At 73.3% G+C, this 57,671-nt stretch carries 37 protein-coding genes (2 of these 37 cut by a window edge); 20 read left to right on the forward strand and 17 right to left on the reverse strand.

The annotated features are described in order from the left end of the window. Positions 1–228, forward strand: the end of a protein-coding gene (locus AB0399_RS13635; protein WP_366411422.1) for an ABC transporter ATP-binding protein. Its footprint begins 1,689 nt before the window's first position; the window shows 228 of its 1,917 coding nt (coding positions 1,690–1,917); its start codon lies beyond the left edge, outside the window; its stop codon occupies positions 226–228. A gap of 195 nt (positions 229–423) precedes the next feature. Here AB0399_RS13635 and AB0399_RS13640 read toward each other — a convergent pair whose 3' ends face one another. After that, positions 424–1,536, reverse strand: coding sequence for an RNA polymerase sigma factor (locus tag AB0399_RS13640; RefSeq protein WP_366411389.1), 1,113 nt, complete (start codon positions 1,534–1,536; stop codon positions 424–426). Positions 1,537–1,812: 276 nt separating this feature from the next. Continuing rightward, complete coding sequence (dnaG, locus tag AB0399_RS13645) at positions 1,813–3,762, reverse strand: DNA primase (protein WP_366411390.1); 1,950 nt, start codon at positions 3,760–3,762, stop codon at positions 1,813–1,815. Between the two features lie 223 nt (positions 3,763–3,985). Here dnaG and AB0399_RS13650 point away from each other — a divergent pair, with 223 nt between their 5' ends. Then, complete coding sequence (locus AB0399_RS13650) at positions 3,986–5,944, forward strand: glycoside hydrolase family 9 protein (protein ID WP_366411391.1); 1,959 nt, start codon at positions 3,986–3,988, stop codon at positions 5,942–5,944. 82 nt (positions 5,945–6,026) lie between these two features. Here the strand turns inward: AB0399_RS13650 and AB0399_RS13655 are convergent, their stop codons facing one another. The 4 genes from AB0399_RS13655 to AB0399_RS13670 form a co-directional block, all read right to left on the reverse strand. Next, entirely contained in the window at positions 6,027–6,467 is a 441-nt protein-coding gene (locus tag AB0399_RS13655) for a GNAT family N-acetyltransferase (protein ID WP_366411392.1), read from the reverse strand. Positions 6,468–6,514: 47 nt separating this feature from the next. Beyond that, on the reverse strand, positions 6,515–7,777 hold the full coding sequence (locus AB0399_RS13660; RefSeq protein WP_366411393.1) for an FAD-dependent oxidoreductase: 1,263 nt from the start codon (positions 7,775–7,777) through the stop codon (positions 6,515–6,517). 696 nt (positions 7,778–8,473) lie between these two features. Beyond that, complete coding sequence (locus tag AB0399_RS13665) at positions 8,474–9,763, reverse strand: deoxyguanosinetriphosphate triphosphohydrolase (protein WP_329369663.1); 1,290 nt, start codon at positions 9,761–9,763, stop codon at positions 8,474–8,476. 209 nt (positions 9,764–9,972) lie between these two features. After that, a complete protein-coding gene (locus AB0399_RS13670) occupies positions 9,973–10,809 on the reverse strand; it encodes a sirohydrochlorin chelatase (protein WP_366411394.1) in 837 nt (278 codons plus the stop codon). Between the two features lie 149 nt (positions 10,810–10,958). Here AB0399_RS13670 and AB0399_RS13675 point away from each other — a divergent pair, with 149 nt between their 5' ends. The 7 genes from AB0399_RS13675 (at position 10,959) to AB0399_RS13705 (ending at position 26,377) form a co-directional block, all read left to right on the forward strand. Further along, positions 10,959–11,858: a DUF4132 domain-containing protein gene (locus tag AB0399_RS13675; protein WP_366411395.1), complete on the forward strand. Its 900-nt coding sequence runs from the start codon at positions 10,959–10,961 to the stop codon at positions 11,856–11,858. Beyond that, positions 11,855–17,245 (forward strand): hypothetical protein, encoded by a 5,391-nt coding sequence (locus AB0399_RS13680; RefSeq protein WP_366411396.1) that lies wholly within the window; start codon positions 11,855–11,857, stop codon positions 17,243–17,245. The genes AB0399_RS13675 and AB0399_RS13680 overlap by 4 nt, the downstream gene beginning before the upstream one ends. Before the next feature lie 80 nt (positions 17,246–17,325). Then, positions 17,326–18,504 (forward strand): AAA family ATPase, encoded by a 1,179-nt coding sequence (locus tag AB0399_RS13685; protein ID WP_366411397.1) that lies wholly within the window; start codon positions 17,326–17,328, stop codon positions 18,502–18,504. Further along, positions 18,491–22,327 (forward strand): DUF5682 family protein, encoded by a 3,837-nt coding sequence (locus tag AB0399_RS13690; RefSeq protein WP_366411398.1) that lies wholly within the window; start codon positions 18,491–18,493, stop codon positions 22,325–22,327. The genes AB0399_RS13685 and AB0399_RS13690 overlap by 14 nt, the downstream gene beginning before the upstream one ends. Before the next feature lie 603 nt (positions 22,328–22,930). Further along, positions 22,931–24,775, forward strand: coding sequence for a hypothetical protein (locus AB0399_RS13695; protein WP_366411399.1), 1,845 nt, complete (start codon positions 22,931–22,933; stop codon positions 24,773–24,775). Positions 24,776–24,951: 176 nt separating this feature from the next. Further along, positions 24,952–25,812 (forward strand): ElyC/SanA/YdcF family protein, encoded by an 861-nt coding sequence (locus AB0399_RS13700; RefSeq protein WP_366411400.1) that lies wholly within the window; start codon positions 24,952–24,954, stop codon positions 25,810–25,812. Positions 25,813–25,894: 82 nt separating this feature from the next. Beyond that, positions 25,895–26,377, forward strand: coding sequence for an OsmC family protein (locus AB0399_RS13705; RefSeq protein WP_366411401.1), 483 nt, complete (start codon positions 25,895–25,897; stop codon positions 26,375–26,377). A gap of 144 nt (positions 26,378–26,521) precedes the next feature. Here AB0399_RS13705 and AB0399_RS13710 read toward each other — a convergent pair whose 3' ends face one another. After that, positions 26,522–27,949, reverse strand: a complete 1,428-nt coding sequence (locus AB0399_RS13710; RefSeq protein WP_366411402.1) for an endo-1,4-beta-xylanase — start codon at positions 27,947–27,949, stop codon at positions 26,522–26,524. Between the two features lie 350 nt (positions 27,950–28,299). After that, positions 28,300–29,397, reverse strand: coding sequence for a LacI family DNA-binding transcriptional regulator (locus AB0399_RS13715; RefSeq protein WP_366411403.1), 1,098 nt, complete (start codon positions 29,395–29,397; stop codon positions 28,300–28,302). Positions 29,398–29,652: 255 nt separating this feature from the next. Here AB0399_RS13715 and AB0399_RS13720 point away from each other — a divergent pair, with 255 nt between their 5' ends. Beyond that, positions 29,653–30,366 (forward strand): DUF4230 domain-containing protein, encoded by a 714-nt coding sequence (locus AB0399_RS13720; protein ID WP_328463792.1) that lies wholly within the window; start codon positions 29,653–29,655, stop codon positions 30,364–30,366. A gap of 84 nt (positions 30,367–30,450) precedes the next feature. Here AB0399_RS13720 and AB0399_RS13725 read toward each other — a convergent pair whose 3' ends face one another. Further along, positions 30,451–31,311, reverse strand: coding sequence for a nitroreductase/quinone reductase family protein (locus tag AB0399_RS13725; protein WP_366411404.1), 861 nt, complete (start codon positions 31,309–31,311; stop codon positions 30,451–30,453). Positions 31,312–31,744: 433 nt separating this feature from the next. Here AB0399_RS13725 and AB0399_RS13730 point away from each other — a divergent pair, with 433 nt between their 5' ends. Further along, on the forward strand, positions 31,745–32,143 hold the full coding sequence (locus AB0399_RS13730; protein ID WP_366411423.1) for a MarR family transcriptional regulator: 399 nt from the start codon (positions 31,745–31,747) through the stop codon (positions 32,141–32,143). 592 nt (positions 32,144–32,735) lie between these two features. Here AB0399_RS13730 and AB0399_RS13735 read toward each other — a convergent pair. Further along, the gene (locus AB0399_RS13735) at positions 32,736–33,299 is read right to left on the reverse strand and encodes a MarR family transcriptional regulator (protein ID WP_366411405.1); all 564 of its coding nucleotides are present in this window, start codon (positions 33,297–33,299) and stop codon (positions 32,736–32,738) included. After that, on the reverse strand, positions 33,296–34,717 hold the full coding sequence (locus AB0399_RS13740; protein ID WP_366411406.1) for an MFS transporter: 1,422 nt from the start codon (positions 34,715–34,717) through the stop codon (positions 33,296–33,298). The genes AB0399_RS13735 and AB0399_RS13740 overlap by 4 nt, the downstream gene beginning before the upstream one ends. Before the next feature lie 238 nt (positions 34,718–34,955). Here AB0399_RS13740 and dusB point away from each other — a divergent pair, with 238 nt between their 5' ends. Beyond that, positions 34,956–36,077: a tRNA dihydrouridine synthase DusB gene (dusB, locus tag AB0399_RS13745; protein ID WP_366411424.1), complete on the forward strand. Its 1,122-nt coding sequence runs from the start codon at positions 34,956–34,958 to the stop codon at positions 36,075–36,077. Positions 36,078–36,167: 90 nt separating this feature from the next. Here dusB and AB0399_RS13750 read toward each other — a convergent pair whose 3' ends face one another. The 5 genes from AB0399_RS13750 to AB0399_RS13770 all read right to left on the reverse strand — a co-directional run bounded on the left by AB0399_RS13750 (position 36,168) and on the right by AB0399_RS13770 (position 42,559). Continuing rightward, positions 36,168–37,814 (reverse strand): beta-N-acetylhexosaminidase, encoded by a 1,647-nt coding sequence (locus tag AB0399_RS13750; protein ID WP_366411407.1) that lies wholly within the window; start codon positions 37,812–37,814, stop codon positions 36,168–36,170. 7 nt (positions 37,815–37,821) lie between these two features. Beyond that, positions 37,822–38,607 (reverse strand): carbohydrate ABC transporter permease, encoded by a 786-nt coding sequence (locus AB0399_RS13755; protein WP_366411408.1) that lies wholly within the window; start codon positions 38,605–38,607, stop codon positions 37,822–37,824. Positions 38,608–38,762: 155 nt separating this feature from the next. After that, complete coding sequence (locus tag AB0399_RS13760; protein WP_329369635.1) at positions 38,763–39,728, reverse strand: sugar ABC transporter permease; 966 nt, start codon at positions 39,726–39,728, stop codon at positions 38,763–38,765. Positions 39,729–39,905: 177 nt separating this feature from the next. Continuing rightward, the gene (locus AB0399_RS13765) at positions 39,906–41,231 is read right to left on the reverse strand and encodes an extracellular solute-binding protein (RefSeq protein WP_366411409.1); all 1,326 of its coding nucleotides are present in this window, start codon (positions 41,229–41,231) and stop codon (positions 39,906–39,908) included. A 140-nt stretch (positions 41,232–41,371) separates the two neighbouring features. After that, entirely contained in the window at positions 41,372–42,559 is a 1,188-nt protein-coding gene (locus AB0399_RS13770; protein WP_366411410.1) for an ROK family transcriptional regulator, read from the reverse strand. 266 nt (positions 42,560–42,825) lie between these two features. Between AB0399_RS13770 and AB0399_RS13775 the strand changes: the two genes are divergently transcribed. From AB0399_RS13775 to AB0399_RS13805, 7 genes are all read left to right on the forward strand, one after another. Further along, positions 42,826–45,024, forward strand: coding sequence for an RICIN domain-containing protein (locus AB0399_RS13775; RefSeq protein ID WP_366411411.1), 2,199 nt, complete (start codon positions 42,826–42,828; stop codon positions 45,022–45,024). Positions 45,025–45,503: 479 nt separating this feature from the next. Then, entirely contained in the window at positions 45,504–48,266 is a 2,763-nt protein-coding gene (gene ppdK, locus AB0399_RS13780; protein ID WP_329369629.1) for a pyruvate, phosphate dikinase, read from the forward strand. A gap of 284 nt (positions 48,267–48,550) precedes the next feature. Continuing rightward, positions 48,551–49,549, forward strand: a complete 999-nt coding sequence (locus AB0399_RS13785) for an NAD(P)-dependent oxidoreductase (protein ID WP_366411412.1) — start codon at positions 48,551–48,553, stop codon at positions 49,547–49,549. 32 nt (positions 49,550–49,581) lie between these two features. Further along, a complete protein-coding gene (locus AB0399_RS13790) occupies positions 49,582–52,551 on the forward strand; it encodes a TIR domain-containing protein (protein ID WP_366411413.1) in 2,970 nt (989 codons plus the stop codon). Further along, positions 52,548–53,405: a hypothetical protein gene (locus tag AB0399_RS13795; protein ID WP_366411414.1), complete on the forward strand. Its 858-nt coding sequence runs from the start codon at positions 52,548–52,550 to the stop codon at positions 53,403–53,405. Before AB0399_RS13790 ends, AB0399_RS13795 begins: the two co-directional genes overlap by 4 nt. Beyond that, the gene (locus AB0399_RS13800) at positions 53,405–55,156 is read left to right on the forward strand and encodes a RyR domain-containing protein (RefSeq protein WP_366411415.1); all 1,752 of its coding nucleotides are present in this window, start codon (positions 53,405–53,407) and stop codon (positions 55,154–55,156) included. Before AB0399_RS13795 ends, AB0399_RS13800 begins: the two co-directional genes overlap by 1 nt. Before the next feature lie 376 nt (positions 55,157–55,532). Next, positions 55,533–56,141: a lamin tail domain-containing protein gene (locus tag AB0399_RS13805; protein WP_366411416.1), complete on the forward strand. Its 609-nt coding sequence runs from the start codon at positions 55,533–55,535 to the stop codon at positions 56,139–56,141. Positions 56,142–56,244: 103 nt separating this feature from the next. Here AB0399_RS13805 and AB0399_RS13810 read toward each other — a convergent pair whose 3' ends face one another. After that, positions 56,245–57,195, reverse strand: coding sequence for a helix-turn-helix transcriptional regulator (locus AB0399_RS13810; RefSeq protein ID WP_329369625.1), 951 nt, complete (start codon positions 57,193–57,195; stop codon positions 56,245–56,247). A gap of 158 nt (positions 57,196–57,353) precedes the next feature. Between AB0399_RS13810 and AB0399_RS13815 the strand changes: the two genes are divergently transcribed. Continuing rightward, positions 57,354–57,671, forward strand: partial view of an MFS transporter gene (locus tag AB0399_RS13815; RefSeq protein WP_366411425.1) — the beginning only. The gene runs 1,179 nt beyond the window's last position; only the first 318 of its 1,497 coding nucleotides appear in the window; its start codon is at positions 57,354–57,356; its stop codon lies off the right edge, out of view.

Genomic DNA, 57,671 nt, shown 5'->3' on the forward strand with positions numbered 1-57,671 from the left:
CGCACCGAGGTGCTGATCCAGCGCGCGATGGCCAAGCTCAGCCACGGGCGGACCAGTTTCGTCATCGCGCACCGGCTGTCCACGATCCGCGACGCCGACGTCATCCTCGTCATGGAGTCGGGGTCGATCGTCGAACAGGGCACCCACGACGAGTTGCTCGCCAAGGAGGGGGCGTACGCGCGCCTGTACTCGGCGCAGTTCGCGCAGGCCGTGGCCGAGGTCGACTGAACACGGGCTCGCCCCCTGGCGGTTGGCTCCGCGAGGGGGCGGGCGGGCGGCGACCAGTTCTTGGATGTGTCGTACCCCGCACCCACCGCACGAGAAGCCTGACGGCAGAACTCCACGCTCCGCCACCACGCCACCACGCCACCACGCCGGCGCGTCAGCGGGAAGTGGTCGCGGGGCGCTCCCGCCTCGGCCCGCTCAGTCGAGGTAGCCGCGGAGTTGTTCCGCGAAGGTGTGGTCGCGGAGCTTGCTCAGGGTCTTGGACTCGATCTGGCGGATGCGCTCGCGGGTGACGCCGAAGATGGCGCCGATCTCCTCAAGGGTGCGGGGGCGGCCGTCGGTGAGGCCGTAGCGGAGTTGGACGACCTTGCGTTCGCGCTCGCCGAGGGTGGACAGGACCGCTTCGAGGTGTTCGCGCAGCAGGAGGAAAGCGGCGGACTCCACCGGGGAGGCGGCGTCGCTGTCCTCGATGAGGTCGCCGAAGGCGACATCGTCCTCCTCGCCGACCGGCGCGTGCAGGGAGACCGGTTCCTGGGCCAGCCGCAGCACCTCGCCGATCCGCTCCTGGGTCAGCTCCAGTTGCTCGGCGACCTCCTCGAGGGTCGGCTCGCAGCCGCGTTCCTGGAGCAGCCGGCGCTGCACCCGCACCACCCGGTTGATCAGCTCCACGACGTGCACGGGTACCCGGATCGTGCGGGCCTGGTCGGCCAGCGCGCGGGACATCGCCTGGCGAATCCACCAGGTCGCGTACGTGGAGAACTTGTAGCCGCGGGCGTAGTCGAACTTCTCGACCGCGCGGATCAGGCCGAGGTTGCCCTCCTGGACCAGGTCGAGCATGGTCAGGCCGCGCCCGATGTAACGTTTTGCCACCGACACCACCAGGCGCAGGTTCGCCTCGATCAGCCGGCGCTTGGCCATCCGGCCCTGGACCACCAACCGGTCCAGGTCGAAGGCGAGTTGGGAGTCCAGATCGGGGAACGCGGCCAGCCGTTCCTCCGCGAACAGGCCCGCCTCCACCCGCCGGGCCAGATCGACCTCGTCCGCGGCGGTGAGCAGCGGGATACGGCCGATCTCGCGCAGGTACTGGCGGAAGAGGTCGGCGGACGGCCCCGCGGAGGTGTCCACGCGGTGGATGCGCGGCTCGTCCGGCGGGGACTCGATCGCCCGCAGTTCCTCCACCGGTGGTTCCAGCACCCGCGGCTCGTCCGCGGCGTCCGCAACCTCCGCAGGGGGTTCCCGCACCACCACCTCGGCCACGGCAGGAGGTATCGGCACGTCGGGCGTGATCTGGATCTGGGCGTGTGTCCGCACGGAAGCGACCTCCGCGGTGAGCGCGTCGTCGGGCTCAAAAGAGGGCTCGGCACCGGGACCCCAGTGTGACCCACCACGCCGCCCGCCACGAGGGTCGTGCGGGCCCTTTTTCACGCCATGTCACCGCGTATGACTTGCCCGTCACCGGGGTACCCGGGCGGGCCGCGGCGGCCCCGAACGACCCGCCGCGAGCGCCGCCCGACCCACTCGACCGACCCGCCGCGAGCACCGCACGGGCCACCGTGAAGCGCCCGCCCAGGCCGCCCGGCCTGCCGCCTAGAGCGCCGCCGCTCCGTTGACGCGCAGCCGCTGGGCGTACTGCTGGAGGGCCCACAGTTCGTTCGCGGCCGCGGTGGCCTCGGGAGCGTCGGACGGGACACCCTGCGCGGCCAGGCGGGCCCCCGTGGCGTGGACCTGCGCCACCCGGCGGTCCACCGCGAGCAGCCGGACCCGGACCAGCACCTCGCCGGCGTACATCTCGGGGACCTTGTGCATGACCGGTTCGACGGCCAGTTCGGTGACCATGCCGCGCACGGTGTCGTCGGGCGCGGCATCGCGCACCCGCAGCAGATACTCCCCGTCGGCGTACTCCGCGCCGCCCGCCTCGGCGATGGCGCGGCGCACCGCGGCGTACGGGGGCCCGGTGAACTCGTCCTCGCCGTAGGCGTCGAAGGCCGGGGAGACCAGGGCGGGGAACTGGAGCGCGAGCTTGAGCAGTTCGCGCTCCACGCGGTGGGCGGGGCTGCGCAGGTCGAGCCGGGGGCCGGACGGCGGCCGGCGGTCGCCGCCCTCCTGGGGGCCGGACGGGCCGCCGCGGTACGGGCCGCGGGCCGGACCGCCGCGCCCGGAGTCCGCGCCGGGCCCGGGGCCGGAGTTGCCGCTCGCGGCGCGGGCGCGGGCCATCGCCCGCACCCGGCGGATCATGCTCTGCTCCTCCGCCTGCGTGGAGATCCCCGCCATCCCGACCAGCCGGATCGCGTAACGGTCGCGCAGCGCCTGGTTCTTGATCGCGGCGACCACCGGCACGGCGGCGTCCACGGCGGCGACCCGGCCCTCGTCGGTGTCGAGGTTGTAGCGGGCCACGATCGAACGCAGCGCGAACGCGAAGAGCGGGGTACGGCCGTCGATCAGCCGCTGGATCGCCGGATCGCCCTCGGCGAGCCGGAGTTCGCACGGGTCCATGCCGCCCGGGGTGATCGCGATCGACGTCTCGGCGGCGAACTTCTGGTCGTCCTCGAAGGCGCGCAGCGCCGCCTTCTGCCCGGCGTCGTCGCCGTCGAAGGTGAAGACCACCTCCGAGGTGGAGTTGTCCATCAGCAGCCGGCGCAGGATCTTGATGTGCTCCCCGGCGAACGCGGTGCCGCAGGTGGCGATCGCGGTGGTCACGCCGGCGAGGTGGCAGGCCATCACGTCGGTGTAGCCCTCGACCACGACCGCGCGGCCGGTCCTGGCGATCTCCTTCTTGGCGAGATCGATCCCGTACAGCACCTGGGACTTGTGGTACAGCGGCGTCTCGGGCGTGTTGAGGTACTTGGGGCCCTGGTCGTCCTCGCGCAGTTTGCGCGCGCCGAAGCCGATCACCTCGCCGGTGATGTCCCGGATCGGCCAGATCAGCCGGCCGCGGAACCGGTCGATCGCGCCGCCCCTGCGGCTCTCGGAGGCCAGCCCCGAGGTGATCAACTCCTTGTCGCTGAAGCCCTTTCCGCGCAGGTAGCGCACCAGGTGGTCCCAGCCGGCCGGTGCGTATCCCACCCCGAAGTGCTCGGCCGCGCTCTGGTCGAAGCCGCGCCCGGCGAGGAACTTCCGCCCGATCTCCGCCTCGGCCGAGCCCAGTTGCTCCACGTAGAACGCGGCGGCCGTGCGGTGCGCCTCCACCAGCCGGATGCGCTCGCCCTGCTGCCGCCCGGGGACACTGCTGCCCTCCTCGTACCGCAGCGTGATCCCGGCCCGCGCGGCGAGCCGCTCCACGGCCTCGGTGAAGGACAGGTGGTCGACCTTCATCACGAACGCGAGGGTGTCCCCGCCCTCGCCGCAACCGAAACAGTGGTAAAGACCCTTGGACGGGCTGATCTGGAAGGAAGGGGACTTCTCGTCGTGAAAGGGGCAAAGGCCCTTGAGGTTGCCGCCACCGGCGCTCTTGAGCTGGAGGTAGTCGGAGACGACGGCGTCGATCGGGACGGCGTCGCGTACCGCCCTTACGTCGTCGTCCCTGATCCTTCCTGCCACGGAGGCAGTCTACGGCCCGGGGGCGACAGGTTCGGCGGGGCGGCGGGCCGGGCGGCGACCCGGGGGGCGTGAGGGCCGTGAGGGTGGTGCGGCCCGAGGGGAGGCGGCCGGGGGGAAGAGGGGGAAGGCGTCGGGTCGGACGCATTGACCCGTGGGCGGGGCGGCACTAGCTTCCTCCGTATTCGTTAGGAAGCTTTCCTAATCCACGAGGAGACGCCGCCGTATGCCCTCGGTCAGAGTGGGGACCGCCCGTCGGGCGGGGTTGCGCAGGATCACGACGGCCGCCGCGAGCGGTCTGACCGCGGCGGGGCTACTGGCCGCGCTGTCGCTGACCGGTTCAACCGCCGACGCCGCGGCCGCCCCGCACGACCTGGTCCGGGTGAACCAGGTCGGCTACGCGGCGACCGGCGCCAAGGAGGCGTTCCTGCTCGCCGGGTCCCCGGTGAAGGGCGCGCGCTGGCGGCTGGTGGGCACCAGTGGCCGTACGGTCGCGGCGGGCCGGACCGGCCCGAGCCTGGGCAAGTGGAACGCCGCCTACCAGGCGGTGTACGCCATCGACTTCGACGCGGTCCGCACCCCGGGCCGTTACCACCTGGTGGTCGGCGGCGGCGCCACCGGCAGCTCGCCCGTCTTCACCATCGGCACCCCGAAGTCCGTCTTCGGCAAGCCCGCCACCGACACCGCCGCGTTCTTCCAGGCCCAGCGCGACGGCGCCGGCACCATCCCCGGGCAGCTCGACCGCAAGCCCGCGCACCTCAACGACACGCACGCCTCCGTCTACGCCTGGCCGACCTTCACCGACCCCGACGAGAGCGACACGATCAAGGCCGCCCCGAAGAGGATCGGCGGACCGGTGGACGTCTCCGGCGGCTGGTTCGACGCGGGCGACTACCTGAAGTTCACCGAGACCACCTCCTACGCGGTCGCCGCGCTGGAGATCGCCGGCCGGGACAGCGGCGCCGGACCCACCACCCCGCTGGGCGCCGAGGCCCGGTACGGCCTGGACTGGCTGGACAAGATGTGGGACGGCAGCACGAAGACCCTCTACATCCAGGTCGGCCTCGGCTCGGGCACGGAGAGCGGCAGCGTCGTCGGCGACCACGACGTGTGGCGGCTGCCGGAGCTGGACGACACCGACAGCGCGCACCCGTTCCTGAAGAACCGCCCGGTCTTCGCGGCCGGCGCGCCCGGCTCGAAGATCAGCCCCAACCAGGCCGGCCGGCTCGCCGCCGACTTCGCGCTCGCCGCGCAGAGTTACGCGCACACCGACCGCGCCAAGGCCCGCGGCTACCTCGCGACGGCCGCGCAGATCTACGGCCTGGCCGACACCCACCCGGGCGCCCTCGTCACCACCGTGCCGGCCGGCTACTACCCCGAGACCAGCTGGCAGGACGACCTCGCCTTCGGCGGCGCCGAACTCGCCCTGGCCGCACAGCAATTGCACGACCCGCGGGCCGGCGGCTGGCTGGCGCAGGGCACGAAGTGGGCCAAGGGGCACCAGAGCGAGGCCGACACGGACACGCTCAACATGTACGACACGAGCGCGCTCGCCGATCTCGACCTGGCCCGCGCGGTCAAGGCGGCCGGGCACACCGCCGGACACACCACCGGCCTCGCCGCCACCGCACAGCAGCTCACCGGCTACGTCAGGGCCCAACTCGCCACCGGCCAGGCCCGCGCGCAGGCCGACCCCTTCCACGCGGGCGCGGTCTACGACGACTTCGACGCCGACTCGCACACGCTGGGGCTGGCCGCCACCGCGCGCCTGTACGCCGCCGCCACCGGCGACCACACCTTCGACCGGTTCGCCGTCCGGCAACTCGACTGGGTGCTGGGCGCGAACGCCTGGGGCACGTCCTTCGTCGTCGGCGAGGGCACCACCTTTCCGCAGTGCACCGCCGGCCAACTCGGCAACCTGGCGGGCAGCTTGGACGGCAAACGGCCGCTGGAGGTCGGCGCGATCGTCAACGGGCCCAACGGCTCGGACCAGTTCGAGGGCGGCCTCGGCGACTACCTCGACGGGATGCGGGCCTGCCCGCCCAGCGGCGAGCCCTTCGCCCCCTTCACCGGGCACGGCAGCACCTACGCGGACGACGTGCGCTCCTGGCAGAGCTCAGAACCCGCGCTGGACATGGACGCCTCCGGGCTCCTCGCGTTCACCCTCTCCGCCCGGGGACGTTGAGGACGTCAGGCGGGTCAGGTCCGTCAGGCAGGTCAGGCGGGTCAGGCCCGTCAGGCACGCGGGGGGCGCCCCGGAAGGGGCGTCACCCCAGTTCCTTGGTCACGAAGACGAAGTGGGGTCCGCTCGGCTCCAACTGGAACTCCGCACCCGTGGCGGTGAACCCGAAGTGCTCGTAGAAACCCTTCGCGGAGGTCCGGCCGTTGCACCAGACGACCTGCGCGCCCCGGGCGGCGGCCTCCCGCAGGCCCGCGCGCAGGGCCGCGGCACCGTAACCGGCTCCCCGCGCCTCGACGGAGCTGCCCATGCCGCGGAAGCGGTACGCGAGGGCGGCCTCGCCCGGCAGGGGGTCGGGGAAGAAGGTGACGCACGCCTGGATCGCGCCCGCGTCGTCGTAGGCGGCTATGTGGAAGGTGTCGGCGCGCGCGTCCTCCGGATAGACGGCGGCCTCGCGCGGCATGCCGGTGCGCAGCACCGCCCAGCGCAACGCGAAGATCTCCTCGACGGGTACGACGGCGGTGCGCATACGGTACTTCCTCCGCGTTCGTTGCTGGCGGTCCAGGAACCTCCTGGTCAGTCCAGGAACGAGGCTAGCGGCACGGAGGGGTCGGACAGCGCCTCGGGGTCGACCGGGCGGCCGTCGCGGATCAGGTTCTGGATGGGTTCGGTGACATCCCACACATTCACGTTCATCCCGGCGAGCACCCGCCCCTCGCTCAGCCAGAACGCGATGAACTGCCGCTTGCCGACGTCGCCGCGGCACACCACCTGGTCGTACGACCCGGGCGCGGCGTTCCCGGAGAACTCCATGCCGAGGTCGTACTGGTCGGAGAAGAAGTACGGCACACGGTCGTAGCTGACCTGCTGCCCGAGCATGGCGCGGGCCGCGGCGGGGCCGCCGTTGAGGGCGTTCGCCCAGTGCTCGACCCGCAGCCGGCCCCCGAGCAGCGGGTTCTCCGCGTTGGCGACGTCGCCGGCCGCGAAGATGTCGGGGTCGGAGGTGCGCAGGGAGGCGTCCACGGCGATGCCGCCGCCCTGGGCGCGGTCGGCGAGGGTGAGCCCGGCCGCCTCGGCGAGCGCGGTGCGGGGGGCGGCGCCGATCGCGGCGAGCACGTCGTGCGCGGGGTGCTCGGTGCCGTCGTCGGTGACGGCCGCCAGCACCATGCCGTCCTGGCCGGTGATCTCGGTGAGCCGGCTGCCGAAGTGGAAGCGCACCCCGTGCTCGGTGTGCAGGTCGGTGAAGACCGAGCCGATCTCGGGGCCGAGCACGCCGTGCAGCGCGGTCGGCTCGGGTTCCACCACGGTGACCTCGGCGCCGTAGCCGCGGGCGGCGGCGGCCACCTCCAGGCCGATCCAGCCGGCGCCGGCGATCACCAGGTGGCCGTTCTCCCGGCCGAGGCTGGTCAGCACGTGCTTCAGCCGCTCCGCGTGGGCGAGGCGGCGCAGGTGGTGCACGCCGGCCAGGTCGGTGCCCGGGATGTCCAGCCGGCGCGGCTCCGCACCCGTCGCGAGCAGGAGTTTGTCGTACTGCAGGACGGTGCCGTCGCCCAGGGTGACGGTGTGCGCGGCGCGGTCGAGGTTCACCACCGGCTGGCCGAGGTGGAGTTCGACGTCGTGCTCCGCGTACCAGGTGGCCGGCTCCACGAAGACGGAGTCCCGTTCCGCGCTGCCGTTCAGGAATCCCTTGGAGAGGGGTGGGCGTTCGTACGGGTGGTCGCGCTCGTCGCCGATCAGTATCACCCGGCCGGTGAAACCCTCGGCACGCAACGTCTCCGCGGCCTTCGCTCCGGCGAGGCCGGCTCCGACGATCACGAAGGTCTGGTGCGCGTCGACCACAGTGTGCCTCCCCGGCGGGTTGTCCGTTGCCCTGCTGAGCGTCCCGCACGGCGGCCCGGACGGGAAGGGCGCCGCGCCGGTCCGTCCCACCCGTTGATCATTGCACGGTGCCCCTGACCCCCCGGGGTGCCTCGTCCTGTCGGCCCCGGGACCACCTCCCGGTGGTGGGCTTGTCGCGCAGTTCCCCGCGCCCCTGGGCACGTACGGCTCCTCCGCGAAACGCACCTCACTCCTCCCATCCACCCGGGTTCCCTTTGCTCTGGCACGTTCACTGGCGGGCTGGGCACCCGCCGGCCCTGCCCCTCCACCACGGTTCCCGGACCTTCCCCCGGTGGAGGGCTTGTCGCGCAGTTCCCCGCGCCCCTTGTTGTGGCTGACCACCCCTGAAAAGTGCCGGTCCCCCTCGCCGTGACCGTCCACTGCAGACGACGGGAACCCCCACAGGGGCGCGGGGAACTGCGCGACCAGCAGACCACCGGCAGGCGGCCCGGCAACCGGCCAGCAGGGGCAGACGGGGCGGGAGGCCAGCGCGGCGATGGAGGTGGCCGAGGGAGCGGTACATCGGGCGGCGAGGGGGAAGCGAGGTTCGTTTCGCGGAGGAGCCGAGCACGACAAGGGGCGCGGGGAACTGCGCGAGAACCCCCCACCGGGAGGTGGTCCCGGGGCGGCCAGGACCGGACGCCGCGGAGGGTCCCGTCACCGTCGGAGACGATTCGTCGCGGCGGCATCCGTGAGCGACGCGATCTGATCGACGACCGCGCGCCGGCGCCCCGCAGGGTCACCCGCACTCTCGAAGATCGCCCGGAACTGCGGGTCGAGCCCGTCGGGAGCGCCGGCGAGCAGCGTCTCCGCGAGCTCGCCGATCACCACGCGCTGCTCGGCGCGCCGCCGCGCCTGGGCCGCGCGCTGCATGACGTAGCGGTCGGCGACGGCCTTGAGGACGGCGCATTCGAGCCGCTGCTCGCGCGGTACGACGAGTTCCGCACCGTAGCGGGTGAGGGGCGCGGTCCCGTACCGCCGCCTGGTCGCGGATTCCGCGGCGAGGCAGAACCGCCCGATGAGCTGGGACGCCGCGTCCTTGAGGCGGGCCTGGCCGAGCGCGGAGTCGTCGTGGTGGTGCGGCCACCAGGGCTGCGCGAGGAGGCGGTCGAGGGCTTCCGCGAGTTCCGCGGGCGAGGTGTCGCGCGGGACGTAGCGGTCGCGCGCGCAGTCGAAGACCTCGGCCCGTTCGGGGCCGGCCGACAGCGCGCGGGGATCGATGTGCCCGGCCTGGAGGCCGTCCTCGACGTCGTGCACGGAGTACGCGACGTCGTCGGCCCAGTCCATGACCTGCGCCTCGAAGCAGGTACGGCCCTCGGGCGCGCCCTGGCGCAGCCACCCGAAGACCGGCAGGTCGTCCGGGTAGACCCCGAACTTGCGGGAGCCGGGGTCAGTGGGGTGACCGCCGCGCGGCCACGGGTACTTGGTGGCGGCGTCGAGCGCGGCGCGGGTGAGGTTGAGGCCGACGCTGACGAGTGCGGACTCCCCGGTCGCCGGGTCGGTCGCCCGGGTGAACCGCTTCGGCTCGATCCGGGTCAGCAGCCGCAGGCTCTGCGCGTTGCCCTCGAAGCCGCCGCAGTCCGCGGCGAACTCGGCGAGCACCATCTCGCCGTTGTGCCCGAAGGGCGGGTGGCCGAGGTCGTGCGCCAGGCAGGCGGTCTCCACCAGGTCGGGGTCGCAGCCGAGCGCGGCTCCCAGTTCGCGGCCGACCTGCGCGCACTCCAGGGAGTGGGTCAGCCGGGTGCGCGGGCTGGTGTCGGTGTCCGCGGTGCCGCCCGCCTCCGGGTCGACGACCTGGGTCTTCCCGGCCAGCCGGCGCAGCGCCGCCGAGTGCAGCACCCTCGCCCGGTCCCGCTGGAAGGCGGTGCGCCCGGGCCGCTTGTCCGGCTCGGGTACGTAGCGCTCCAGGTCGGCCTCGGTGTAGCCGCGCGGCTGGTTTCCGTCCATACCGACGACGGTAACCGGCCGGAGCGACCGGCGGCTGGTGCGAGCCGCCCCGCCTACGGACGGATGATCGTACGGGCGGGAAGGCGTCGGGAAGCGGCGGGAAGCGGCGGGAAGCGGCGAGGGACAGCGGTGACCGGGGCGGGTGCGCGGGGTCAGGCCGGTCCGTGGGCGGCCGCGCCCTGATCCGGTCCCTGCCGGACGTCAGGCCCTCAGCCCGCGCACGCCTCGTCGTAGCGGTGCAGCACCAGTTCGGCGAGCGCCGGGTGGGCGCCGAGCGGTGCGGAGACGATCCAGGGGGCCGCGGCCTCGCTCTGCGCGGCGAACCGCCCGGGCGCGGTGAAGCAGGACGCGACCGCGATCTCGCGCAGACCGCGCCCGGCGAGTTCGGCCACGGCCTGCGGCACGGTGGGGCGCGCGGCGGAGGCGTAGGCGGGGACGACCGGCACGCCGCCGAGCCGGGCGGCGAGCAGCGCGGCCGTACGCTCCGTGTCGCGGGCCGGCTCCGGGTCGCGGGAGCCCGCGGCGGCCAGCACCACCGCCTGGCCGCGGGCGGTCCACCCGGCCTGCGCGAGCCGGTCGTGCAGGGCGCGGGCGAGCAGCGGGTGCGGCCCGAGCGGCGCGGCGACCGCTCCCCGCAGGTGCGCGGCCGCGGCAAGGGCGTAGGGCAGGTCGTGCTTGACGTGGTGACCGCGGCCGAACAGCAGCGGTACGACGACGACCTCTCCGGCCAGTCCCGCCAGCACCTCGCCCACCAGGGGGCGGTTCAACTCGACGTACCCGACCTCCACCTCGGTCCCGGGGCGCAGGATACGGACCTGGGCGGCCAGGTCGGCGAGCACGCGTGCGGCGCGCGGGTCGCGGCTCCCGTGGCCGACGGCGACCAGGGCGGGTGGGCGGCGGGTGAGGGCGGTGGACGGAGAGGTGGTGGGCGACGCGGCGGCGGGCGGGATCGTGGCCGTACGGGCGGCGGGCGGGGCCGGGCCCCGACGGGTGACGGTCCGCTCGTCTCCGTGCGGGCTACGGTGCGAACCGGCGTGCGCGTCCATACCTCCATGATCACCCTGGTTTGCCCCGGGTGGCCGCTCCGACCGCGGGTGTCGGAACCGGAACCCGAACCGGAACCGGCCCGCGATTGTCGGTGCCCCCTTCTACTGTGATCCACCTCGCAAGCGAACGTGCTGGAGGGGACCGGGGAATGGGCTGGATCGAGGCGGCGGGCGGCTATGCCGTGACGCTGGACGGCGCGCGGGTGGTGTGCCGTAACGCCGCGGGGCGGGCGTTGAAGCAGGTGCCGGGCAAGTTGCGCACGGACCCCGAGGTGGTGCGGCTCCAGCAGCTCGCGGAGTGGCTGGAACGCCACGAACGGGAGTGCCTGGCGCAGGCCGACGCCTGGCTGGTGCGCTCGCTGCCGGTGCCGGCCGCCCTGATCGCCCGGGTCTGGCCCGACGCGGCCTGGCAGGCGGCGCTGCGGGACCTGGTGGTGGCGCCGCTCGCCGAGGACGGCGGCCCGGACCTGGCCCGGGCCGGCTTCCTGCGGGACGCCGACCCCGAGCGCGGCCTCGGCGTGGTCGACCTCGACGGCGACTCGGTGCGGCTGACCGTACCCGCCGTGCTGATACCGCACCCGGTGCTGCTCACCGATCCCGCCGACCTCGACGAACTCCGCGAGTTCGCCGCCGAGTTGGAGGTTCGGCAGAGCGTCGGCCAGCTCTTCCGCGAGGTGTGGCGGCGCGGACCGGGGACCGACGGCGCGGCGACGGTCCTGGACACGTACGCGGGCGGCCGGTTCGCCCAGTTGCGGCATGCCACCGCCCGTGCCACGCAGCTCGGTTACCGGGTGCGCGGCGGCCACGCGGTCTGCCAGGTCATGGCGGCCGGGCGGCCGGTGGAGGCGGCGCTGTGGCTCGGCTCGGACTACCCCGAAGCGGAGGCCGTCACCGGGGAGTTGGAGTGGCGCGGCAGCGGGGGTGGCCGGCTGCGGCTGTCCGAGGTGGACCCGGTGGCGTGGTCGGAGGGGCACCGGATGGCGTCGGCGCTGTACGCGGGGCGGGTCGTGCCCGAGGAGACCGAAGAGGGCGTGGAGGGGAAGCGATGAACGACGGGGATCTGCTGGCCGCGGGGGCGGTGCTGCCGCTCGATCGGCAGGCGGGCAAGGAGGTTGGTGCGGCGTCGGGTACGGCGCCGGCCGCGCGCTCCAACACGGCTGCGGGGAGGGCCGGTTCGACCGCCGGGTCCGACCGGCCGGGCGACGCGACGGACGTGCTGGTCGCCCGCGCTTACGCGCACCCCGTCCTGGACGGCCGTACGGTCGTGCGGCTCGTGCCGGAGGCGCTGGGCACGGCGGAGGACCTGTCGCTCGAATACCTGGGCTTCGCACCGGGGTTCGCGGCCGGGGCCTCGCAGGCCCCTGAAAGCGCGGAGACCGGCGAGAGTACGGAGAGCACCGGGAGCACGGACGCCGCCGGCACCCCCGCGACGACCGAACCCGCGGACACGGCGGACACGGCTGACACGGTGGTCCCGGTCGGCCGGGTGCTGCGGCAGTCCCTCGGCTTCCCGGCCTGGGCCCTGGTGAACGACCCGGCCAACTCCCGCCACGCGCTCGCCGTGGTGAAGGAGATGGAGCGGCTGACCCGGCTCGCCGCCACCAAGCCCGGCCACGCGAAGGACGGCTTCTCCGAGATCGGCGAGCGGCTGGACCGCTCGGTGCCGCACTTCCTGCCCACGTACTACGAGGAGGTGGCGCGGATCTTCCTCGCCGCCGAGTCGACGACGTACGCGTCCATGTACTTCGGCAAGGCGCGCGACGCCGAGCGGCGGCACGCCCTGGCGATCGACGAGGAGCGGCTGCGCGAGGTCTTCCTGGAGTTCGCCGCGGCCGGGGCGCTCAGCGGGAAGACGCTGCGCGAGCAGGCCAGGGGACTGTCCGAACGCCTCTCGCCCGAGACCGCGTTCACCCAGTTCCGGCTGCTGTGCATGGAGCGGGCCGGCGCCGGACTGCCGCCGCACGCCGGGCTGATGGAGGACCTGCGCCGGCTGGCCAGGGCCGCCGGGCGGGACGCCCCCGCGGAGGAGGCCGCACTCGTCGGCGAACTGCTCGGCACCAGCGCGATCGGCCGCGCCGCGCTGTCGTTCTGGAAGTCCGCCCGCGGCGCGCTGCTGACCGCCGCCCGCGACAGCCGCACCGCCCGGGTCCGGCTGCTGCGCCTGTTCCCCGCCGAGGCCGGCAACGCCGCCGAGGGCAGGGCCGCGATCGACACGCTGTGGCTCGAACTGCTGCAGGAATCCGGGGCGTTCACGCTGCTCGCCGAGGGCGGCACCGCCGGTGCCGGTGCCGAATCCGTTGCCGGTACCGCCGCCCCTGAACCCGCCGGCGACGCGCACCAGGACGTGCCCGGCGCCGCGTGGTGGTTCGGGCAGTGGGCGCGGTTCCGGCAGCGCGGCTACCGCCGGACGGACGAACGGATGCCGGCGGAACTGGAGTTGGTGGAACGGTTCGCGCCGCGGCTGGTCCGCGACGGCGAGCCGGTGCGGCTGACCGCCGAGCGCGGCCACCGCGACATCGCCCCCGACCTGCTGGACGCGTGTCTGGCCGCGGGCGTGCCGGTCGCCGACCCGCACAAGGGCGTCTCCATCAACCTGGCCGGCTGGCTGGCCGACGACAACCCCGGCCGCCGCGACCTGGCCGCGGTCGCCGCCGACCCAAGGTACGCACCGCTGCTGCGCGCTTCCGTCGAACAGGTCGCCAACCGGAGCGACGGGCCGGAGGGCCTGCTGACGCTGGCCGAACACCCGGTGCTGGGCGCGGCTGTCGGCGGATGGCTCGCCGACCGCGCCGACGACCTGGACCGGCCGCTCGGACTGCCCGGTCTCGACCGCCAGTTGACGCGCCTCGCCCCGTTCGGCGACCCCGCTGTGCTGGCCACCGCGCCCGGCGCCGTGGACCGGCTCACCGCGTTCGACGTGGCGCCCGTCCTGGCCCGTGCCCTGCGCGCGGGCGTCCTCGACGAGTTGGGCTGGCCCGCCCTCGACTCCTATGTCGCGGGGCGGATGCGCGCGGTCAAGAATGACCAGTGGTTCCAACTCGACGACGCCTGGCCCGCGTTGATCGTCATATCCGGCACCCATGTGGCCGCTGTCGGGCCGGACGCGGTGCTGGACGAGCGCACCCTGACCCTGCCCGCGCCGAACCCGTACTCCTGGCTGCGGCCCACCGTGCGCCTGGTCGACGGCCAGTGGCTGATCGCGTCCGGTTACGGCGACGAGCGGCGCGCGGCCTGGTCCGGGCGGCCCGCCGACACCTTCCGACCGGCCGGCCACCTGGACGCGCCGCACCGCGGCGCCGGCCCGGCGTCGCTCGCGCTGGCCGGCGGTGGCCGCTGCTACGGCTCCCGGCCGGTGCTGCCCGGCGACACCTCCTTCGCCGAGCGCCGCCCGATCGCGTGCGACGGGATCTCGCACTGGGTGCTGCACGAGGGCCGCTGGCACGAGTACGACCCGGCGGCGGCCGTCCGCGGCCGCGCCTCCCTGCCGGCCTTCTTCGACAGCGCCCTCGCCGGCGACGGCGCCGGCACGCGGGTGGACGAGCCCGCGTCCCGCCTGCTTCCGCTCGCCCCCGGCCTGGAGGCGACGCCGTTCGGCAGCAAGGACGGCCTGCTCGGCTGGTGGGTGCGGCACGACGAGGCGGCGGGCACGTACACCGCGTGCTCGGTGGACGGCAGCCGCAGCCCGGTGACGTCCGGGCGCGGCACTCCCCTGCCGCCGCTGCGGCTGCCGGGCGGCGCCGTACTGCACCCGGCCGTCCAGAGCAGCTGGTCCGAGACGGTCCACCTGTACGACGCGGACGGCATCGAGCTGGGCGACGTGCAGACCGGCGGTCGTGGCAACCGCTACGCGGAGGGCACCGACCTGGTGCCGCCGCTGTCGTACTGGCACGCGCTGCGCCCCCGCGACGAGGCGGGCTCCGCGGTGCTGCGCGCGGTCACCGACGAGCAGGCCGCCGCGCTGCTCGCCGCGGTGCCGAACGCGAAGGCCGACGTGCCCGCCGCCGTACGCAAGGTGCTGCCGGGCATCACCGACCCGCTGCTGATCAAGGGCGTCGCCTCGATCGTCGGCACCGCCGCCGCGGCGGCCCGGCGGATCGCGATGCTCCACGAGCGCCGCAACCGCCGCCGTGCCGAGAAGCCGGCGGCCGAGGCCGCGCACGCCCATGACGCGATCCTCCACGAGGCGCTGCGCGGGCTGATCGACACCGTGCGGGTCGGCGGCTACCCCTTCGGGTACTCCGACCGGCACACCTTCGACACGATGAGCACGCTCCGCACCCTCCACGCGATCGAGGCGGGCACCCAGCCGGCCCGCCCGGCTCTCCCGGGCCCCAAGGACGTCCGCTTCGGCATCGCCGGCCGCTGCCACGTCCGCCGCACCATCGACTGGCTCACGCTCGCCGGTCCCGGTGTCATCGCGGCGGCGGCGCGCGCCGCCGCCCCGGGCACGCCCGCCGAACAGCGCACCGCCCTGGTGGAGTTCCTGCACACGGTGCTCGGACTCGACGCGGGTGCGGGTGCGGGTGCGGGTGTTGGTGCGGGTGTTGGTGCGGGGACGGGCGGTGGCGCGTCGGGCGGGGGCGCGTCGGGCGGGCTGCTCGCCGATCCGCGCGGCCGGCTGCGGCTGCTGAGTGTCAGCGGGAAGAAGGCCACGGAGCGGGTCGGGGAGGTGTGGCGCAGCGGCGAGCGGTCGCTGCTGATCCTCTCCTTCTTGCAGGACGAGGGCGACGAGCGGCAGAGCTGGAAGGCGGTCGAGTTCGCGCCCGACGGGAAGTTCGGGCCGTGGGAGGGCTTCTCGCTCACCGAGGACCGGGTGTTGGGCTCCGCCGCGGACCTCGCGCGCGCCGGCTCGGCCGGACCGGGCGGGCCGAACAGCCAGGACGGTGGGGCGGGTTCGGACGGTGCGGCCGAACCGGCCGCGGTGGCCGCGGTGGCCCCGGTCGCCGCGGTGGCCGCGGTGGCCGCCCTGATCGCGCGGGTCGCCGAACGCGGCCCGGTGCCGTACCGCCCCGAGGCGGCCGAGCGGTTCTCCGAACGGACCGGCGTGGACGTGTCGTTGGCCGCCCTGCTGCTGCTCGGCCTGCCCGGGCTCGGCGGCTACGGAAAGTCGGGGCTGCCGCCCGCGGAGGTGCTGGACCTGGCCGGGCTGCGGCCGACCCGCGCGCTCACCGCGCGTGACGCGCTGCGCCGGCTGCCGACCGAGTACCGTACCCGCTTCCTCGCGGCGCTCGTGCCCGCCGATCCGGCCGCGGTGGACCGGCTGTGGCTCGACGGTTTCGACCCGGACGCGCTCGCCGACGCGTGGCTGTCCGTCCACGGCGACCGGCGCCCGGTGCCGATCGAGCTGGTCGAACGCGCCGAGCGGGAGGGCGACTTCGGCGCGTGGACCGAGATGGTGGTCAACTCCGAGGCCGCCACCGCCCTGCACGGCCGCACCCGCCAGCGGCTCGACGAGAACCGCGTGCTGGCGCCCGACCGTCCCGAGGCGATGCTGTACGGGTCCACCCTGCCGCAGTACAGCGGCGCGCTGCGCTGGCTGGCGTACCGGCTGCCGTACGGCGACCCGTTGCGCCCGCCGCTGCGCGACACCCTGGCCGCGCTGCGCGCGCGGCTCGCCGACGAGGAACTGCTGCTGGACCTGAACGTCTCCTGGAGCGGCACCGGCAAGCCGGTCGCGGTGGCGTTGCGCGAGGCGTACGGCCTGCCGACGACCGGCGGCGAAGGACCGGACGGCCTGGTCCGGGTCGGACCGGCGATCGTCCTCGCGCCGCCGCTGCGCGGAAGGACCCACGAAGAGGTGTGGCTGCGGCCCGCGGCCGTGCTGCCCGGCGCCTCCGCCGAGGGCGGCCCCGACCACCCGGCGCTCGTGCTGCTGTCCGGCTTCGCCGGAATCGGCGGCCCGTACGTGCAGGCGCTGCGGGATGTGCTCGGCGAGGGGCTGGCGGCCGCGGTGGCCGCCGACGGTCCGGCGGGCGCCGCGCAGTATCCGGCGCACAGCGTGCCGGAGTTGACCGCGCGGGCCGCGCAGCGGCTCGGCCTGTCCCAGGATGCGGCCGCGCTGTACCTGATGCTGCTGGCGCTGCCCGACCCGACGGACCGCAACGTCACGGCCTGGACCGGGTGGAAGCCGGCCCGGGCGAAGCAGGCCAGGGCCGAACTGGCCGCGACCGACCTGGTGGTGGAGGCGAAACGGCCGCGGTCCGGTCGCTCCCTCTTCCTGCCCGGCGGCTGGCTCGACCTCGCGGCGCCGGCACTGCCGCTGGAGTCGTGGAAGCAGGAACTGCTCTCCGCCGGGCAGTTGGACCTCGCCGCGCAGCCGATACCGGAACTGCCGGTGCCCGAACTGTTCCGGCGGGCATGGCAGCGGGTGCTGGACGGCGACCCGCCGGCGTTCGAGAAGTTCGCCCAGCGGCGAACCGGACGGGGACGGCGATGAGCGAGCGCGGGACGAAGCGCGCCGGGGCCGGTGGGTTCGACGGTGCGGGTGAAGGGGACAGCGAAGGTGACGGTGGCGTGGTGAGCGCTCAACCTGCCCGGCGGCAGATCGAGTTGGCCGAGGACCGGTACGCCGCGGAGCTGGCGTTCCTGGCCGGCTGGGACCGCGGACCGCGCCCGCCCGGCTGGCGGCTGACCCCGAGGGCGGTGGTCGTCTTCGTCTGCGGCTCGGGCGGCGAACCGCTGCGCGCTGCCGCCGGCAACGGAGTTGAGGGCGCCCCGGCGGGCGACGGGCCCCACGAGCTGGTGGTGACACGGAAGTTCGTCGGCGACCGGGCGCTGGTGGAGCGGTGCGTGGTGACGCTCGCCGGGGAGCGGGGCCTGCTGCTGGTCGGCGAGCCCGGCACCGCCAAGTCGATGCTGTCGGAGCTGCTGGCCGCCGCCGTGTGCGGCACCAGCGGGCTGACCGTCCAGGGCACCGCGGGCACCACCGAGGACCAGGTCCGCTACGGCTGGAACTACGCGTCGCTGCTCGCCAACGGCCCCAGCCGCGCGGCCCTCGTGCCCTCCCCCGTGCTCACCGCGATGACGCGCGGCGCGGTGGCCCGGATCGAGGAGATCACCCGCTGCCTGCCGGAGGTGCAGGACGCGCTCGTGTCGATCCTGTCCGAACGGCGCATGGCCGTACCCGAGTTGGCCGACAGCGGCGACGGCACGGACGGCACGGTCCACGCGGTGCCCGGCTTCACGGTGATCGCCACCGCCAACCTCCGCGACCGCGGCGTCTCGGAGATGTCCGCGGCCCTCAAGCGCCGGTTCAACTTCGAGACGGTCGGCCCGATCGACGACCTCGACACCGAGACCGCGCTCGTCCGCGCCCAGGCCACGGCCGCGCTGGCCCGCGGCGGCGCCGAGTTCGCCGTCGACCAGGCGGTGCTGGAGGCACTGGTCACCGCCTTCCGCGACCTGCGCGGCGGCCAGAGCGCCGAAGGCTGGGAGGTGGAGCGGCCCTCCACGGTGATGAGCACCGCGGAAGCGGTCCACGTCGCCACCTCGATGGGCCTGGCCGCGGCCTATCTCCCCGACGGCCGGGACCCGTTGCGCACCCTGCCCGGGCACCTGCTCGGCACCGTACGCAAGGACGACCCGGCCGACCACGCCCGGCTGCTCGGCTACTGGGACGGTCCGGTACGGCGCCGCGCGGAGCAGGGCGCGCCGCTGTGGCGGACGCTGTGGGAGCTGCGCGATGCGCTCGGCTGAGGCGGCGGAGGAGGGCGCGAACGGGGCTGCGGCGGAGGCGGAACCCGAACGGGCCGGCAGGGCCGAACCGGCCGACCAGGTCGACGAGTTCGGCCGGTCCGACGGGTCCGACGGGTCCGACCGCTTCGAACACGACTGTGTCGAGGCGGAGTTGGGAGAGCTGGCGGGCTGCCGGGAGCCGTACCTGATCGGGGTACGCCACCACTCGCCCGCGCTGGCCGCCGCCGTACCGGAGCTGCTGGCCGCGGCGGCGCCCGACGTGCTGTTCGTGGAGCTGCCCGCGGACTTCGGGAACTGGCTGCCGCACCTGGCCGACCCCGATGTGCTGCCGCCGGTGGCGCTGGCGGGGCACGGGCCGCGCGGGCTGGTGTTCCTGCCTTTCGCGGAGTTCTCGCCGGAACTCGCCGCGCTGCGCTGGGCGCGGGCGGCCGGGGTGCCGGTGGTGGCGTTCGACCTGCCGGTCGGGGCGCCCGAAACAGACGGCCCGCGCCGCGGAGGGGGCGGCGCGGGCACCCTTCACCCTCCCGCGCGGCGCGGCCTCGCGGACGCGTTGCGGGAGCGTGCCGGGGGCCGCGCCGAGGACGACCTCTGGGACCGCCTGGTCGAGTCCGCGGCCCCGGGCGGCGCGCCCGAGTCGCTGCGCCGCGCCGCCCTCATGGTCGGCTGGGCGCTCCGCCGCGACGCCGCAACGGAGGACCGGCTCGACCCCCACGACCTGCGCCGCGAGGCCCACATGCGGCGCGTGATGGCCGAGCGCGGCGCCGTACGGCCGGTCGCGCTGGTGGGCGCGTTCCACGCCCCGGCCCTGCTGCCGGGCGCGGCACGGCACGCGCCGGACGCCGAGGCCGGCGCCGAACCGGGCGGCGGGACCGAACCGCCTGCTGCGGCCGAACCGGGTGTGGCGGCCGAACCGCCCGCGGCGACCGGCGATGTCATCACCTCGCTCGTCCCCTACACCTTCGCGCTGCTGGACGAGCGGTCCGGCTACCCCGCCGGAGTCCGGGACCCGGAGTGGCAGCAGGGTGTCGTGGAGGCGGCCGGGGACGCGGAGCGGCTGGACGCGTTGCTGGTGGCGACGGCGGTACGGATCTGCGTCGCCGTACGCGCCGCGGGCCATCCGTGCGGGCCGCCGGATGCCCGCGAAGTGGTGCGCCACGCGCGCGACTTGGCGACCCTGCGGGGTCGGCCGGCCGCGGGGCGTGCGGAGTTGCTGGAGGCGGCGCAGACGGTTCTCGCGCAGGGCCAACTGCTCGGCCGGGGACGGGTGGTGGCGCAGGCACTGGAGTCCGTGCTGGTCGGCACCCGGCACGGGCGGCTCGCGCCCGGCACCCCGCGCTCCGGGCTCGGCCCGGCCGTCGAGGCGCTCCTCTCCGAACTGCGGCTGCCCGCACCGGATGCGCCGGACCGGCGCGAGGTGCGGCTCGACCCGCACCGCTCACCGCTCGACCGCAGGCGGGAGTTGGCGCTGCGTCGGCTGGCGGTGTGCCGGGTGCCGTACGGCGAGGTCGTACCCGGCGGGGGCACGCCATTCGGAACGCCGGGCGCGTCCGGGCCGGCCGGATCGCCGGGGGCCGCCGCGCCCGACGGCGACACCGGCGCGAGCGCGGGCATCGGCATCGGTGTCCGCTGGGCGGTCGGCTGGACCCCGGCGACCGCCGCCATGCTGGACGCCGTGGCCGCTCACGGCACCGACCTGGCGCAGGCCGCCGCCGGTCTGCTGCGGCAGCGGGCGCTGGCCGAGCGGCGGCGCGGCGGCCCCACGGCGGCCGAAGTGCTGGCCGGTTTCGAGGAGTCGGCGCTGTGCGGGCTGCCGGACGCGGCGGCGGACCGGCTCGCCGAGACCGCCGATGTGCTGCCGGCCGCCGGGACGCTGCCCGAACTCCTTTCCGCGATGCGGCTGCTCGACCGGATCTCGGCCGGGCTGCTGCCCGGCCTGCCCGCGGATTGGGAGGCCGCGCGGGTCGCCGCCGCGCTCGCCGGACTCACCGCGGCGGGCGTTCGCGCGCTGGACGGGCTGGCGGGTTCCGACGACCCCGCCGACGCCCGCGCGCTGGCCGAACTCGCCACCCGCGGCAGCCCGCCGGGGCTACGGGTCCGCGACGCCCTGATCCGGCTGGCCGCCGACGGCACCCCGCTGATCAAGGGCGCCGCGGCCGCGACCCGGGTGCTGCTCGACGACCTCCCGCCCGCGGCCTTCGGTACGGCGCTGGCCGGTCGTGCGTACGGCGCGACCGGTCCCGAACTCCGTGCCGACCTGGGCGCGTTCCTCGCGGGTGCGCTCACCGCGGCCGGGCCGCTCCTCGAATCGGGCCCGCTGCTCGCCCCGGTCACCGAACTCGTCGCGGCACTGCCCGACCGCGCCTTCCTCACCCGGTTGCCGGCCCTGCGACACGGCTTCGACGCCCTCTCCCCCGCCGCCCGCGCCCGCCTGCTCGCCACGGTCCGCGCCCACCCGTCCGCGCCGGCCGCGTCCTGGGGGGCCACCGCGACCGACCCGCACACGCTCGCCCGCCACACGTCGGCGGACCTCGCCGGTCGCGAAGTGCTCGCGGCCCGCGGGTTGTTGACGCTCGTCACGACGGAGAGCGCCGGGCCGACGGCGAACCCCGCCGGGCCGAAGCCTGCCACGGCGGACGCGGCCGAGGCACCCGCCTCCCCGCGGCCCGAGCCGCAGGAACCCGCACCCGCACCCGCACCCGACGGCATCACCTCGGACGTCCGCTGGCAGTTGCTGCTCGGGCAGGTCGAGGACGGCGGCGGGCGCGGCGGCCGGGCCGGGCGGATCGCCACCGCGCTCGACGAGTTGTACGGCTCAGGGCGCGGCGAGGGCGCGGCGAGCGTGCCCGGCGCGACGGGCAGCGGAGGGGGCCAGGGCCCGCCGTATCCGGATGTGCGCGCGTGGGGCGAGGAGTTGGCGGAACTGTTCGGCGCGGACGTGCGGGAGGAAGTGCTGTCGGCGGCGGCATCGGCGGGCCGGCTGGACGCCGCGCTCGCCATCGACCCGCGGTCGGCGCGCCCCTCGGTGGATCTGCTGCGTACCGTGCTCTCCTACGCGGGCGGCCTGCCCGAGGGCCAACTCGCCCGGCTGCGGCCGCTCGTGGCCCGTATCGTCGGCGAGCTGACCCGCGAACTCGCGGTCCGGATGCGGCCGGCGCTGGTCGGCCTGACCCACCCGCGGCCCACCCGCCGCCCGGGCGGCCCGCTGGACCTGGCCCGTACGCTGCGCGCCAACCTCGCGACGGCCGAACGCGATCCGGTCACCGGCGCGGTCACCGTACGGCCCGAACGGCCGGTCTTCCGCACCCGCGCCCGCGCTTCGGCGGACTGGCGGATCGTCCTGGTCGTCGACGTGTCCGGGTCGATGGAGTCCTCCACGGTCTGGGCCGCGCTCACCGCGGCCGTGCTCGCCGGGGTGCCCGCGCTCACCACGCACTTCGTGGCCTTCTCCACGGAAGTCCTTGACCTCACCGACCAGGTGTCCGACCCGCTGTCACTCCTGCTCGAAGTGCGGGTCGGCGGCGGCACCTCCATCGCCCGCGGGCTGCGCCACGCCCGCACCCTCGTCACGGTGCCCTCCCGCACGCTCGTCGTACTCATCAGCGACTTCGAGGAGGGCGACGCGCTCGGACCGCTCCTGGCGGAGGTGCGGGCCCTGGTCGACTCCGGCTGCCGCGTCCTCGGTTGTGCCTCGCTCGACGATTCGGGGCGGCCCCGCTATTCCACTGGCGTGGCCGGGCAGCTCGTCAGCGCGGGTATGCCCGTCGCCGCTCTCGGGCCCCTCCAACTGGCGTCCTGGATCGGCGAACAGGTCCGCCGCCCCTGACTCCCCCCGGCTCGCCGGCCCTTGGGGGGTGCCCCCTTCCACGGACCGGGGGGCGCGCAGCCGGGGGCCCGCAGGCCCAGCCCGGACAGCCGAGTCGCCGGACCACCCGCCGGTGGACGGCTTGTCGCGCAGTTCCCCGCGCCCCTCATCAGTGAACGCCATCCACGGCACCGAGCCACGGCGCCACCCCCACCACGCAAGAACCCGCACAAACCCAGGGGCGCGAGGAACCGCGCGACCAACCACGACGACACCGCAACCCCCGCCACGCGGCGGGACCACCACGGAAAAGCCCGCACACACCCAGGGGCGCGAGGAACTGCGCGACCAACCACGACGACGCCGCACCCGCCACCTGACCGCAACCCCCGCGGCGCGGCGGGGCCACCACGGAAGGACCCGCACAGACCCAGGGGCGCGGAGAACCGTGCGGGCCACCCGTCACCGTGGTCCGGGAGCCGAGGGAACGGGGGCGCCCACGGGCGGAGGACTGGCGCAGCCGGTGGGCGCGGGCGCTGTCGGACCCGTTGTCAGACCCGTGGGGCAGGATGAGTTCGGGGCGTACGACGGGGCGCTGGGGACGGTGCGGGCGGAGGGTGCGGGATGGAGACGGGGACAGGGGCAGAGGGAGGGCTCCCGCCGGTCGCGGCGGGTGCCGCGGCGCAGGCGCTGGCGGATCTGCCCGCGCGGCTGCGCAAGCGGCTCGACGGCGCGGTGGCGAAGGCGGCCGGGTGGCCGGTGACCCGGGTGGAGGGCGCCGCGCGGGTGGCGGTGGACCCGGACACCACGGTCGTGCTCGCTCTCACCGAACACGGCACCGTGGCGAGCGCGGCCGCCGTGACCTGCGACTGCCTGCTCGCCCCGGCGTGCCTGCACCGGGCGGCGGTGCTCGCGGCGGCGCCCCTGGCGGAGGAAGTGGAGGAGCCGCAGGCGCCGCCCGGGGAGGGAGCCGGGGGTAGGGAAGAGGGCGGGGCGGAGCCGTCGGCGCGGCCGGACCCGTTGGGCCCCGCGGCGGAGCAGGCCGCGCAGGCGTTGTGGGCGGCCGGGGTAGCCGTCCTCCGCGAGGGCGCCGTCGCCTCCACGCTGCCGCGTACGAGGCTGCTGCATGCCGCGCAGGCCGCCAGGCTCGCCGGACTGCACCGGCCCTCCTCGGCAGCGGTCCGCGTCGCCCGTCGCCTCACCGAGGCCCGTGGCGCCGAACCGTCCTTCCGGCTGGCCGAGTTGGTGGACGACCTGGCCGAACTGCTCGACCTGACCCGCGTGATACGCGCCGCCGACCCGGCCGACCCCGCGGCCCGCGCCGCCGCGCACCGGGCCGCGGGCGAGGCCCGCCGGACGTACCGCTCGAGCGGATCACTGCGGCTGTACGGCCTGTTCACCGAACCGGTGGCGACCGCGTCGGGTTACGCGGGCGCGCGGACGTACGCCCTCGACCCGGGTGGCGGGCTGCGCACCTTCGCCGTCATCGCCCCCGGGCCGCCCGAGCGGGCCCGGTCGGCCGCGAGCGCCCCGCTGCCCGGCGGCGCCGCCCTCACCCTGCGCGAACTCGGCCGCGGCGCGGGCCTGATCGCCACCGGGGCGACCCTCACCGAGGACGGCCGGATCGGCGGCGGCACGGGGCTGCGTACGGTCACGGCGTCCGGCGCGGACTGGTCCGCCGACCCGCTCGACTCGCTGTGGCACCGGCCGCCCGCGGAACAGGTCGCGGCCGCACTCGCGCACCAGGGCACCGACGCCGACCGCAGACCCGCCGGCGCCGACCTGCTCTTCCTCGAAGGGACCGTGGTCGGCCGGGGCGGTCGCGCCGCGCTCGTGCCGGACGGCGGCCCGCCGGTGCTGCTCCACGCCCCCGACGAGCGACCGGAGTTGGCGTACGCCGGCAACCTGCGACGGCTCGCCGAACGCCCGGGCGGACGGGTCCGGCTGATCGGCCGGCTGGCCCCCGACCGGCCGTCGGGAGTGGCCGCGCTGGCGCTGACGACCGACGGCGGTGCGCGCTACGACCTGGGACTCGACCGCCTTCCGCCCGGCGCCCCCGCTCCCGCTTCCGCTTCCGTGCCAGGTTCCGCGCCCGGCCGCGCGGACGGGTCGGCCGGTGCCGGGCACCTGCCATCGATACCGCCGCTCGCTCCCCCACCGGTGGAGTGGGAGCTGCTGAGCCGGGCGGTGGCCCGCACCGTGGCAGGCGGCCGTGCGCTGGCCGCCGCCGCGGTCGACCCCGAACTGCCGGGCCGGCTGGTGGCCGCGGGGCTGCCGACGGCCGCCGCGTGCGCGCGCTCCCTCGCCGCCGCGACCCGGGCCCGCCGTCCGGACCCGCTGGGCGCGATGCTGCCCGCCGACCCGGACGCCTTCGCCACCGCCTGGCTGGCCGCGGCGCTGTACACGGGGGCCGCGGCCCGCGAGTTCACCGCAACCGCGTGGGCCGGGAACACGTCAATCAGCGCGTAGGGGGAGATCTTGCGTGACTGACGGGCGCGGCAGCGCGCCCCACGAGCGAGGGGGCACCGATGCGTGACCGGACCAGACGACTGCGCGCCCGGGCGGCCGGCATCATCCGGACCACCCGCACCGCTCGGATCGGCCCGCTCCGCCCGCGGACGTCGCAGGCACCGACCGCGTCGCGTATGTCGCAGGCACCGGACGGCCCGGGCACATCGGCGAGCCCGCGGACGGCCCAGGCCCCGGCCACCTCGGCCACCTCGGCCACCCCGGATGGCTCGCCCGCTCCCGCGCCGACCCCGGTCACCTCGGACAGTGCTCGCCCGGCGCGCCGCTTCCGCCCCCGACTCCCACACCTCCCGCGCACCCGCCACGCCCAACGCCGGCTGCTGCGCTGGGCGGTGGCGCTGTGCGTGCTCGCGCTGCTGCCGCCGACCTGGCTGCGGCTCACCCAGGACAGCCGGGTGCGCTCCGAGCAGGACGTGCCGAGCGAGCCCGTGGCCGTGGTCTTCGGCGCGGGGCTGGTCCACGGCACCCCGTCGGCGTACCTCGCGCACCGTCTCGACGCGGCGATCCGGCTGTACGCGGCCGGCAAGGTCCAGGTGATCCTCGCCACCGGCGACAACAGCCGTACGTCGTACAACGAACCGGGCGCGATGCGTACCTACCTGGTCGCGCACGGCGTGCCCGGCTCCCAAGTGGTGCTGGACTACGCCGGGTTCGACACCTGGGACTCCTGCGACCGGGCCAAGCGGATCTTCGGCGTGGACCACGCGGTGCTGGTCAGCCAGAGCTTCCACATCGACCGGGCGCTCGCGCTGTGCAAGGCCGCGGGGATCGACGCGTACGGCGTCGGCGTCGACGAGAAGCACGACGCCACGTGGTACGCCAGCGGGACCCGGGAGCTGCTGGCCGCGGACAAGGCCGCGCTCGACATCGCGATCAAGCCGAGCCCGAAGTTCCTCGGGCGCCAGGAGCCCGGGGTGGCCCGCGCGCTGGCCGCCCCGCCGGGACCGTACATACCCGCCGTTCCCGCCGACCGGTGAGCCCCGCGCGGCGGTAGGGAGCCCACCGATAAAATGACCGTTACGGCCCCTGGTGGCCGCCACCGACCCGAGGGAGCACCCCATGCCGTCCGCCCGGCAGCACACCTACCGGACCGAGCTCGTCTGGACCGGCAACCTCGGCACGGGCACGGACTCGTACCGGTCCTACCGGCGCACCCACGAGGTCACCGCGCCCGGCACACCCGTGATCGCCGGGTCCGCCGATCCGCACTTCCGTGGCGACGCCGACCGCTGGAACCCCGAGCAGATGCTGCTCGCGGCGCTCTCCCAGTGCCACCTGCTCGCGTATCTCCATGTCTGCGCGGTCAACGGCGTCGTGGTCACCGCCTACACCGACCGCGCGGACGGCACCATGGCCGAAACGTCCGACGGCGGCGGGCACTTCACCGAGGCCGTACTCCGCCCCGAGGTCGAGGTCGCCGATTCCGCCATGGCGGAGAAGGCGCTCGCACTCCACGAGCGCGCACACGAACTCTGCTTCATCGCAAGCTCGGTGAACTTCCCGGTCCGGCACGAGGCAACGGTGACCGTCAGCGGAGGGTGACCGTCACCCCCACCACACCCGTCACCGCTCCCACCCCGGCGGCACGTGGATTCGTCGCGCGGCTCCCCGCGTCCCTTGCCGGGCAACGTCCTTCCGTGGAAGGGACCGAGCCGAGGGCAAGGGCGCGGGGAACCGCGGGTCAGCTCAACTGATGCTGCACGAGGTGCCGTTGAGGGTGGCGGCGGTGGGTTTCGGGTCGGTGCCGGACCAGTCGGCGTTGAAGCCGAAGGTGGCGTTGCCGCCGGCCGCGATGGTCCCGTTGTAGGAGAGGTTCGTGGCGCTCACGGTGCTGCCGCTCTGGGTGACCGTGGCGTTCCACGCTTGGGTGACGGTTCTGCTGCCGCCGGGGTAGGTCAGCGCGACCGTCCAGCCGTTGACCGCCGACGCGCTGGTCACGGTGACGTTCGCGGTCAGACCCGTGCTCCACTCGTTGGTGGTGTAGGAGACCGTGCAGGCCCCGCCGCCCGGGGGCGTGGTCGGCGGCGTCGTGGGGGGCGTCGTCGGCGGGGTGGTCGTACCGCTGCCGCCCAGCGCGGTCTGGATCGCGTAGTACGCCGGCTTGGGCTGGTAGTTCTCGTCGTACGGGGTGGCCGCGCCCTGCCCGGGGAAGGTGCTCGGCACCCATGAGGTGGCGTCGTTGAAGCCCCACACCGTGATGCCCTGGCAGCGCGAGACGCCGAGGCAGTCGTCCACCACCTTGGTGTAGTCGCCCGCCTGCTGCTGGAGGTCGGCGGCGCTGGCCGGGGTGTTCATCCGCACATCGAGTTCGGTGACCGCCACGTCCACGCCGAGGTCGGCGAAGCGCTGCAGGTTCGCCTCGAAGTCCGAGGGGATCTGGCCGAGGATGAAGTGCGCCTGGAAGCCGACGCCGTCGATCGGCACGCCTTGCTGCTTCAGCGACTTGACCAGGTCGTACATCGCGTTGCTCTTGGCGTTCTCGCCCTCGATGTTGTAGTCGTTGATGTAGAGCTTGGCGGCCGGGTCGGCGGCGTGCGCGGCCGTGAGGGCGTCGGCGATGTAGGACTGGCCGATCTGGTTGTACCAGATGTCCGAGCGGTAGCTGCCGTCCTCGTTGAACGGCTCGTTGACCACGTCCCAGTGGACGACCTTGCCCTTGTAGTGCGTGACCTCGTCGGTGACGTGCTTGATCATCAGGTCGTGCACCTGCGCGTTGGTGAAGCTGCCGGACGTCAGCCAGTTCGGCAACTGGCTGTGCCAGACCAGGTTGTGGCCGCGCACCTCCATGTCGTGCTGCTGCGCGAAGCTCACGATCTGGTCGCCGGGCCCCCAGTTGTACGTGCCCTGGGTCGGCTCGACGGTGTCCCACTTCATCTCGTTGCCGGGGGTCACCTCGTCGAACTGCGTGCTCGCGATCGACGCCGACGTGCCGGACAGTTCGTTGGCCATCAGGGCGGTGCCCATGTAGATGCCCTTGGCCTCGGCGAGCGTGCGCAGCGGGGTGTCCGCGGCATGGGCGGACGGCATCGCGGTGGCGACCAGCGCGGCCGTCACGGCGATCATGGCGACGCCGGACCCGCCCAGGGCGGATCTCAGGGTGCGCTTCGAGAACATCGGGGGGTACCTCTCTCCAAGTGGGGTTGGACAGGGTTGCTGCGTCCCCGGGAGCCGCCGCGGCCATGCCGTACGGCTCCCCACGGTTCGAAAGTTTCGGGGGCGATTCCGATCTGTGCGCAGACCTTACGACCGCCCCCGTCGAGCGTCAACACTCGCGACGGTCATCGCAGGTGGGAGTAGCGGGAGCGCTCCCATACGCGGGCTGACGCGCGCCCGTCACCGCGCGGAGCACTCCCCGTACCCGGCTCGGCGGCGGGCAGGGTGCGGGCCGGACCGCAGTCCCGCCGTCGAACCGCCCCGCCGTCGAACCGCCCGCCCCCGAGCCGCGCCGCTGTCGACTCCCCCGCCTACTCCCCGGCCCGCTCCCCCGCCGGACCCCGGTCCTCGCCGTCGGCGCGCGGCGGCGCGCTGCTCGCCCGCTCGACCAGCCGCGTCGCCAGGTCCACCCGCAGGGTGCTCGGCTGCTTGCCCCGGCTCAGGTCCAGCACCAGCCGGGCGGCGGCCTCGGCCATCTCCGTCAGCGGCTGGCGGACCGTGGTCAGCGGCGGGCTGATCCAGCGGGCCAGCGGCAGGTCGTCGAAACCGACCACGCTCAGGTCCTGCGGAATGCGCAGGCCCAGCTCGCGCGCGGCCTCGTAGAGCCCCAGGGCCTGGAGGTCGTTGCCGGTGAAGACGGCGGTGGGGCGGTCGGGGCGGCGCAGCAGCTCAAGCCCCACGGTGTAGCCGGCCTCGTGGTGGAAGTCGCCGGACCGCACCAGGTCCGGGTCGTAGTCGACGCCGGCGGTCTCCAGGGCGGCGCGGTAGCCGTCGATCCTGGCCCGGTTGCACATCATGCCGCTGGGGCCGCCGATCACGCCGATCCGGCGGTGGCCCAGCTCCAGCAGGTGGCGGGTGGCGGCGAGGCCGCCCTGCCAGTTGGTGGCGCCGATCGCGGGCACGTCCTCGCCCGGGTCGCCGGCCGGGTCCAGCACCACGAACGGGATGTCGCGGCTGGTGAGCTGGGCGCGCTGCGCCGGGTCCAGGTCGGACAGCACCAGGATCACCCCGGTCGGGCGGCGGGCCAGCACACCGTCCACCCAGGTCTGGCCGGGGCTGAGCCGCCCGGCGGACTCCGACAGCACCACGTTGAGGCTCTCCTGGCGGGCCACGTTCTCCACCCCGCGGATCACCTCCATCGCCCAGGAGCTCTCCAGCTCGTGGAAGACCAGGTCGATCAGCGGGGCCGGCTGCACGCTGCCGCGCCGCCGCTGGTAGCCGTGCCGGCGCAGCAGCTCCTCGACCCGGCTGCGGGTGGCCGGCGCGACGTCGCCCCGCCCGTTGAGAACCTTCGAAACAGTCGGAGCCGACACGCCCGCGGCCCGCGCGATCTCGGCAAGCGTCGCGGTGCCGTCACCGGGGGTCTCCGGCTGGTCGTCACGGGGCGGTTGCACGCTGGTGGCACTCATATCAGCGATCGTAGCCCGCCCGGGGGCCGAGGGCAGCGCCCCGCCCACCCCGCACTTCAGCCCATCGGGGGCCGTAAGCTTCGAATCCACCCGCGAAACATTCGCAGATCGGGTCCGCCCATTCGCGACCGGGGCGCCCCCTCTCGCCGCTTCTCGACGATCAAGTCACCTTCCCCCCAAGGGCGTTGGCCACGGAACGCAGCCATGCCGGCACGTTCCGGGGGTAGCCGAGCCGTTGACGAGAGGAGGTGTGTCATGGAGACGCAGCAGGTCGAGGTGGTGCGCACCACACCGTGGTGGGCACGGATCGTGATCGGCGTGGTCGTGCTGGGACTGCTGTTCTTCCTGCTCGGGAGGGCGAATCTGCTGCCCGGAATCCCGAACCCGTTCGAGGAGAAGACCACCGACCGCAGCGGCCCGGTGCTGCTCAAGTCGATCCAGGACATGAACCGCTTCGAGGGCGCCAGCGGCAACTTCCAGGTCGTGGTGGACCTCGACAAGGACGCCAAGTTCCTGCCCGACGCCGTCCGCGGCAAGCGCACCCTGTACGTGGGGGCCGGCAGCGTGGACGCCTACGTCGACCTCGGAAAGGTCGGCACCGGCGCGGTGCAGGTCTCCGACAACCGCAGGACCGCGGCGATCCGGCTGCCGCACGCCGGACTGGAGCGCGCCTCGCTCGACCCCAAGCACTCCTACGTGGTGTCGCAGCAGCGCGGCCTCTTCGACCGGATCGGCGACTTCTTCAGCGGCAACCCCGGCAACATGCAGCAGCTCAACGAGCTGGCCGCGTCGAAGATCCAGACCGCCGCCAAGCAGAGCGAGTTGGCGCAGCGCGCCGAGACCAACACCCGAAGCATGCTGACGCGGATGCTGACGTCGCTGGGGTTCACCAAGGTGAGCGTGGTCTTCGGTACGGCGCCGGCGACACCCAGCCCTTCCGCTTCCCCGTCCCACTCGCCGACGAGCTGAGCGTCGGGCACGTCCACCGGGTCCGGCAGGTCCTGAACCGGCGGTCGCGAACCGGCGAGTTGCGAACCGGCGGGCCCGTCCGGCTCACTCCGAGCCGGCGCCGAACCCCCGGGCGCCCTCCTCGCCCAGCAGGGCGGGCAGCAAGTGCCGCTCCTCGTAAGCGAAGTGCGCCTCCGCGCCGGCGGCGAGGGCGTCGAGCCGGGCCCGCACGGCTGCGGGTCCGGCACCCTCCCGCACCATCGCGCGCAACTCGGCCAGCTCCTGGGCCACTTCGCGGTGCTCGGCCCGCAACCGGGCCAGCACCGGGGCGAGGTGGGGGAAGGCGGAGTCGAAGGCGGGCAGCACCGCCTCTTCGGTGCCGTGGTGCGCGCCCAGCGCGTCGCAGAACGCCAGGCAGTGCACGGCGAGTTCGGCGGTGGCCGGCTCGCCGTACCGCAGGGCGGCGAGTTGGCCGCGCAACTCGGTGTGCACGGTGAGGAGTTGGTAGGCGATGGCGCGGTTGCGGTCGGCGTCCGGCGCCGTGAGGTCCAGGGGGTGCAGCGCCACCACGGGGATGGTCCGCGCGGTCCGGGTCTCGTACTCCCCGTAGGCGGGCACCGCGGCGACCTGCCGGGCCCAGGCGCGGTCGCGTTCCGCCCCGGCCAGCGGCCGCGCGCGGACCGCCAGGGTGCGCACGCCGTCGGCGCCGTCGCCGATCTCGACCTGCGCCTGGGGGTGGGCGAGCAGGTTGTGGTACCAGCCGGGGTGCCGGTCGGCGCCCGCGTTCGAGCCGAACACGTGGAGGGCGTCGCCGTCCCTGGCGTAGCCGATCGGGTGGGTGCGGCGCAGGCCGCTGCGCGCGCCGAGGGTGGTGAGCAGCAGCAGGTCGGCGCCGGCGAACATGCCGCCGACCCGGCCGCCGTTCGCCCGGAACTCCGTGATGACCTGCCCGGTCCAGTCGGCCATGGGAATGCCCCTCTCCGATACGCTCGGACCACGGGAATGCTTCACTTTGCAAGCAAAGCATCTTTGAGGGCAAAGCTATGGGAGGCGGGCTGCCATGTCAATCACGGGTGACGGCCGCGCGGACGCGGGCGCAGGCAGGGCGGGCGCGGGCGCGGTGGACCCGAGCGGCGCGGCAGCGCGCACGGGCGGTGCCGCGCAGGCGGGCGCGGGGGACGCGGGCGCACCAGGCACCGACAGGGCACGCGCCGGCACGGGAAGCGCCGGCACGGGAAGCGCCGGCACGGGAAGCGCCGGTACGGGAGGCGCCGGCACGGCGGACGGGAGCCCGGCAGGCGAGGGCCCGGTGGGCCCGGACGGTCCGAGCAGCGACTCCGCGGACGTGAGCGCCGACGGCCTCTCCGTCGACGACGGCATCCGCACCCTCCTGCGCCTGATGCCCCGCATGGTCGGCCGGGCCAAGCGGATCAAGCTCCCGGAGGAGCTGAGCGGCTACTCCCTCGCGCCCCGCCACCTCTCGCTCTTCTCCTACCTGCTCTTCGACGGCCCGTTGTCGGTGAACGACCTCGCCACCCGGTTGGAGGTCGCCCCCGCGACGGTGAGCCTCATGGTCAGCGACCTCGCCAAGCAGGGCGTCCTGCGGCGCGACGCCGACCCCGGCGACCGCCGCCGCGCGGTCGTGTCGATCGACCCCGCCCACCACCCCGCCATCAGCAACTGGCTGGCCCGCGGAGCCACCGCCTGGCGACAGGCGCTCGCCCCGCTCACCCCCGCCGAACGCCGCATGTTCGTCACCACGTTGCAGACCTACGAGTCCGCGCTCGCCGACAACTGACCATGCGTCAGGCGGCCTTGGAGCCCTGCCGTGGCGCCGTGGACTCGGGTCGGCAGCGCAGACCGGTCCCGGGGAGACCGCATGGGTGAGCAGGCCGCGCAGGACGAGACGCCCGCGCAGAAGAAGGAACGGGCGGGGCAGGATGCGTCGCACCCGGTGGTTCGCGGTGGGAGCCGCAGGGCTCGTCGCGGCAGACGTGCAGCGGCTCGTGGCCGTGCCGGAGACCATCGGAATCCTCAGCACGGGCGGCATCTCCCTCCCCCACGGCCGCGGCGTGGGTTTCGGCATCTCCACCAACGGGTCCGTCAAACCGCTGCCCGGCCCCCACGAAGCCGAGCTCGGCCTGTGTCAGGACGAGTTCGATGCCGACTGGCACCTGGTCCAAGCCGGAGACGTGACCACCGGGTACGGCGTCCGCGTCAAGGTGCTCAAGGTCTGGCGCACGCCCAATTCCGACCACGACGCCATGGACATCCAGGCCGACGCGTCGCCCACCCCGCCACCGACCCCCATCCCCCCTTCCCCAGCACCCCCGCGACGGCGTCGCGCCCGCCGGACTGAGAGTCCCGCGGGCCCGGGAGCGCGGGTGCGCCTACTCCCCCGGCTCCACTCCGCCGTCGCCGCGGGTGGCCGCGAGGGCCCGGGCGCCCGCGGCGACGAGTTCGGCGACGATCCGGTCGAGGGCGGCGAGGTCGTCCGCGGGCAGGGCGGCCAGCGCGGGTGGGGCGTTGCCGAGGATCGCGTTGGCGCGGGCGGCGGCGGCCCGTCCCTTCTCGGTCGCGGACACGATCTTCGCGCGGCGGTCGGTGGGGTGCTGGTGCCGCTCGACCAGGCCGCGCTCCTCCAAGTCGTCGACCACCAGGGTGAGATAGGGGCGGTCGGAGGCGAGTTCGGTGGCGAGGTCGCTCATCCGGTACGACCGCGCGGCGATCCGGCGCAGCGCCTTGACCCGGAAGAAGCTCATGCCGAGCGCCTCGGCCGTCTCCTTGCGGCGCTCGTTCTGCTCCAGAACGAGGGCCCGCAGGTTGTTCCAGACCCGCTCGGCCGCGTCCGCGGCCTCACCCGAGCCCGCGCCCGCACCCGGACCCGAGCCCGCACCCGTACCCGGACCCGCGCCCGAACCCCCGCCCGCGTCGTCCACATTCACCGTCGTCATGACGTGCTCACCGCCACCTTGTCCTTCTCCGACTCGGGCGCCATCAGCTCCGACGCCGTACGCTCCGCCGTGCCGCGGGCCCAGCGGCCGGTGGTGAGGATACCCAGCAGCAGCACGGCGGCCCCGCACCCGGTGATGATCCACCATGCTCCCGCGTGCAGGCCCGCGGCGAGTGCCGCGCCCAGGACCGCGACGCCGAGCGCCTGGCCGACCTGGCGGCTGGTGGACGCGACCGCGGCCGCCACACCGGACTGGGCGCGGGGCATGCCGGACACGGCGGTATTGGTGATCGGCGCGTTGATCAGGCCGAAGCCGATGCCGAACAGGACGTACGCGGTGAACAGCTTGACGTTGTCCGTCTCGGCGTCGAACCCGGCGAAGAGCACGCCGCTGGCGGTCATCGTGATCCCGGCGAGCACCAGCGGCAGCCGCGGCCCGCGGGCACCGACCAGCCGTCCGGACAGCGGTGCGAAGACCAGGCACATCACGGCCATCGGCACCATGTAGAGGCCGGCGCCGAGCGCGGACAGGCCCCGGGTGTTCTGGAGGTAGAGGGTGTTGAGGAAGAGGAACCCGCCGAGCGCCGCGAAGCCGCAGACCGCGATGACGGTGGCGCCGCTGAACGGGACGCTGCGGAAGAAGCGCACGTCGATCAGCGGGTCGAACCGGCGCCGTTCGTACCGGGCCAGCGCGGCGATCGCGGCCGCGGCGACCACGAAGCAGCCGACGATCAGCGGGGAGCCCCAGCCCGCGCCGGTGCCCTCGATGATCCCGTAGGTGAGGCTGCCGAGCAGCGCGATCACCAGCACCTGGCCGACCGGGTCGATCCGGCGGGGACGCGGCGCGCGCGACTCCGGCACGAACCGTGCGGTCAGCGCCAGCGCGGCCACGCCGACCGGCAGGTTGATCCAGAAGATCGAGCGCCAGCCGACCGACTCCACCAGCGCACCGCCGATGATCGGCCCGGCCGCCATGCTGATGCCGACCACGCCGCCCCACACGCCGATCGCCTTGGCGCGCTCCTTGGCATCGTCGAAGGTGTTGGTGATGATCGACATCGCCACGGGGTTGAGCATCGAACCGCCGACCGCCTGGAGCATGCGGAAGGCGATCAGCCAGCCCAGGCCGGGGGCGAGACTGCACAGCGCCGACCCGAGGGTGAACACCACCAGCCCGATCTGGAAGACCCGTTTGCGCCCGATCCGGTCGGCGGTGGAGCCGGACAGCAGCAGCAGCGACGCGATCACCACCAGGTACGCGTCGATCGTCCACTGCAGGCCGGAGAGCGAGGCGTGGAAGTCGCGCTGCATCGACGGCAGCGCGACGTTCAGGATCGTGTTGTCCAGGCTGACGATCAGCAGGCTCATGCAGCAGATCGCCAGGATCAGCATCCGGCGCCGATAGGTCGTCTCGGGCATACCGTCGCGTCCCCACCCTCTCATCGCTTGTACAAACAGAATCATTACTACTGTACAACCAAATTCATTACTGTCGTACAACCGTTTTCCCCGACCACCTCCGCCGGTACGGGACAATGGCCGTATGACCGCTGACGCCACCCTGGCCCCGCCCGCGACGGGCACCTCGGCCCCGCCCGCGCCCGGCGCGCTCCGGATCGGCCCGCACACCGTGTGGCCGCCGGTCGTGCTCGCGCCCATGGCCGGGATCACCAACGCGCCCTTCCGCACGCTGTGCCGGGAGTTCTCCGGCGGCCAGGGGCTGTTCGTCAGCGAGATGATCACCACTCGGGCGCTGGTCGAGCGCAACGACAAGACCATGCAGCTCATCCACTTCGACGCCACCGAGACGCCGCGCTCCATCCAGCTCTACGGCGTGGACCCGGTGACCGTCGGCAAGGCGGTGCGGATGATCGTGGACGAGGACCTCGCCGACCACGTCGACCTCAACTTCGGCTGCCCTGTGCCGAAGGTCACCCGCAAGGGCGGCGGCTCGGCCCTGCCCTTCAAGCGGAACCTGCTGCGGGCGATCCTGCGCGAGGCGGTCGGCAGCGCGGGCGACCTGCCGGTGACCATCAAGATGCGCAAGGGCATCGACGACGACCACCTCACCTATCTCGACGCCGGCCGGATCGCCGTCGAGGAGGGGGTCACGGCGGTCGCGCTGCACGGCCGTACCGCCGCGCAGCACTACGGCGGCACCGCGGACTGGGAGGCCATCGCCCGGCTCAAGGAACACGTCCCCGAGATCCCGGTACTCGGCAACGGCGACATCTGGTGCGCGGACGACGCGGTGCGGATGATGCGGGAGACCGGGTGCGACGGCGTGGTGGTCGGGCGCGGGTGCCTGGGGCGCCCCTGGCTGTTCGGCGACCTCGTGGCCGCGCTCGGCTCGGGTGCGGCCCGCTCCGGCGGCTCGGCCGGCTCCGGCGGTGACGTCTCCGGCGGCGGCGCTCCCGCCACGCCCGACTTCGGCACGGTGGCCGCGGTGATGCTGCGGCACGCCGAACTCCTCGGGCAGTGGCTCGGCGACGAGACCCGCGGTGTGGTCGACTTCCGCAAGCACGTGCCCTGGTACACCAAGGGGTTCTCGGTCGGCTCCGACGTCCGGCGCGCCCTCGCGATGGCCTCGTCCCTGGCGGAGATGGCCGATCTGCTCGGGTCGCTGGACCGGACGCAGCCGTGGCCGGCCCACGCGGACGGCCCGCGCGGGCGCACCGCGCCCGGCAAGAGGGTCGTCCTGCCGGACGGGTGGCTGAACGACCCCTACGAGTGCGCGGCCCTGACGGAGGACGCGGAGTCGGCGACTTCCGGAGGGTGACCCACGTCCGGAGGCTGACCGACCTCCGGAGGCTGGCGCGGGCCGCCCGGCCGACGCCGGCCCTTCACCGTGGCGTGCGGGTCACCACCCTCACGCGCGGGCCGGCGGCGGTGTCGGGGCCGCCGTCCTGATCCCGGCCGTGAGCCGGTCGATCAGCGCGTCCCACTCCTCACGGGTGGACGGCTTCCCTCGCACCCCCGGGCGGGTCTGCCAGGGCAGCGGCCCGTCCGGCCTGCGGTACTCGACCCCGAACGCGTCCAGCCGGGCGAGATGCGCCTGGAGGCGGACCCGGAACTCGCCGAAGTCCCGCTCTCCGGTGGTCCACAGCGCCTCCGCGACGGCACACAGCCGGGGGAAGACGTAGTAGTCGACGGTGCGCGGCGAGTCCATGTGCTCGGTCCACACATTGGCCTGTCCGCCGACGACACGGGTCGCTTCCTCCGCGGTGAGCGCCGCCGGGACCGGGTCGAAGGAGTAGGCGTCCTCCAGCGTGAGCGGGATGGAGAACGGGATCGGTTCGTCGTCCTGTTCGGACTGGCGGTAGTCGAGGTAGACCAGGTGGTCAGGGCAGGACAGCACGTCGAAGCCCCGGCGCGCGCCCGTCACGGCTCCGGCGGTGCCCCGCCAGGAGGCGATCATGGCGCTGTCGGGCAGCGGGCCTTCCAGCGCTTCGTCCCAGACCAGCACCCGGCGGCCGAGGGTCCCCAGGTGGTCGGCGAGCTGGGTGGTGAACCACGACTGGAGCCCCTTCTCGTCGGCCAGACCGCGCTCCGCGATGAGTTGCTGGGTGCGCGCGTCCTGCCGCCACTGCTCCTTCGGGCACTCGTCACCGCCGATGCCGACGTGGAGCGACGGGAACAGCTCGGTGATCTCGTCGAGCACGTGGCGGTAGAACGCGACGGTGGACTCCTCGGCGTTGAGCAGGTGGGGGTTGACGCCCCAGCGGGTGCGCACCCCCAGCCGGGCGTCGGTCACCCCCAGTTCGGGGTACGCGGCGATCGCGGCCTGGGAGTGCCCGGGCACGTCGATCTCGGGGACGATGCTGATGTGCCGGTCCGCCGCGAAGGCGACGATCTCGCGGATGTCGTCCTGGGTGTAGTAGCCGCCGTGCGGCCGGTTGTCGTCCGGAGCGTCCTCCGCGGCGCCCAGCGGGGAGGACGCGCGCCAGCTGCCCACCTCGGTCAGCCGCGGGTAGCGGCGGATCTCGACCCGCCAGCCCTGGTCGTCGGTGAGGTGCAGATGCAGCACGTTCAGCCGGTGCAGGGCGAGCAGGTCGATCAGGCGCAGCAGCGCGTGCTTGGGCATGAAGTGCCGGGCGACGTCGAGCAGGAGACCGCGCCAGGCGAACCGCGGCCGGTCCTCGACGGTGACCGCGGGGACGCTCCACCGGGGCGCGTGGCCGGTGGCGGCGGCACGGTACACGTCGGGCGGCAGGAGTTGCAGCAGGGTCTGGCCGCCGTAGAAGACGCCCGCGCGGCTGCCGCCCGCCACCCGGATGCCCTCGGGCTCGACGGTGAGCCGGTATTCCTCCGGGCCCAGGGCGTCGTCCAGTTCGAGGGCGATCCGCCGGGACGCGTCGGTGTTCAGCGGAAGCAGGAGGCGGGTCGGGCGCCGCAGCGCGTCGAGCAGCCAGTGCGCGGTCGGCAGCAACTCGGGCGGTGCGGTGAGGCCGGTGGCTTCGTCCAGCGGGAAGGCTCCGGAACGGCGGTGCACGGAGGCCGGGCGGGGCAGCAGCATCGGGAGGTCAGCCTTTCACGGCTCCGGCGGACACACCGGAGACAAGTTTACGCTGGATGATCATGAAGAAGAGGACGACGGGGAGCGAGAAGACGACCGACCCGGCCATCTGACCGCTGAAGTCGGTGCCGGTCAGCGGGGTGGAGAACGAGGCGAGCCAGACCGGCAGGGTGTAGTGGCTCTGGTCCTTCATGAAGGTGAACGCGATGAGGTAGTCGTTCCAGGCGGCGATGAACGCGAAGATTCCGGAGGCGATCACGCCGGGGACGACCAGCGGGAAGAGGATGCGGGAGAGCACCTGCCAGGTGCTCGCGCCGTCGATGCGCGCGGCTTCCTCGATCTCGACCGGGATGGCGACGAAGAAGCCGCGCATCACCCAGATGGAGAACGGCAGCACCAGCGCCAGGTACGCCAGGATCAGACCGGTGTACGTGCCCAGCAGCCCGGCCTTGTTGAAGACGATGAAGGTCGGGATGAGCAGCGCGGTGCCGGGCAGCATCTGGACGACCAGGATCGCGACCATGATGGTGCGCCGGCCGCGGAACCGGAACCGGGTCAGGGCCGCGGCGGCGAACATCCCCAGCACGACGGAGAGCGCCACCGTCCCGCCCACCACGACGAGGCTGTTCCTGAGGTCCCGGGCGAAAGCGGTCTGGTTGATCGCGGCGTCGAAGTTCGCCGGCGTGGGCGAGGTGGGAAAGAACCGCGGGGTCGGGGTCATGGCCTGGGACCGCGGTTTGAACGCCGTGTTGATCATCCAGTAGACGGGGAAGAACCACAGGACGCAGAACACCGCGGCGGTGAGGTTGGCGCCGACGCGCCCTCGCCGCCCTCGGCGCCGTCGAGGACGGCGCGCGGAAACGGCAGCGGAAGCCGAAGCGGCAGCAGAAGCCGAGGCGGAAGCAGCGGCCGAAGCAGAAGCCGACGCGGAAGTGCTCGGGCAGCGGGTCACAGATCCTCCCCGGAACGCAGCAGGTTGCGGATGTAGAGGGCCGTGAGTCCGAGCAGGACGACGGTGGTGACCACGGACAGCGCCGCGCCCTGGCCGATGTGGAAGTTCACGAAGGCGGTCTTGTAGGAGTAGATCCCCAGCGTGGTCGTGGCGTCGTCGGGTCCGCCGGAGGAGATCAGCCAGATCTGGTTGAAGACGTTGAAGTCCCAGATCACCGACATCAGCGTGACCAGGAGCAGGGTGGGCCGCAGCATCGGCAGGGTGATCGACCACCACACCCGCCACTCGCCGGCGCCGTCCAGCCGTGCGGCCTCGTCGAGTTCGGCCGGAAGCTGGGTGAGGGCCGCGTAGAGGGTCAGCGCGATGAAGGGCACCGCCTGCCAGACGACGAGCGCCCCGATGGACAGGTAGGCCAGCCAGGCGTTGTTGGACCAGTCGGTGCTGGTCATGTCGCCGAAGAGGTGGGTCTGGGTGAGCAGCCAGTTGACCACGCCGTACCCGGGCTGGAACAGCCACTTCCACACCAGCGAGGAGGCGACGGTGGGCATCGCCCAGGCGAAGATCAGCACCACCGTGGTGAGGGTGCGCATGCCGCTGCCGAGCTTGGTCAGCAGATGGGCCACGCCGGTGCCGATGACGACGCTGCCGAGCACCATGGCCGCGGTGAAGACGGCGGTGCGGCCCAGCGAGCGCCAGAACTCGGCGCTGCCGAACAGGGTGCCGTACTGGCTGAAGCCGACGATCCGGTAGGCGCCGGTGAACAGGGTGCGCTGGTCGTAGTCGGTGAACGAGGCCCACACGAGGAACGCGATCGGCAGCACGCTGACGGCGATCAGGACGAGCCCGGCGGGGGTGAGCAGCAGCCATGGGGCCAGGTGGTGGCGACGGCGCCGCGGTGCGGGGCCGGGCGGAGAACCGGTCGGAGGGGCGTGGCGGACACGCGTCATCAGGGAACTGGTCATGGGTCTTCTCTGGGTTCTGGCGGACAGCGCGGCCGCCGAACACCTGGTCGCGTGCCCACGCTGGTCGGGGGGTCGACCGGAATCGCCGGTACGACGGGGGCCGGTGACGGCCGCGGGTCAGAGGATCGCCCTCCGCGCCGACAGCCGGCGGCGCGGTCCTGGATCACGCGGGGCCGGTCACTGACCGGAGTTGAGCACCTTGGACGCGGCGCCGTCGAAGGCCGTGGCCGCCGTGGACGGCGACTTGGAGCCGGAGGCGATCGAGCTGAAGAGGCTGTTGATGTCCTTGTCGCCCTCGATCTGTGCCCAGTCGGCACTGGCCGGGGTGGCGTCGGAGCGCAGCGCGGCCTCGAAGAAGCCCTTGTTGAGCGCGGTGAGGTGCGCCTTGGCCGCCGTGATCCCCTGGGAGCTGTTGGGGATGAAGCCCTCCTTGCCGGCGATCCAGGTGGACTGCACGCTCGGGCTCGCCGCGATCTTCGTCCAGGCGAGGGCGAGTTCGGTGTTCTTGCTGTGCGCGGCGATGCCCCAGTCCGAGCCGCCGAGGAACACCGGCTGGTTCCGGCCCGACGTGCCGGGGAACGGGAAGGTGCCCAGGTCGGAGTCGGTCAGCTTCGGGTTGGCCTTCTCGATGGCGGCGATGAACCCGCTGGTGGCGATGATGGCCGAGGTCTTGCCGTCGGCGAGCACCTGCGTCTGATCGGGCGTCAGCACGTCGACGGTGCGCGACGCGGGGCTGGAGTAGGTGTTCTGGAACGCCTTGAACGCCCGCAGTCCCCGCTGGGCCGCGGCCGAGGTCAGCCCCGGTTGCCAGTCGGAGCCCTTCTTCGTGGCGATGGCGCCGCCCGCGTCCCAGACGTACTGGATGCCCGCGTACCAGTTCTGGCCGGGGTAGTAGAAGGGCGAGAAGTCCTTGGCCGGGTGGGCGGTGCGCACCTTGTCCAGGTCCGCGGTCAGTTCGGCGTAGGTCGTGGGCGCCTTGGTCACCCCGGCCTGCGCCCACATGGTCTTGTTGTAGATGACCGCGCGCGCCCCGGCGAAGCCCGGGACACCGTAGAGATGCCCGTCCACGGTGGCCGGGTCGACCAGGCCGGCCAGCCAGGTCTGCTGCTGCGCCAGGTCCTCGCGGTAGGAGGTGAGGTCCTTCAGGCCGCCGTTCGCGGCGAACGCGGCGACCTGGGTGTTGCCGATGTCCAGCACGTCGGGCGGGTTGGCGGTCGACAGCGCCGTGGTGACCTTGGTGGTGATGTCGTCCCAGCTCTGCACCTGGATGCTGACCTTCGCCCCGGTCTGCTGGGTGAACCGGCTGTCGATCGCCTTGAGCACGGCGTCGCTGTAGTCGCCGTCCATCACCCACACGGTGAGCTTGCCGCCCTTGCCGCCGGTGGCCGAGACCTGGCGCTGGTCGGTGCTGGAGCCGCCGTTCCCGGCACTGCCGCAGGCGGCCAGGCCACCGGCCAGCGCGAGCACGAGGGCGGCCGCGAGCGTGCCTTGTCTGTACGTCATGGTGCTTCCTTCGGGGCATGTCCGGTGACGGTCACCGGTTTTCCGGCAGAACTCATGGCTGTGCGGCGGGGCGCGGGACGAACAGCTCGCGTCCGCGGACGCCGGTACGAAGGCCCGGTCTCGCGCGCGCGACCGGGCGGTCAGAGGACGTTCAGTTCTCCGGCGAGCACGAGGCACGCCGCGCCCTGGAGGATCAGGTCGTGGTCCTCGGTCAGGGCCCTGATCCGCAGCGAGGCGCCGATCGGCGGCAGGGTGCGCATCCGGACGGTGTCGGCGGCGGCCTCCAGCAGCGGGCCCTGGAGCAGTTCGGCCGCGCCGACGAGGACCAGTTCGTTGAGGTTGAGCGCGCAGGCGATCGGGGCGAGCACCATGCCGAGCGCCTCGCCGGCGCCGGTCAGGATCTCCGCCCGCTGCCCGGCGCCGGCCTCGGCCAGCCGCTCCCGCAGGCAGCCGGCGTCGATCAGGGGGTCGAGGCACCCGCGGCGGCCGCAGATGCACAAGGCTCCGGCCGGATCGACCGTGACGTGCCCGATCTCCCCCGCGGCGAACTGCTCCCCCTCCACCAGCTGGCCGTCCACCACCAGCCCCGCGCCGACCCCGTGTTCGGTCAGGATCACCATCAGGTTCAGCGAGCGCGCCTCTCGCAGATGGAGCACCGCCAGCGCGGCGGCGTTCGCGTCGTTGCCGACGTACGCCGGGACACCGAACCGCTCGGTGAGCCGTGCGGCCATCGGCAGGCCCTGCCAACCCAGGTGCGCCGCATGGCGGATGACTCCCCGGTCGTCCACGGTGCCGGGCGTGGCCACGCCCAGGCCGAGCACCCGGCTCGGGGCCGCGTCCACCAACCGGGCGGCCAGTTCGGCGACCAGGTCCCAGGCCGCCGCGCCGACGGCGTCCCCGATGTCGGTCCTGGCCCGGGCCACCACCCTCCCGCGCAGATCCGTGACCGCTCCGGAGAAGTGGCCGTCCGGCGAGAGGTCCAGCACGACGGCGCTCCTGCTGCCGTCCTGGATCTCCACCAGCGGGGACGGCTTGCCGCGCCGCGGGCCGCTCTCCACCGGCCGCTCCGCGTACGCCACCAGGCCGTCCGTCTCCAACTCCGCGACCAGCGCCGAGATCGTCGGCGCCGTCAGCCCGGACTCGCGGGTCAGGTCCGCCCGGCTCATCGCGCCTTGGCGGTACAGGGTCGTCAGGACCAGCGAGCGGTTGTGGGCTCGGCTGTCCTGGGTCTGCGCCTTCGTGCGCTCGGCCCGTCTGCGCGGAACGGGCGGCAGAGCGAACAGCCCCCTGGGCGGGCGCTGTCCCTTGGCCGTCCTCGCATCACTCACCGGGGCTCCAATTTCTTAGATGTCTTTACTTAAGACGCCTTAAGGCTGGCTCGGCGGCGTACCTCTGTCAAGGGGTGCGGCGGCACCGGGATCGCCAACGGCGGCCCTCCGCAGCCCTCTTGACAGGACCGGAGCGGCATCCCAACCTTCTAAGGCCCCTTAAATTAAGCGTCTTAAGTTATGGACGCCCCTCGCGCGTGGCGTTCACGACACCTGCGCCCGCGGCGGCCCAGCCCGCAGTCCCCTCGCCCTACGGAGGCAAACCCATGCCACCCAGCAGATCCCGATCCGCCACGTCCGGACGCCGGAGGACAGCACTGACCGGAACCCTGTCGGGGCTCCTCGTGGCCGGGCTGGCGGTGACCGGGCTGGTGAGTCCGACCTCCGCGGCGGCGGCCGGCGCGGGGCCGATCACCATCGGCGGAAAGTGCCTGGACGACGCGGACTTCGGCACCGGCAACGGCTCGGTCGTCCAGGTGTTCACCTGCAACGGCTCGGCGGCGCAGAACTGGACCTGGCAGGCCGACGGCGCCCTCACCGTGACCATCGGCAGCACCACGAAATGCCTGGACGTCACCGGCGCCTCGAACGCCGACGGCGCCCTCGTCCAGCTCTACGACTGCGTCGCCGGCGCCCCGCAGCAGGGCTTCCGGCACCTGCCCGACGGCACGCTCTACAGCGCAAGGTCCGCCAAGTGCCTTGCCGTGCAAGGAGGTTCGATCGAGGACCACGCGCGCGTCGGCCTGGAGCCCTGCGACCCCGCCCAGAGCACCGAGCAGTGGTCCGCGCCCGCCGCACCGGCCTCGGGGTACACCCTGTCCGGGGCCGCCCCCGTCCCGTACGACCGCTCCGACGACACCCCCGCGTCCGTCTTCACCGACCAGGACGGCAGCTTCTACTACACCCAGGCCCACTCCCTGTACGGGCCGACCGACTCCCGGCAGTGGAAGTTCTACACCGGTGCCGACTTCGACCACTCCTCCGACGCGTCGATCGACACCGCGGTCAACCCCGCCAACAGCGCCGACCGCAACGACGACACCACCTGGCGCTGCAACAACAGCCCGACCGGCACGTCGGCCAGCTACGACACGGCCGACCTCGCCGGATACGCGGAGCGCAACTACTGCGACCTGAGCGGCGTATGGGTCGACCCCGACACCGGCTGGTGGTACGGCCTGGTCCACAACGAGTTCACGCCCAGCCCCTTCGGCGACGGCATGCACTACGACGGGATCGACTACGCCGTCTCCAAGGACCACGGCGCCACCTGGGCGATCCAGGGCCACGCCATCACCTCGCCGTACAGCACCCAGCGGGGCGACACGGCCGCCTTCCCGCAACAGACCTACTCCTACGGCGACGGCGACCAGCGCATGTTCGTCGACTACGCCTCCGGCTACTTCTACGTCTTCTACGCCTCCCGCACCCTCAACAAGTCCGGCGGCGGGTCCATCTGGGAGGAGCACGCCGCACGCGCCCCCCTCTCGCAGAAGATGGCCGGCTCGTCCTGGCAGAAGTGGTACGACGGCGCCTGGCAGTCCCCCGGCGTCGGGGGCGCCGAGAGCGACATCGTCCCCGCGGACGGCGGCGGCCCCGGATACATCGACGCCGGAGACGACTACCACCCCGCCACCGCCGGCAGCACCGCCGCCCAGGTCAGCGCCGGCACCCTGCCGGACAACTCCCAACTGGCCGTCATGAACGTCGCCTGGGACGCCTACCTCGGCAAGTACATCGCCACCCCGCAGAACAACGTCGCCCAGAACACCGGCGTCGACACCCCGCTGCACGTCTACGCCACCGACAGCCTGGCCGGCGAGAAGTGGGTCGACCTCGGCCTGGTCACCAGCGACACCAACGGCGCGTGGTACCGCTGGTTCCTGGACCCCGCCAACAAGACCAGCTCCACGGTGGTCGGCAGGACCTTCCGCTCGTACTGCGCCTTCGAGTGCTCGGGCGACAGCCAGGGCGAGTACGTCGACGTCACCCTGGCACCGACCTCGTCCTCCCTGCTGCCGGCGGCGCCCGTCACCGGCGCCACGCAGATCACCGCGGGCAACGGCCGGTTCCTCAAGCAGAGCGGCACCTCGCTGACGACCACCTCCTCCTCCCGCGCCGCCGACCAGCACTGGACCTTCACCGCCACCGGCGACGGCTTCTACACCGTGGCCAACGCCGCGACCGGCCAGGTCCTCGGGGTGGGGACCGGCGACGCCGGACGCGCCTGGGGCGCCCCGGTCACCGTCGGCACGTCCGGCTCGGCCCCCGCCGTCGGCCGGCAGTGGAGCGTCCAGAAGACGACGTCGGGCGGCTTCCGCCTGGTCAACCGGTACAGCGGGCTGGCGCTCAGCATGACCGCGGGCGCCGTGACCACCTCGCCGCAGCGCGGCTGGGACAACCGCACCGCGAAGGGCGGCGACCGGACCCCGTCCGCCGCCCAGCTGCTCTCCTTCACCCGCTGAGCGGCGCCCCCCAACGCCCCCCAACTCCCCCCGGCGAACCCCGGCGAACCCCCGGCCCGTCCCGGTGCCTGCCGCCGCCCCGCACCTCGCGCGGCGGCAGGCACCCGCACCTCGCGCGGGCACGCACCCGCCTCCTCCCCTGCGTACTCCGCGTACGTCCAACAGATGAGACACCGGGCACCCGGAACGCGTGATTCCCGCCACGCCTGATACCCGTTGCGCTCAAATGAGCGCACATCAGAGCGCCCTACTTCTCGAATGCTCGGCACTCAGTGCCACTCCGGTTGCGTACACCCACCCACCGCACCCGTCACCCTGCGTACGCGAACCGCCCGCCGCACCTCGCGCTGCGAGGTCTTCCGTTCGACTCGTGAACGGAGGGCCCGGCCCCGAGGGACGGCCGCGCACTTTGGATTAGACGGCAGACGAGCGGTTACACCCGTGTGTCGTGGTGATGGACATACTTGGGCACCTTCGAGATGGGTACGCTCCCCGCCGTCAGGGCATCCAGGACGCGAGGAGTCAACGGACCCGTGTCGACACGCGAGAAGAAGCGCAAGTACGTCTACGACTTCACAGAGGGCAACAAGGACCTCAAGGACCTGCTCGGCGGGAAAGGTGCGAACCTCGCCGAGATGACCAACCTCGGTCTGCCCGTCCCTCCGGGCTTCACCATCACCACCGAGGCGTGCAAGGTCTACCTGGAGTCCGGCGCGGAACCGGCCGCGCTCCGCGACGAGGTGAGTGCGCACCTCGACGCGCTGGAGCAGCGGATGGGCCGCACGCTCGGCCAGCAGGACAACCCGCTGCTGGTGTCGGTGCGTTCCGGGGCGAAGTTCTCCATGCCCGGGATGATGGACACCGTCCTGAACATCGGGCTGTCGGACGCGTCGGTGGCCGGCCTGGCCGCGCAGGCCGGCGGCGACGAGCGGTTCGCCTGGGACTCCTACCGGCGTCTGGTGCAGATGTTCGGCAAGACCGTGCTCGGGGTGGACGGCGACCTCTTCGAGGAGGCGCTGGAGGAGGCCAAGCGGGCCAAGGGCGCCGACAGCGACCTCGGGCTCGACGCCGCCGACCTGCGGCAGCTCGTCGACGAGTTCAAGGCGATCGTCGCCAGGCAGGCCGGGCGGGACTTCCCGCAGGAGCCGCGCGAGCAGATGGACCTGGCGATCCGGGCGGTCTTCGACTCCTGGAACACCGAGCGGGCCAAGCTCTACCGCCGCCAGGAGCGCATCCCCGGCGACCTCGGCACGGCCGTCAACGTCTGCTCGATGGTCTTCGGCAACCTCGGCCCCGACTCCGGCACCGGGGTGGCCTTCACCCGCGACCCGGCCAGCGGCCAGCAGGGCGTCTACGGCGACTACCTGCAGAACGCGCAGGGCGAGGACGTGGTGGCCGGCATCCGCAACACCGTGCCACTGGCCGACCTGGAGTCGATCGACAAGGCGTCGTACGACGAGCTGATGAAGATCATGGAGACGCTGGAGACGCACTACAAGGACCTGTGCGACATCGAGTTCACCATCGAGCGCGGGCACCTGTGGATGCTGCAGACCCGGGTCGGCAAGCGGACCGCGGCCGCCGCCTTCCGGATCGCCACGCAACTGGTGGACCAGGGGCTGATCGACGAGGCCGAGGCGTTGCAGCGGGTCAACGGGGCGCAACTCGCCCAGTTGATGTTCCCCCGGTTCGAGGACTCCGCGACCGTCGGCGCCAGGTTCCAGCGGATCGGCTGGGGCATCGCCGCCTCGCCGGGCGCGGCCGTCGGGAAGGCGGTCTTCGACTCGTACACCGCGGTGAAGTGGTCGCGGTCCGGGGAGCGGGTCATCCTGATCCGGCGCGAGACCAACCCGGACGACCTCAACGGCATGATCGCCGCCGAGGGCATCCTCACCTCGCGCGGCGGCAAGACCTCGCACGCGGCGGTGGTGGCGCGCGGGATGGGCAAGACCTGCGTGTGCGGCGCGGAGGAGCTGGAGGTCGACACCAAGCGGCGGCGGCTGACCGCGCCCGGTGGCGTGGTGATAGAGGAGGGCGACCTCATCTCGATCGACGGGTCCTCGGGGAAGGTGTACGTCGGGGAGGTGCCCGTGGTGCCGTCGCCGGTGGTCGAGTACTTCGAGGGCCGGATGCACGCCGGCGCCGAGGAGGCCGACGAACTCGTGCAGGCGGTGCACCGGGTGATGGCGTACGCCGACCGGGTGCGGCGGCTGCGGGTGCGGGCCAACGCCGACAACGCCGAAGACGCTTCGCGGGCCCGGCGGTTCGGCGCGCAGGGCATCGGGCTGTGCCGCACCGAGCACATGTTCCTGGGCGAGCGGCGGGAGTTGGTGGAACGGCTGGTGCTGGCCGACACCGACGCCGAGCGGGAGGAGGCGCTGGGCGCGCTGCTGCCGTTGCAGAAGGCCGACTTCGTGGAGCTGTTCGAGGCGATGGACGGACTGCCGGTCACCGTACGGCTGTTGGACCCGCCGCTGCACGAGTTCCTGCCCGACATCACGGAGTTGTCGGTGCGGGTCGCGCTCGCCGAGGCCCGCAAGGACGAGAACGAGAACGACCTGCGGCTGCTGCAGGCCGTGCACAAGCTGCACGAGCAGAACCCGATGCTGGGGCTGCGCGGGGTGCGGCTCGGCCTGGTCATCCCCGGGCTGTTCGCGATGCAGGTGCGCGCGATCGCCGAGGCCGCCGCGCACCGCCGCTCGGTCAAGGGCGATCCGCGCCCGGAGATCATGGTCCCGCTGGTCGGCACCGTGCAGGAGCTCGAACTCGTCCGCGAGGAGGCCGACGCGGTGATCGCCGAGGTGGAGGCGGCCACCGGCACGGACCTCAAGCTCTCCATCGGCACCATGATCGAGCTGCCGAGGGCAGCACTGACCGCCGGCCAGATCGCGGAGGCCGCCGAGTTCTTCTCCTTCGGCACCAACGACCTCACCCAGACGGTGTGGGGCTTCTCCCGTGACGACGTGGAGGCGTCGTTCTTCACCGCCTACCTGGAGAAGGGCATCTTCGGCGTCTCCCCGTTCGAGACGATCGACGTCGACGGGGTGGGCGCGCTGGTCCGCTCCGCCGCCGAGGCCGGCCGCGCGGTCCGCCCGGGCCTCAAGCTCGGCGTCTGCGGCGAGCACGGCGGCGACCCGGAGTCGGTGCACTTCTTCCACCGGGTCGGCCTCGACTACGTCTCCTGCTCGCCCTTCCGCATCCCGGTGGCCCGCCTCGAAGCGGGCCGGGCGGCGGCCCGTTGACCAACTGAACCGGGGCCGGGTCCGGCCCGCCGGCGGCGGCCCTTGCCCTGGGGCCCCAACCCTCACCGCCCGGCAACCCCGGACCCGGCCCCTCACCCCCGGGGGCGGCGCTTCGTGCGGAGGCGCCGCCCCCGGGCATGTCCGGGGGTTGGGACACCGCGCCGCTTCCCTTCTCCGTCATGTCCGGGCCGTCGAGCCCGCGCGAACAATACGATGGCGGAAGGAAGCGGGGTCGGATATACCTGCGTCAGTCGCGCAGCGGACCGGAACAGGGGGAAGGGTGATTGGGCGCCTCGGAAGGGAATCCCAGGTCGGTCGAGGACATTGACGCGGAAGCGCTGTCCCATGCCCTTTCTTCCGCACGGGTGATCGCCGACGAGGCTCTCTCCGCTGAACTGGTCCGCGCCTTGGAAAGAGTCGTCGGGCGAGCTGTTCAGCGACGCGCGGATACCGCCGCCGGCTCTGCTCGGCCCGACGGCAGGCCCTTGGTGTACGTGGGCCCGAACCTTCCGCCGGGCCTGCGCGATGAGCGGCTTCTGTGGTTCCACAGCACCAACGCCGGCGTGGACACGGTGCTCCGTGGCGGGCGGTGGCCGCACGGCGCCCTGCTCACCCGCACCGTCGGCGGGATGGGGGAACGCATCGGCCAGTACGTGCTGGCGTGGGTGCTGGCCGACTGCCAGGACGTTCCCGGCTACCTCGACCAGCACCGGAAGCGGGTGTGGCAGCGGCGGCCCACGCAACTGGCCGGCGGGCAGACAGCGGTGGTGTTCGGGGTGGGAGCGATCGGAACGGCCGTCAGCGGGGCGCTCCGGAACTGCGGCGTGCGGACCGTGGGCGTGGCGACCCGGCACCGCGCCGAAGCGGGATTCGACCGCGTGGTGACCGGCTCGCAGGTGCGTGAAGTCCTGCCGACGGCGCGGTGGGTGATCTCGACACTGCCCCTGACATCGGCAACCGAAGATTTCTTCGACGCCGGAATGTTCGCCTCCATGGCGGGCGCCACATTCATGAATGTGGGCAGGGGAGGAACCGTCGACATGACAGCTCTGGCCGCCGCTTTGGAAGACGGCGCCGTCGGCCGGGCCGTACTCGACGTACTCGCCGAGGAACCGGCCGGGCCCGATGCGGCGTGCTGGTCCCTGCCGCGCACGGTGATCACCTCGCATTCCGCGGGGATCACCGCCGAGTCGGACGTGGTGACTGATTTCGCCGCGTGCTGGGAAGCTCTGCAGCAGGGACGACTGCCGCGTCTCGCAGTGCGCACAGCCCGCGAGTACTGATCCGACGACAACAAGGGTTCTGGGGGCGGGACGTGCAGGGCGAGGACGGAACAGAGACCGACGGGCCGGGCCGGTTCGAGCGGCGGTGGTCGCTGACCTTCGGGGGCGAGGTGATCACCCGAGTCGCCTGGTCGCCGGACGGCGAGGTGCTCGCCGTGCCGACCCAGTCGGGAGTGGTACGCCTGGTCGGCCTCGACGGCCAGGTGACCAAGGAGACCAAGGTGTCTCCGAAGGCGTTATGGACGTCGGCGTGGTCCGCGGACGGCCGCAGGCTGGCGGTCGCCGGCCGCGACAACACCGTGCACGTCCTGGATGTGCGCTCCGGCACGGAAGCGCTCACCCTGAGCGGTCACACCGACGACGTACACGCGGTCGGTTGGGGAACGGACGACGCCTGGCTCTTCTCCGCCAGCTACGACGGAACCCTCCGGACCTGGAACGCCCGGACCGGGCAGATGCAGCGCACCATCGCCGCCCACGAAGGGCGGATCGAGGACGCCTACTGGAGCGGCGACGACGGCCTCGTCCACACGGGCGGACGTGACGGCAGGGTACGTTCCTGGAACCCGGACAGCGGTGCGATGGCCGCCGAGATCACCGCGCATCAGGGCTTCGTCATCCGCGTCCTCGGCAGTCCGACCGCGGCTTCGCTGTTCACCGCCGCCAGCGACGGAACCGTACGGGTGTGGGACCGACGGGATCTGCGGCTGCTGCACACGATCCAGGGCTTCAGCGGGGTACCGCACGATCTCTCGCTGTCCGACGACGGCAAGCTGCTGGCCGTGCAGGACGACGCGACGAACCTGTGGGTCTACCGGGCCGACACCTTCGAACTGCTGGAACTTCTCACGGACGTCGCCGACCACCACCACTGGTACGGAAGTTCCCGGTTCCACCCGAGCCTTCCGTATCTGGCCAGCACCGGCGAAGCCGACCGGGCCATCGGCCTGCGCTCCTACGACAGCGCGCTGGTGGAGGAGCTGACCACCGAGTCGGCGTCCTCGCGCTACGCGAACTGCCGCGTGGCGGTGCTGGGGAACACCGGCGTCGGCAAGACCGCGCTGAGCCGCGCCCTGTGCGGCAAGGAGTTCCAGGCCACCGAGTCCACCCATGGGACGCAGGTCTCCCTGATGGATCGCCACATCGGCCTGGACCAGCAGGGGACGGTCGTTCGCGAGGTGTTCCTGTGGGACTTCGCCGGGCAGTCGGTGTACCGCCTGATGCAGCAGTCCGAGGCGACCGACATCGCGATCGCGCTCCTGGTGCTCGACAACCGGAACGCCGTGGACCCCCTGAGCGAGATCCGCGAGTGGGAGACGCTGCTGAGGCTCGGTACGCCCCCGGGCGCCGCGGGTCCGAAGCGGGTCGTCGTCGTGGCGCGCACCGACCGCGGAAGCGTGGGCCTCCAGTCCCTCGCCGACGACTGGGAGAGGGAAGTCGAATCCCACGTCGGCACGTTGGAGACCAGCGCCCGCGAAGGCGTGAACATCGGCGAACTGCGGGAGCTGATCCTCGGCGCGATCGACTGGTCCGAGGTGCCGACGCTGACCTCCAACAGCCAGTTCCAGCAACTGCGCGCGTTCATCCTCCAGCAGACCTCGACCGGTCGGATCATGGAGCAGACCCGCACGCTGTTCCGCGAGTTCTGCCGGGCCTGCACGCGCAACGGCGTACCCGAGCCGGCGCTGACGGAGTTCCGGGCGCTGCTGTCGAACCTGGACGCCGAGGGGCTGGTCCACCGGCTCCGCTTCGGCGACCTCGTGCTGCTGAAGCCGACGCTGGTCGGTTCCTACGCGTCGATGCTGGTGATCGCCGCCCAGCGCGTACCCGAGGGCGACGGCACGCTGTCGGAGGACGATGTGCTGGCCGGCCGGGTGCCGCTGCTGGACAAGGACCGGGTGGCCGATCGCCGTCATGAGGAGGACATCGTCCACGCCGCCGTCCAGGAACTCCTCAACTCCGGCGCGGTGGTCCGGGACGCGGCCCACGGGCTGCTCCGCTTCCCCAGCGCGGTGCGCAGAACGCACGACGAGCTGGCCTGGGAGCGGCTGGCCGGACGGACCGGGTTCCGGGCCCGTGCGCTCGCGGACCACGTCCACGCGTCGCTGATCGCGGGCCTGGAGTACTCGGGCCTGTTCGACGAGTGCGCGCTGTGGTCACACGTCGCGCGGTTCCGGCGGGCATCGGGATCGGCCTCGTGGGTCCGGGTGCGTCCGAACACCGGCGGCATGGTGCAGGTGGACGTCCGGCACGACGCGGCGGCGACCACCACGGAGCGCGGACTGTTCGAGGAGCTGTGCCGCTCCCAGTTGAGCCGGGTGGCCGTGGGCGGCGCGGTGGACAGCGTCCAGACCGTCGTCTGCCCCTCCTGTACGACCGGCATCGGGCCGGAGCAGGTACGCCGACGCCGTGAGCGCGGCTTCGACTGGATCACCTGCGGTGTCTGCGACACGCGGATCGACTTCACGCAGAAGCCGGTCTCGCCGGAACGGACCCCCGAGGTACGGGCCATCGAGACGTCGGCCTCGCGGACGCGGACGCAGATGCTGCGGTCGGCGGATGTGGCGCTGAAGGAGAAGCGCCGCCTGTACGACGTCTTCGTCTCCTACAGCCACGCCGATCAGGACGCGGCCGCCCACCTTTCGCAACGGCTGCGCGAGCACGGCATACGTCCGTGGCTCGACCTGTGGGAGACCTCTCCGGGCACCCCTTGGATCGTCGCGATCCAGGACCAGCTGGAGACGATGCCCTGTGCCGCGGTCCTGATCGGGCCCAGCGGCGTCGGCCCCTGGCAGCGCGATGAGGTCTGGTACGTGCTCCAGGAGTTCCTGGGACGACGGTGTCCGGTCATACCCGTGCTGCTGGCGGGCGCCGCTCAGCCCGAGGTACCCGTGCTGCTGAGGAACATGCAATGGGTCGACTTCAACCGGGAGCTGCCCGACCCGATGCACCTGCTGCTGTGGGGGATCACTGGTGTCCACCCTGACGAGAGGTCGGCATGAACGCATCGAGTGTCGTACTGGTGACCGCCTCCAGACTCCCGAACGGCATGGAGGACAGCGCCGGCCTGCTGGACGCCCTGCACGCGCAGGGTGTCGGCGCCGAACTGCGGCCGTGGACGGACCCGAACGTCGCATGGCAGCGGTTCGACCGGATACTGCTGCACGCCCCGTGGGACTACACGGAACACATCGACCGGTTCGACCAGTGGATCGACGCGGCCGGCAGCGGGCAACTGCTCAACTCCGCACGGCTGACCCGCTGGAACGCCGACAAGCGCTACCTGTGCGCACTCGCGGACCAGGGCATCCCCATCCCGCGCACCGTCACCGTCGCGCGGGGTGCGGACGCGCGGGTCGAGGAGCTGACGGACCGGCTGGGAACAGGCCGGCTGGTGGTGAAGTCCGTGATCGGCGCGGGCGGCCGGCGGACCTGGCTGATGAAGGACGCCCGCGCGGCGGTCGACTTCATGACCGGCGAGGCAGGCTCGGCTCAAGGAGCACTGCTGGTCCAGGCGTACGAACCCGCCGTCGAGTCCGAGGGGGAGTACTCGGCCGTTCACTTCGGCGGTGAGTTGAGCCACGTGGTGCGCAAGATCCCGGCCCGCGGGGAGTTCCGGGTACAGGACCACTACGGGGGTCAGGTGCAGGCCGTCTCGACGGAAGCGTGGATGGCGGACTTCTCGGCCCAGCTCATGGCGTCGCTCCCCGAACCGGCGGCCTACGCACGGATCGACTTCGTCATCGGCCAGGAGGGAACACCGCTGCTGATGGAGGCGGAGCTGATCGAGCCGGACCTGTTCCTGCGCTACGGCAAGGACGCCTACACGCGATTCGCCCGCTTCCTGGCCTCCTGATGGACTGGCGTCGATGGGCGACCTCCCTGTCCATCGCCAGAGGAGGGTTCGCCGTCACCGTGGTGACCGCCTGCGTCACCGGGTTCATCGGTCTACGGGAACAGCTGGCGACCCAGCCGGGCTCCCGCCATGACACGCTCGAAGTCGTCTACTGCGTCATCCAGTTGTTCGCCCTGAGCTCGGACGGTGTCAGCCAGGGCGGGCATCTCCCGTGGGCCTTGCAGGTCGCGCGGTTCGTCGCACCGGCCGCCACCGCGTACGCGTTCTTCGAGGCCGGGCGGCAGTTGTTCGCCGCGGAGATCCGCCAGCGCCGCGTACGGCGCAAGCGCGGACATGTCATCGTGTGCGGGGACAGCCTGGCGGCGAAGGTCCTCACCCGGACCCTGGTATCCGCCGGTGACGATGTCGTCGCGCTCGCGGACGATCCCGAGCGCGGCGCGACCAGGGTGTCAGGTGACCCTCGTTCCACGGCGACGTTCAAGGTGGCGGGAGTGAGCGGCGCGGCGGCCGTCTACATATGCGGCGACGACAGCGCCCACAACCTGGCCGTCGCCCTGGCCGCGGCCAACGGCGCCGCCTCCGACCAGTTGCGCATCTACGCCGAAATGGATGACGTGGAGCTGTGCCACGCGCTGCGGGCCCGCTGGTGGAGCGGCCGGGGATCGCAGCGTGTACGCCTCGACTTCTTCAACCGGGACGAGCTCGCCGCCAGGGCCCTGGCCCGCGAGGAGGAACGCGCGCTCACCGCCGAGGACGCGTACGAACTGATCGTCGTCGGTACCGGAGGCTTCGCCCGGGCCCTGGTGATCGAGTCGGCGCGCCGCAGGTGGCCCCCGATACTGCCTGACGGACGCCGTCCGGGGATCACTCTGGTCGGGGAGGGAGCCGACCGGATCGTCGGGGAGATGACCGGACGATTTCCCTTCCTGCGTTCGGCGTGCGAGCTGCGGGCTTCCCAGGACGCGCCGCCCGTCGCGGCGCGGGCGGCTGTCGGTCGGGCGGCGCACGTGCGTGTCTACCTGTGCCAGGACGACCCGCGGGAAGCCCTGCGACTGGCCCTGGCGGACACCGCCTTGTGGCAGACCCGCCCCGACAGCGTGGTGGTGTGCTTCGACGATCTCGTCGGTTACGGCGCGGCTTTCGACTACGGAGAGGAAACGGCCATGGCACTGGACGGTATGGACGGGCGACTGAGGCTGTGGGGCACCACGAACGCCGCCTTCAGCCTCGGTTCCATGGACGAGGACCTCACGGAGATGATCGCGCGCTCGGTTCACGAGCGGTACCTGGCCCGGCGGAAGGCGGAGCGTGCCGCCGGGGTGGAGGTCACGGGCACCCTGTCCTCCTGGGAGGACCTTCCCGAGAACCTCCGCGAGGCCAATCGCTACCAGGTGCGGGACTTCGGCGCGAAGCTCTCGGCCATGGGGTGCACCGTGGTTCTCCGCAACGACGCGTCCGCGCCGTTCGCCTTCGCGGCCGAGGAGGTCGAGGCCCTGGCCGAGCACGAGCACGAGCGGTGGAGCGCCGAACGCCGGGCCGCGGGCTGGTCGTACGGGCCGGTGCGCGACGACGACGGCCGCATCCATCCCGACCTGGTGCCATGGGAATCCCTCGCGGAGCCCGACCGGGAGAAGGACCGCGAAGCCGTCCGCGGCATCGCCCTCGTTCTGGCCGACGCCGGGTTCGACGTCGTACGGCTGCGGCCCCCGCAGAGCGGGACGAGCGAATCCGTGGTGACCGCCGGCATGTGAGGGCGGGCCGGCGAAACCTGCCGGCCGTGGCCCTCGCCGCACCCGGTCCGCGAGAAGGGCACCACCGCGTGAGGGCGTCGTTATCTTCGGACGGGGGTGGGGGCGAGTGGGTGTTCGGGGTGGCTCGGGGGTGGCGGGGAGGGCTGGTCGGCACGGGGGTTGGGGTCGGTGGGGGCGGGGTGGGCGCGACGCGCCCGAGCGGGCCGAACGGTGACCGGTACAGGCAAGAGTTACCGAGATGTCCGGATTCCGTAACGCGAGGCGATCATGCGTCACAACGGGTGGCGAAGCGGTCACAGTGAGGTTGCCCGGCGGGTCGCCGGGTATCCGCACCACTCGTCCCGGTCCCGTACCGGACCCGCACGAAGGGGGACACATGTCCCGTATCGCCACCCGTATGACCGCCGCCGCGATCGGCGCCGGCGCGCTGCTGGCCGCCGCGGCGCTGCCGGCCGTCGCCGCCGACGGCCGGCAGCACCTGCCGGCCCACCACCCGCAGCGCTCCGCGGTGGTCCTGGGAGCGGTCCACCACGACAGCGCAGGGCGCGACACCCACTCGGCCAGGGCGCTGGACACGGAGTGGGTCACGGTCGCCAACACCGGCCGCAACGCGGTCAACCTGAACGGATGGACGCTGTCCGCGAGCGACCACCACGTCTACCGGTTCAGCCACCTCACCCTGGCCGGCCACAAGTCCGTACGGGTGCACACCGGCGCGGGCCGGAACACCACGCGCGACGTCTACCAGAACAGCCGCACCCTGCTGTGGGCCCACGCCACCGAGACCGCGACCCTGCGCGACAGCCGCGGGCACCTGGTCGCCAGCAAGTCGTGGGGCAAGCGCGACGAGCACCGCGGCGGGCGGGCCGGAGACCACCGCGCGGGTGACCACCGCAACGGGGACCACCGCACCGGGGACCACCGCACCGGTGACCACCGCGCCGACAATCACCGCACCGGCGACCACCGCAACGACCACCGCTGAGCCGCGGGCCCACCGCTGAGCCGTAGTACGCCGTGCCGCCCCGTCGCCCGCACCAGGGCGGCGGGGCGGCCGTACGCCCAGGCCCCAGGGGGCCGGTGCTCGTTCACACCGCCAGCGGCCGGCGGCTGCGCTCCTCCTCCGCGAGGACCAACGCGTGCAGCCGGTCCAGCCGTTCGCGGGTGGTCGCGTCGGTCGGGACGTACGTGGTCAGCCGCGACCCCTGCCGCGGGCCGAGCCACAGGTGGGTGAAGTCGAAGGCGAGCAGGCCGACATCGCGGTTGAGGTAGCGCTTGACGTGGCTGTCGGGCTGGACCAGCACCTCGTGCCGCTCCCACAGCGCGCAGAACTCCGGCGACCCCTGCTGGAGCCGTTTGAGCAGGGCCTTCCAGGCCGGTTCGGCGAGGTGCTGGGCCATGGACGCGCGGAACTTCGCGGCCATCAGCCGGATGTTCTCCGCGCGGTCCAGCATCCCTTCGCGCCACACCGGGTCGGTGAAGGCCAGCCACATGAGGTTGCGGTCCTCGGGCGGCATCCGGTCGAGGTCGCCGACCAGCCGCCCGTAGGTGCGGTTGTGGGCGATGATGTCGTAGCGGCTGTTGAAGACCGCGGCGGGCAGCGGTTCGAGCTGGACGAGCATGGCGCGCACGGTGGCGGACATGCCCGGGCAGTCCAGGTCCGGATGCGGGTCGGCGGCCCCGGCGAGCGTGAACAGGTGGCTCCGCTCCATCCGGTCCAGCATCAGCGCGCGGGCGATCGCGTCGGCGACCTGCCCGGACACCTGGATGTCCCGGGCCTGCTCCAGCCACGTGTACCAGGTCACCCCGACCGCGGCGAGCTGCGCGACCTCCTCGCGGCGCAGCCCGGGCGTGCGCCGGCGGCGGCCGGGCGGCAGGCCGACCTGCTCCGGCGAGATCCGCTCCCGGCGGCTGCGCAGGAACGACGCGAGTTCGTGCCGGCGGCTCTCGGCGGCCACCCCGGCGTCCACCGCCTCGACCCGGTCCACGGCTTTGCGGCCGGAAACCGTACGGCCTGCGGCCATGCGGTCGGAGGCCACGCGGGCGGAAACCGTACGGGCGGCGCCTGGCGCGGTCGGTGTCATGCTCCCAGCGTGCCGCACTCCGCAGACCGTTGCCAGGTGGTGCTCATACCTGGATAAACGCTCTCTGGTACCCCCCTGAGCAGAGGTCCATCGTTGGCCGGGTGACCGAACGCATGGAACACACCCTGACATCCCGGGCCCAGGTGCTACCCCGGGTCACCCACCTCGGCACCGGCCGGCACACCGGCAACGGCAACAGCACCGGCACGGGCACCACCCCCGCCCCCTCCCCCGGCCTGAGCGCCCTCGGACTGCTGACCGTCCTGCTGGGCGCCGCCCTCCCGATGGTCGACTTCTTCATCGTCAACGTCGCCTTGCCCACCATCGACCGCGACCTCAACGCCGGCTCCGCGGTGCTGGAGATGGTGATCGCCGGCTACGGCGTCGCGTACGCCGTGCTGCTCGTGCTCGGCGGCCGGCTCGGCGACATG

The sequence above is a fragment of the Streptomyces sp. NPDC088194 genome (assembly GCF_040702025.1).
Taxonomy (GTDB): Bacteria; Actinomycetota; Actinomycetes; order Streptomycetales; family Streptomycetaceae; genus Actinacidiphila.

Coding starts and splice junctions, on each gene's coding strand:
- AB0399_RS13800 (WP_366411415.1), top strand. CDS start 53,405: ATGGACTGGCGTCGATGGGCGACCTCCCTGTCCATCGCCAGAGGAGGG.
- AB0399_RS13715 (WP_366411403.1), bottom strand. CDS start 29,397: ATGAGTGCCACCAGCGTGCAACCGCCCCGTGACGACCAGCCGGAGACC.
- AB0399_RS13665 (WP_329369663.1), bottom strand. CDS start 9,763: ATGGACGGAAACCAGCCGCGCGGCTACACCGAGGCCGACCTGGAGCGC.
- AB0399_RS13775 (WP_366411411.1), top strand. CDS start 42,826: ATGCCACCCAGCAGATCCCGATCCGCCACGTCCGGACGCCGGAGGACA.
- AB0399_RS13795 (WP_366411414.1), top strand. CDS start 52,548: ATGAACGCATCGAGTGTCGTACTGGTGACCGCCTCCAGACTCCCGAAC.
- AB0399_RS13735 (WP_366411405.1), bottom strand. CDS start 33,299: ATGACGACGGTGAATGTGGACGACGCGGGCGGGGGTTCGGGCGCGGGT.
- AB0399_RS13705 (WP_366411401.1), top strand. CDS start 25,895: ATGCCGTCCGCCCGGCAGCACACCTACCGGACCGAGCTCGTCTGGACC.
- AB0399_RS13805 (WP_366411416.1), top strand. CDS start 55,533: ATGTCCCGTATCGCCACCCGTATGACCGCCGCCGCGATCGGCGCCGGC.
- AB0399_RS13765 (WP_366411409.1), bottom strand. CDS start 41,231: ATGACGTACAGACAAGGCACGCTCGCGGCCGCCCTCGTGCTCGCGCTG.
- AB0399_RS13700 (WP_366411400.1), top strand. CDS start 24,952: ATGTCGCAGGCACCGGACGGCCCGGGCACATCGGCGAGCCCGCGGACG.
- AB0399_RS13680 (WP_366411396.1), top strand. CDS start 11,855: ATGAACGACGGGGATCTGCTGGCCGCGGGGGCGGTGCTGCCGCTCGAT.
- AB0399_RS13725 (WP_366411404.1), bottom strand. CDS start 31,311: ATGGCCGACTGGACCGGGCAGGTCATCACGGAGTTCCGGGCGAACGGC.
- AB0399_RS13695 (WP_366411399.1), top strand. CDS start 22,931: ATGGAGACGGGGACAGGGGCAGAGGGAGGGCTCCCGCCGGTCGCGGCG.
- AB0399_RS13740 (WP_366411406.1), bottom strand. CDS start 34,717: ATGCCCGAGACGACCTATCGGCGCCGGATGCTGATCCTGGCGATCTGC.
- AB0399_RS13655 (WP_366411392.1), bottom strand. CDS start 6,467: ATGCGCACCGCCGTCGTACCCGTCGAGGAGATCTTCGCGTTGCGCTGG.
- AB0399_RS13760 (WP_329369635.1), bottom strand. CDS start 39,728: ATGACCAGTTCCCTGATGACGCGTGTCCGCCACGCCCCTCCGACCGGT.
- AB0399_RS13750 (WP_366411407.1), bottom strand. CDS start 37,814: ATGCTGCTGCCCCGCCCGGCCTCCGTGCACCGCCGTTCCGGAGCCTTC.
- AB0399_RS13730 (WP_366411423.1), top strand. CDS start 31,745: ATGCCCCGCATGGTCGGCCGGGCCAAGCGGATCAAGCTCCCGGAGGAG.
- ppdK (WP_329369629.1), top strand. CDS start 45,504: ATGGGTACGCTCCCCGCCGTCAGGGCATCCAGGACGCGAGGAGTCAAC.
- AB0399_RS13675 (WP_366411395.1), top strand. CDS start 10,959: ATGGGCTGGATCGAGGCGGCGGGCGGCTATGCCGTGACGCTGGACGGC.
- AB0399_RS13690 (WP_366411398.1), top strand. CDS start 18,491: ATGCGCTCGGCTGAGGCGGCGGAGGAGGGCGCGAACGGGGCTGCGGCG.
- AB0399_RS13710 (WP_366411402.1), bottom strand. CDS start 27,949: ATGTTCTCGAAGCGCACCCTGAGATCCGCCCTGGGCGGGTCCGGCGTC.
- AB0399_RS13670 (WP_366411394.1), bottom strand. CDS start 10,809: ATGGACGCGCACGCCGGTTCGCACCGTAGCCCGCACGGAGACGAGCGG.
- AB0399_RS13720 (WP_328463792.1), top strand. CDS start 29,653: ATGGAGACGCAGCAGGTCGAGGTGGTGCGCACCACACCGTGGTGGGCA.
- dusB (WP_366411424.1), top strand. CDS start 34,956: ATGGCCGGGATCACCAACGCGCCCTTCCGCACGCTGTGCCGGGAGTTC.
- AB0399_RS13650 (WP_366411391.1), top strand. CDS start 3,986: ATGCCCTCGGTCAGAGTGGGGACCGCCCGTCGGGCGGGGTTGCGCAGG.